This is a genomic window from Flavihumibacter solisilvae (assembly GCF_000814475.1).
GTDB classification, from domain to species: domain Bacteria; phylum Bacteroidota; class Bacteroidia; order Chitinophagales; family Chitinophagaceae; genus Flavihumibacter; species Flavihumibacter solisilvae.
The window spans coordinates 1-46,611 of the sequence record NZ_JSVC01000014.1; the positions used below are offsets into that span (position 1 = coordinate 1).

The 46,611-nt window shown below is 44.1% G+C and carries 49 protein-coding genes; 18 read left to right on the forward strand and 31 right to left on the reverse strand.

The features are described 5' to 3' along the window. Window positions 1–688: 688 nt before the first annotated feature. The 4 genes from OI18_RS12675 to OI18_RS12690 form a co-directional block, all read right to left on the reverse strand. On the reverse strand, window positions 689–1,555 hold the full coding sequence (locus tag OI18_RS12675; protein WP_039140304.1) for an SDR family NAD(P)-dependent oxidoreductase: 867 nt from the start codon (window positions 1,553–1,555) through the stop codon (window positions 689–691). A 42-nt stretch (window positions 1,556–1,597) separates the two neighbouring features. After that, a complete protein-coding gene (locus OI18_RS23800) occupies window positions 1,598–2,134 on the reverse strand; it encodes an RICIN domain-containing protein (protein ID WP_152616816.1) in 537 nt (178 codons plus the stop codon). Window positions 2,135–2,213: 79 nt separating this feature from the next. Next, complete coding sequence (locus OI18_RS12685) at window positions 2,214–2,873, reverse strand: NAD-dependent epimerase/dehydratase family protein (protein ID WP_039140306.1); 660 nt, start codon at window positions 2,871–2,873, stop codon at window positions 2,214–2,216. Window positions 2,874–2,886: 13 nt separating this feature from the next. After that, window positions 2,887–3,801 carry a helix-turn-helix domain-containing protein gene (locus tag OI18_RS12690; protein ID WP_039140309.1) on the reverse strand — a complete coding sequence of 305 codons (915 nt, stop codon included), beginning with the start codon at window positions 3,799–3,801 and terminating at the stop codon, window positions 2,887–2,889. A 150-nt stretch (window positions 3,802–3,951) separates the two neighbouring features. On the opposite strand from OI18_RS12690, the gene OI18_RS12695 reads away from it, so the two are divergent. Next, window positions 3,952–5,289: a hypothetical protein gene (locus OI18_RS12695; protein ID WP_039140311.1), complete on the forward strand. Its 1,338-nt coding sequence runs from the start codon at window positions 3,952–3,954 to the stop codon at window positions 5,287–5,289. A 104-nt stretch (window positions 5,290–5,393) separates the two neighbouring features. Then, complete coding sequence (locus OI18_RS12700; RefSeq protein ID WP_039140313.1) at window positions 5,394–6,104, forward strand: hypothetical protein; 711 nt, start codon at window positions 5,394–5,396, stop codon at window positions 6,102–6,104. 21 nt (window positions 6,105–6,125) lie between these two features. Here the strand turns inward: OI18_RS12700 and OI18_RS12705 are convergent, their stop codons facing one another. The 3 genes from OI18_RS12705 to OI18_RS12715 all read right to left on the reverse strand — a co-directional run bounded on the left by OI18_RS12705 (window position 6,126) and on the right by OI18_RS12715 (window position 9,241). Beyond that, window positions 6,126–7,586 (reverse strand): nicotinate phosphoribosyltransferase, encoded by a 1,461-nt coding sequence (locus tag OI18_RS12705; RefSeq protein WP_039140316.1) that lies wholly within the window; start codon window positions 7,584–7,586, stop codon window positions 6,126–6,128. Window positions 7,587–7,604: 18 nt separating this feature from the next. Further along, window positions 7,605–8,408: a phosphoribosyltransferase family protein gene (locus tag OI18_RS12710; protein WP_039140318.1), complete on the reverse strand. Its 804-nt coding sequence runs from the start codon at window positions 8,406–8,408 to the stop codon at window positions 7,605–7,607. Window positions 8,409–8,548: 140 nt separating this feature from the next. Beyond that, on the reverse strand, window positions 8,549–9,241 hold the full coding sequence (locus tag OI18_RS12715) for an NUDIX hydrolase (RefSeq protein ID WP_039140320.1): 693 nt from the start codon (window positions 9,239–9,241) through the stop codon (window positions 8,549–8,551). Window positions 9,242–9,464: 223 nt separating this feature from the next. On the opposite strand from OI18_RS12715, the gene OI18_RS12720 reads away from it, so the two are divergent. The 4 genes from OI18_RS12720 (at window position 9,465) to OI18_RS12735 (ending at window position 12,818) form a co-directional block, all read left to right on the forward strand. Next, window positions 9,465–9,869, forward strand: a complete 405-nt coding sequence (locus OI18_RS12720; protein WP_160290230.1) for an ester cyclase — start codon at window positions 9,465–9,467, stop codon at window positions 9,867–9,869. Between the two features lie 132 nt (window positions 9,870–10,001). Then, entirely contained in the window at window positions 10,002–10,910 is a 909-nt protein-coding gene (locus tag OI18_RS12725) for an alpha/beta fold hydrolase (protein WP_039140325.1), read from the forward strand. A gap of 423 nt (window positions 10,911–11,333) precedes the next feature. Further along, window positions 11,334–11,858, forward strand: coding sequence for a helix-turn-helix domain-containing protein (locus OI18_RS24905; RefSeq protein WP_205410041.1), 525 nt, complete (start codon window positions 11,334–11,336; stop codon window positions 11,856–11,858). Between the two features lie 18 nt (window positions 11,859–11,876). Then, on the forward strand, window positions 11,877–12,818 hold the full coding sequence (locus OI18_RS12735; RefSeq protein WP_039140329.1) for a DMT family transporter: 942 nt from the start codon (window positions 11,877–11,879) through the stop codon (window positions 12,816–12,818). Between the two features lie 3 nt (window positions 12,819–12,821). On the opposite strand, the gene OI18_RS12740 is transcribed toward OI18_RS12735, so the two are convergent. From OI18_RS12740 to prpB, 3 genes are read right to left on the reverse strand one after another with little or no spacing between them, the layout of a single operon-like run. Further along, window positions 12,822–14,273, reverse strand: coding sequence for a bifunctional 2-methylcitrate dehydratase/aconitate hydratase (locus OI18_RS12740; protein WP_039140331.1), 1,452 nt, complete (start codon window positions 14,271–14,273; stop codon window positions 12,822–12,824). Between the two features lie 20 nt (window positions 14,274–14,293). Further along, window positions 14,294–15,445 (reverse strand): bifunctional 2-methylcitrate synthase/citrate synthase, encoded by a 1,152-nt coding sequence (gene prpC / locus OI18_RS12745; protein WP_039140333.1) that lies wholly within the window; start codon window positions 15,443–15,445, stop codon window positions 14,294–14,296. After that, window positions 15,435–16,334 (reverse strand): methylisocitrate lyase, encoded by a 900-nt coding sequence (gene prpB / locus OI18_RS12750; RefSeq protein WP_205410042.1) that lies wholly within the window; start codon window positions 16,332–16,334, stop codon window positions 15,435–15,437. The genes prpC and prpB overlap by 11 nt, the downstream gene beginning before the upstream one ends. A gap of 226 nt (window positions 16,335–16,560) precedes the next feature. Between prpB and OI18_RS12755 the strand changes: the two genes are divergently transcribed. The 6 genes from OI18_RS12755 to OI18_RS12780 all read left to right on the forward strand — a co-directional run bounded on the left by OI18_RS12755 (window position 16,561) and on the right by OI18_RS12780 (window position 22,331). Next, a complete protein-coding gene (locus OI18_RS12755) occupies window positions 16,561–17,409 on the forward strand; it encodes a helix-turn-helix domain-containing protein (RefSeq protein WP_039140336.1) in 849 nt (282 codons plus the stop codon). A 195-nt stretch (window positions 17,410–17,604) separates the two neighbouring features. After that, window positions 17,605–18,576, forward strand: coding sequence for an alpha/beta hydrolase (locus tag OI18_RS12760; RefSeq protein ID WP_052273175.1), 972 nt, complete (start codon window positions 17,605–17,607; stop codon window positions 18,574–18,576). Between the two features lie 201 nt (window positions 18,577–18,777). Beyond that, window positions 18,778–19,743: an alpha/beta hydrolase gene (locus tag OI18_RS12765; RefSeq protein ID WP_039140340.1), complete on the forward strand. Its 966-nt coding sequence runs from the start codon at window positions 18,778–18,780 to the stop codon at window positions 19,741–19,743. A 51-nt stretch (window positions 19,744–19,794) separates the two neighbouring features. Further along, window positions 19,795–20,865 (forward strand): alpha/beta hydrolase family protein, encoded by a 1,071-nt coding sequence (locus OI18_RS12770; RefSeq protein ID WP_052273176.1) that lies wholly within the window; start codon window positions 19,795–19,797, stop codon window positions 20,863–20,865. Between the two features lie 83 nt (window positions 20,866–20,948). Next, complete coding sequence (locus OI18_RS12775; protein ID WP_039140342.1) at window positions 20,949–21,587, forward strand: SDR family oxidoreductase; 639 nt, start codon at window positions 20,949–20,951, stop codon at window positions 21,585–21,587. Between the two features lie 12 nt (window positions 21,588–21,599). Further along, window positions 21,600–22,331: a dihydrofolate reductase family protein gene (locus OI18_RS12780; protein ID WP_039140344.1), complete on the forward strand. Its 732-nt coding sequence runs from the start codon at window positions 21,600–21,602 to the stop codon at window positions 22,329–22,331. A 14-nt stretch (window positions 22,332–22,345) separates the two neighbouring features. On the opposite strand, the gene OI18_RS12785 is transcribed toward OI18_RS12780, so the two are convergent. Then, window positions 22,346–23,344 (reverse strand): GlxA family transcriptional regulator, encoded by a 999-nt coding sequence (locus OI18_RS12785; RefSeq protein WP_039140346.1) that lies wholly within the window; start codon window positions 23,342–23,344, stop codon window positions 22,346–22,348. Window positions 23,345–23,497: 153 nt separating this feature from the next. Between OI18_RS12785 and OI18_RS12790 the strand changes: the two genes are divergently transcribed. Then, the gene (locus OI18_RS12790) at window positions 23,498–24,301 is read left to right on the forward strand and encodes a hypothetical protein (protein ID WP_039140349.1); all 804 of its coding nucleotides are present in this window, start codon (window positions 23,498–23,500) and stop codon (window positions 24,299–24,301) included. A gap of 14 nt (window positions 24,302–24,315) precedes the next feature. Beyond that, entirely contained in the window at window positions 24,316–24,774 is a 459-nt protein-coding gene (locus OI18_RS12795; RefSeq protein ID WP_039140351.1) for an SRPBCC family protein, read from the forward strand. Between the two features lie 30 nt (window positions 24,775–24,804). Here the strand turns inward: OI18_RS12795 and OI18_RS12800 are convergent, their stop codons facing one another. After that, the gene (locus tag OI18_RS12800) at window positions 24,805–25,290 is read right to left on the reverse strand and encodes an OsmC family protein (protein WP_039140354.1); all 486 of its coding nucleotides are present in this window, start codon (window positions 25,288–25,290) and stop codon (window positions 24,805–24,807) included. Window positions 25,291–25,552: 262 nt separating this feature from the next. On the opposite strand from OI18_RS12800, the gene OI18_RS12805 reads away from it, so the two are divergent. Next, window positions 25,553–26,926, forward strand: a complete 1,374-nt coding sequence (locus OI18_RS12805; RefSeq protein WP_039140357.1) for a tryptophanase — start codon at window positions 25,553–25,555, stop codon at window positions 26,924–26,926. A 7-nt stretch (window positions 26,927–26,933) separates the two neighbouring features. Here the strand turns inward: OI18_RS12805 and OI18_RS12810 are convergent, their stop codons facing one another. From OI18_RS12810 to OI18_RS12855, 10 genes are read right to left on the reverse strand one after another with little or no spacing between them, the layout of a single operon-like run. After that, window positions 26,934–27,164: a cytochrome C oxidase subunit IV family protein gene (locus OI18_RS12810; RefSeq protein WP_052273177.1), complete on the reverse strand. Its 231-nt coding sequence runs from the start codon at window positions 27,162–27,164 to the stop codon at window positions 26,934–26,936. Between the two features lie 39 nt (window positions 27,165–27,203). Next, window positions 27,204–27,791 carry a cytochrome c oxidase subunit 3 gene (locus OI18_RS12815; protein WP_039140359.1) on the reverse strand — a complete coding sequence of 196 codons (588 nt, stop codon included), beginning with the start codon at window positions 27,789–27,791 and terminating at the stop codon, window positions 27,204–27,206. Next, window positions 27,766–29,532 carry a nitric oxide reductase activation protein NorD gene (locus tag OI18_RS12820; protein ID WP_039140362.1) on the reverse strand — a complete coding sequence of 589 codons (1,767 nt, stop codon included), beginning with the start codon at window positions 29,530–29,532 and terminating at the stop codon, window positions 27,766–27,768. Before OI18_RS12820 ends, OI18_RS12815 begins: the two co-directional genes overlap by 26 nt. Window positions 29,533–29,547: 15 nt before the next feature. Next, on the reverse strand, window positions 29,548–30,327 hold the full coding sequence (locus OI18_RS12825; protein WP_039140363.1) for a CbbQ/NirQ/NorQ/GpvN family protein: 780 nt from the start codon (window positions 30,325–30,327) through the stop codon (window positions 29,548–29,550). 25 nt (window positions 30,328–30,352) lie between these two features. Further along, window positions 30,353–31,720 (reverse strand): cbb3-type cytochrome c oxidase subunit I, encoded by a 1,368-nt coding sequence (locus OI18_RS12830; protein ID WP_039140365.1) that lies wholly within the window; start codon window positions 31,718–31,720, stop codon window positions 30,353–30,355. A 25-nt stretch (window positions 31,721–31,745) separates the two neighbouring features. Further along, window positions 31,746–32,171, reverse strand: a complete 426-nt coding sequence (locus OI18_RS12835; protein ID WP_039140368.1) for a c-type cytochrome — start codon at window positions 32,169–32,171, stop codon at window positions 31,746–31,748. A gap of 12 nt (window positions 32,172–32,183) precedes the next feature. Further along, window positions 32,184–32,807: an SCO family protein gene (locus OI18_RS12840; RefSeq protein WP_052273178.1), complete on the reverse strand. Its 624-nt coding sequence runs from the start codon at window positions 32,805–32,807 to the stop codon at window positions 32,184–32,186. A 17-nt stretch (window positions 32,808–32,824) separates the two neighbouring features. After that, the gene (locus OI18_RS12845) at window positions 32,825–33,610 is read right to left on the reverse strand and encodes a formylglycine-generating enzyme family protein (RefSeq protein WP_039140369.1); all 786 of its coding nucleotides are present in this window, start codon (window positions 33,608–33,610) and stop codon (window positions 32,825–32,827) included. Window positions 33,611–33,631: 21 nt separating this feature from the next. After that, a complete protein-coding gene (nirK, locus tag OI18_RS12850) occupies window positions 33,632–34,672 on the reverse strand; it encodes a copper-containing nitrite reductase (RefSeq protein WP_039140371.1) in 1,041 nt (346 codons plus the stop codon). A 22-nt stretch (window positions 34,673–34,694) separates the two neighbouring features. Beyond that, window positions 34,695–35,975 (reverse strand): alginate export family protein, encoded by a 1,281-nt coding sequence (locus OI18_RS12855; protein ID WP_039140373.1) that lies wholly within the window; start codon window positions 35,973–35,975, stop codon window positions 34,695–34,697. A 197-nt stretch (window positions 35,976–36,172) separates the two neighbouring features. Here OI18_RS12855 and OI18_RS12860 point away from each other — a divergent pair, with 197 nt between their 5' ends. After that, window positions 36,173–36,658 carry a septal ring lytic transglycosylase RlpA family protein gene (locus OI18_RS12860; protein ID WP_072039005.1) on the forward strand — a complete coding sequence of 162 codons (486 nt, stop codon included), beginning with the start codon at window positions 36,173–36,175 and terminating at the stop codon, window positions 36,656–36,658. Between the two features lie 13 nt (window positions 36,659–36,671). Here the strand turns inward: OI18_RS12860 and OI18_RS12865 are convergent, their stop codons facing one another. From OI18_RS12865 to OI18_RS12905, 9 genes are all read right to left on the reverse strand, one after another. After that, the gene (locus OI18_RS12865) at window positions 36,672–37,133 is read right to left on the reverse strand and encodes a (R)-mandelonitrile lyase (RefSeq protein ID WP_039140375.1); all 462 of its coding nucleotides are present in this window, start codon (window positions 37,131–37,133) and stop codon (window positions 36,672–36,674) included. A 10-nt stretch (window positions 37,134–37,143) separates the two neighbouring features. Beyond that, window positions 37,144–38,181: an alpha/beta hydrolase gene (locus OI18_RS12870; protein WP_240312767.1), complete on the reverse strand. Its 1,038-nt coding sequence runs from the start codon at window positions 38,179–38,181 to the stop codon at window positions 37,144–37,146. A 50-nt stretch (window positions 38,182–38,231) separates the two neighbouring features. Continuing rightward, a complete protein-coding gene (locus OI18_RS12875) occupies window positions 38,232–38,957 on the reverse strand; it encodes a carboxymuconolactone decarboxylase family protein (RefSeq protein WP_039140378.1) in 726 nt (241 codons plus the stop codon). A 22-nt stretch (window positions 38,958–38,979) separates the two neighbouring features. Continuing rightward, entirely contained in the window at window positions 38,980–40,101 is a 1,122-nt protein-coding gene (locus OI18_RS12880; protein ID WP_072039006.1) for an alpha/beta hydrolase, read from the reverse strand. Window positions 40,102–40,117: 16 nt separating this feature from the next. Further along, window positions 40,118–40,744, reverse strand: a complete 627-nt coding sequence (locus tag OI18_RS12885) for a flavodoxin (RefSeq protein ID WP_240312768.1) — start codon at window positions 40,742–40,744, stop codon at window positions 40,118–40,120. 33 nt (window positions 40,745–40,777) lie between these two features. Beyond that, window positions 40,778–41,227, reverse strand: a complete 450-nt coding sequence (locus OI18_RS12890; protein WP_082037957.1) for a nuclear transport factor 2 family protein — start codon at window positions 41,225–41,227, stop codon at window positions 40,778–40,780. 17 nt (window positions 41,228–41,244) lie between these two features. Beyond that, window positions 41,245–42,099 (reverse strand): aldo/keto reductase, encoded by an 855-nt coding sequence (locus tag OI18_RS12895; RefSeq protein WP_162836157.1) that lies wholly within the window; start codon window positions 42,097–42,099, stop codon window positions 41,245–41,247. A 101-nt stretch (window positions 42,100–42,200) separates the two neighbouring features. Then, entirely contained in the window at window positions 42,201–42,668 is a 468-nt protein-coding gene (locus tag OI18_RS12900; RefSeq protein WP_039140381.1) for a (2Fe-2S)-binding protein, read from the reverse strand. A 24-nt stretch (window positions 42,669–42,692) separates the two neighbouring features. Further along, a complete protein-coding gene (locus OI18_RS12905) occupies window positions 42,693–44,972 on the reverse strand; it encodes a xanthine dehydrogenase family protein molybdopterin-binding subunit (RefSeq protein ID WP_039140382.1) in 2,280 nt (759 codons plus the stop codon). Window positions 44,973–45,151: 179 nt separating this feature from the next. On the opposite strand from OI18_RS12905, the gene OI18_RS12910 reads away from it, so the two are divergent. Both OI18_RS12910 and OI18_RS12915 read left to right on the forward strand, forming a co-directional pair. Further along, window positions 45,152–46,048, forward strand: a complete 897-nt coding sequence (locus OI18_RS12910) for a helix-turn-helix domain-containing protein (RefSeq protein WP_039140384.1) — start codon at window positions 45,152–45,154, stop codon at window positions 46,046–46,048. A 43-nt stretch (window positions 46,049–46,091) separates the two neighbouring features. Next, window positions 46,092–46,547, forward strand: a complete 456-nt coding sequence (locus OI18_RS12915) for a nuclear transport factor 2 family protein (RefSeq protein ID WP_039140405.1) — start codon at window positions 46,092–46,094, stop codon at window positions 46,545–46,547. Window positions 46,548–46,611: the final 64 nt, after the last annotated feature.

A 46,611-nucleotide genomic window follows, 5' to 3' on the forward strand; every position in this document is an offset into this window, starting at 1 on the left:
CTTACTTTCCTCTTACTTTCCTCTTACTTTCCTCTTACTTTCCTCTTACTTTCCTCTTACTTCCCTCTTGCTTTCCTCTTGCTTTTCTAGTGAATAGACGGCATTATCACGGCATTATCCCCTTACTCTCCCCTTGCTCTCCCTATGGTTCCCTTCTGTTAGCAAATGTTTCGAATCCGTCGCATCATCAGCCTGAATTGAGATGATGGATAGAACATCTGATTTGAGAAAGGAAGTTCTGATCCTGATCCAAATAAGTTGTAGTTGTATAAAATTTGGTTTTGCAAACTCTACTCAAATGGATCATCGTTTCCAAACTTTTTTCAGAATTGCACTAAAGTCAGGAATAATAGGTTGCAAACGCAGAATAATTGGTCCATCCAATTAAGACATTTCGAATCAGACGAAATAATTGATAGAAAATCCGAGACTTAAAACTTGCCTGAAATAAAGGTTTTCGCTCCCAAAATGAAGGTTGTGTTGTGTCTACATTCGATCCTGGACAGGTCGAAGATGTCAGCGTCTTTCACAAATTCTAGCACCGGCGGGAGGTTAGTTTTTTGCATGGCATCAAGTTATAAGCACTTGCTGATTCCTGCAAGGTTTTCACGGTATTTTGGCAGAGATCGGAACAGAGAAACACCACTGCAGGATATTGAATGATATGGAAGAAGCTTTCAATACTCGACTACAGATATGGTTCCAGGGTTCTTTGTAAATAATCCCAAACCTTCTGCTCATTTTGAACGGACCAATACTTATCATCCGGCTTTTCCACTTTTGCTTTGCTATCATAAAACTGACCACTAATGCCTTCTACTTCAGGTGAAGTAGCCAGATAGATACTTGATATTGCACCCGCTTCCGGCCTGGGCATAAAACGCAAGGCAACTTTGAAGACCAGGTTGATAAAAAATCCTTTGTCAGCATCCTGGCCAAAATTGGTTGCTACAGCACCGGGATGTGTGCCATTCACGGTAATGTTTGTAATTCCCCTCTGTTGAAGTTCTGAAGCCATGTGCCTTGTTATCCATACCAGGTATAATTTGGAAAGACCATACGCCCTTGCAGGCTTGTAACTATTCACTAATTGAAAATCGTTGAAGTCAGGTTTTCCACCCCTTTTGTGCATGGCAGAATACATGTTAATGATACGTGCTGAAGGACTTTTCGCCAATACCTCTGTTAATAATTGCATTAATAAGAACGGAGCAAACAAATTGAGGGCCATCGTCTTTTCAAAGCCTTCCTTTGTGATCTCTCTTTGCTTATTAAAGAAAGCCCCTGCATTGTTTATCAGTACATCTAAGTGGTAATACCTGGATTTGAAATCCGCTACCATGCGTTTAATGTCTGCCATTGAAAGCAAATCAGCTAACACATAATCTACTTTGTCATTTCCGGTTTCAGATTTAATTTCCTGGCACACAGCTTCTGCTTTCTGCCTGCTGCGCCCATGAACGATAATTATATGACCTTGCGCTGCTAACGATTTTGCGGTTATTTTACCAATGCCATCTGTAGCACCCGTTATAAGAATGGTTTTCTGCTCCATGTCTGAATAGTTGTTTGAATGTGTTTGAATGAAAAATGCGGTTTAAATCCAGGGCGTTTGCCTGATCAGTTTCCATCGTTGTCTATCTGACTTCTCCAATGGCATCAGAACTATTGGCGCATTCTCAGCTTTTGAAGAAATAGTTAAATACAGTTCGGTACTTTTTAGGCGTACCAGGTAGGTTTCGTCCGGTTGCCTGATGAATTCCCAATGCTGAAGGGGAGTTCCACCTAATGTTTGTTGCCAAAGCCCAACACCTGGTTTAGGTCCTGATTTGGGTTGGAATGTCTTTTCAGTAAACAGGTTTTTTAGTAAAAAAGCACTGTCGCCAATTTCAATCATTTCCCAGGTGACGCATTCCCAATCTTTATGATTGTATGCAATAATTTCATTTCCGTTTTTATATCCGGCATCCAGGGGTCTTACACACATACCCGAAGAAACATTCTGAATGGCATAGGTATTTTGAAACGCCAGTTTCTTTTTGATGTCCTTTCGTACCCGGGTAGATATGGCTACCTGGGTCACTATCAAAACGATGCCGGCTACTATTGAACTAATGATAAATATCCTTTTCATGATTGCTTGCTGAATTTTAGCCATAACAGTGCCCTTGCTGCTATTTGCAGCTTAAAAACAGTTTTGCACAACTGGTATGTTAATTGGATTGCCTGCTTACCTGGCGAATGTCTTTCACATAAATCACATTACGGCCATAACCATTCTTTGAGAAGTAAATCATTGCTTTTGCAACCTCCTTCATCGTGCTGTACATATTGGGCAGCAATGTTTTTACAACAGGAAAAAGCCAGGAAACATATTTATAGTATGACAGAACATGCTGTTGACCGGCAGCAGCCTTGACAAAACCTATCCTGAATCCAAAAACCTGTTTGAAAGGAAGTTTCGCCAAATCATTTTCCGTTTTGCCCTTTACTCTTGCCCACATTATTCTGCCTTTTTCTGTGCTGTCAGTACCACCGCCACTTACATAAACAAATGACATATTTGGATTAGGCTGCAAAGCTTTTGCGAAATGTATAGTTGTGTCGTAGGTGATACGCCTGTAGTCTTCTTCTTTCATACCTACCGCACTTACGCCTGCGCAATAGAAACAAGCATCATAACCCTTTAACTTTTCATCATTCACGTTTAGCGACAGAAAGTCTGGAACAACATACTCTTTTAGTTTCTGGTGTGCCTTGCCTGTTGGCTTACGGCTTACACTCAAGACTTCTGTAATTTCCGGATTGTTCAAACATTCAATTAGCACTCCTTCACCAATCATTCCTGTAGTTCCTGTTATAATAACTTTCATAGTTAACTGACTTTTAGTTGAATGACTGTCTAAACTCCAGCGGTGTTACGTTGGTCTTGTTCTTAAACAGCTTGTTAAACGATTGTGGGTATTCAAACCCTAATTGGTAAGCTATTTCGCTTACTGACAAATTAGTCGTGCTTAGTAGTTCCTTTGCTTTCCCGATTACTGTATTGTGAATGTGCTGCTGCGTTGTCTGACCCGTCAGGTTTTTCAGCATATCATTTAAGTAATTGGGAGAAACAAACAGCTTGTCTGAAAAATACTGCACCGATGGCAAGCCTTCCGGCCCTTCCACATCGCCGTTGAAGTAAGCTGTTAGCAGCTCTTCAAATTTCACAAGCAAGTCGCTGGAAGCCTTTTTTCGGGTAATAAACTGTCGATTATAGAAACGGTTGCTATAGTTAAGTAACAATTCTATATGAGAAACAACCACGTCCTGCGTATACCCATCTATAATAGCTGCTATCTCATCCTGCAAATTTTGCATGATGCCATTTATAACCTGATTTTCTTTATCTGATAAGTGCAGGGCTTCATTTACGGCATAAGAGAAAAAACCAAAGTCCTTCATTTTCTTTGCAATAGGATAGCCGTGAAGAAAATCGGGGTGGATGACAAGCATCCACCCTTCTGATTTTGAGCCTGTCGGCTCTTCCAGTTCAATTCTTTGTTTTGGGGCAACAAATGTCATTACGCCTTCATCAAAATCATAGTAATGCTGTCCGTACTTAATCTTGCCTTTACAGTTCGTCTTTACATTTATTACATAGAAGTTGAAAATAACAGGTTCTGTAATTTGAATGCTCTTAACATCTACGTCTTCCGCTCTAATAACGCTTACTAACGGATGCGCTGACTTCTTTAGTTTCAGCAATGAATGAAGCTGGGATATAGAATTCAGTACCGTATGCGCCTTGTCTTTCATTGTCTCTTTATGATAGTAACACAAAGTTCCCTATTCCCAGGTGTCTGTGTGTATCTAAATCTCAGGTAGTTGTATCCAAAAAAGCCCGCGAAGAAAATTAGCCAAAAAACGATTAATTATTATTTTACTAATCATTAAAGACCTGAAACGATGTATAGCCGGAATTTCCCCTGGTCATATTTACTGTTGTTCCTTTTTATCGCCGGATGCCAGTCCGATCCGCAGCCCGCAAAACAAGCAACACCCGCCGTTTCCCTTATTCCTGCTGAAACCTTCCTGTTCAATTCATTTGTCGATTGCAATATGGCCACCGTATGGGTGGGCGATAGCTTTCGCATCTTTCCCGGGAAGTATGGTGAAGACCCGTTATGGGGAGAAGCCCATGAACTAAAATATGCCTCCGGCACAACGGTTGATGAAGTATTCCTGCACCCGCCATCTGCTTTCACCGAACCCGGAATGCCGCCTAATGCCCCTCCCGGAATACCAGGGCTCCATGGCGCTGCCTGGTTTGAAACCATGTACCAGGATTCATCTGACGCTACCGGGCAAACGCTTTTTGCCTTGTACCACAACGAAAATTATCCTTCCACTTTGCCTTATGACAGTATTACGGGTGAAGGCTATCGTGACATCAACTGGCCGCAGGGTTTAAAAGGTCCGGATACCAAAACAGCAGTCTGCCGCATCGGGATCATGAAATCAACCGACGGGGGAAAAAGCTGGACCGACAAAGGCATTATCCTGCAGGACTACCAGCCGAGGCTGATCCTGAAGCCTCATAACAATGGAATTAATTTTGCCGGTGGAGTAGGCGACCCCTCTGCAGTTGCCAATGGAGACTGGTTGTATATTTTTTACGGCGAATACGGTTATCCCGGCGCATATGACCCTAGCCGTTACGACACGGCTACCGAGTGGGAAGGACAGTGCATCAGCATAGCCCGCATTGCATTGAAAGACCTCGATAACCCGGTCGGCAAAGCTTTCCGCTGGAACGGAACCTCCTTTAAAGCGCCAGGCGACAGTACCGGCAAACCAGTTACCAGGCTCCAGATCCCGCTGGCAAAGGGAGGCGGACCGGCATCTTCGCCCACATCCCTCTATTACTGGGGCCCCTCCGTTAGCTGGAATACCTACCTCAGCTGCTGGGTCATGCTCATGGCCAGTGCAGAAGGCCCGAGCTGGAAGGGAGGTGCCATCTACATTTCATTTAATCCACATGCCGATCTATCGGCAGGAGCCAATTCGCAGGACTGGTCAGTGCCCGACCTTTTGATCGAAAAACCCGGGCATATTGTCTGGTATCCGTCGCTGCAACCAATAAACAGTGCAGAAGATAAGGCAGCCCGTTTCACCTCATTACGCCTCGGTAAAAAAGCCAGGCTCTTTTACAAAGACAATGATGGGAAAGACAGCCGCTACTTATCTGAATACCTGCTTGAGTTCAAGAAACCCGGAGAAACTGAGCCTGGTGTATCCCGGTAACCGGCTTGAATTTTTCCAGCAAGCCGGAGTTGTAAATACTTCTCCATTAGATTTCGTTTGAACCGAATTATTTGTATTTTGATTGTAACCCAAACCCATGGAACATGGAAAAGTTACACCTGGTATCAGCCGGCCTCCTGGCTTTTTTACTGATTTCCTGCGATCAGGGTTTGCCTGATGAAAATTCTTACAGCACTTCCCCCGCTGCAACTTCAACTTCAGCTGCAGCAGCTGCGAATTCTGCTCCAGCTCCGGCCATTGCTCCATTACCTTCACCTGCATCTGCTTCCGTACCTGTTATTAATCCGGCGCACGGTCAACCCGGACACAGATGCAATATTCCTGTAGGTGGATTAATCCCAAATGCTGCTCCAAACAATACTCCCAATGCTGCCAATAATTCTTCTACGGTAGTTCTTCCTCCTGTTAGGGCGCCGAGGATTGCCGGCTTTGCAAATGCAGCCAATGCTTCCAACCGAAATCCGGCTACTCCTTCTTTATTTCCAACAAGAAGCTCCGGACAATTACCCTCCATTGCCACACCGCAGACCATCCAAACAAATGCGTTGAATCCGGCTCATGGTAAGCCTGGCCATCGTTGTGATATTGCGGTGGGCGCTCCGTTAAATTCCGCCGCCAGAGCCGCCAGCGCAGTTCCTTCAGCCCCTGCCAGCACCATTGCTGCTCCTACTGCCCCAGCAATTTCAATTCCTGCTCAACCTGTTGCCGTAGCGCCTGCCGTGAACCCCTCGCATGGTCAACCTGGACATCGTTGTGACCTCCCCGTTGGTTCTCCGCTGAACAGCAAACCTTAATAAACAAACAGAGAAAACCGGTTAAATTTTTACACTTAAGTGCTTGCGAATATCCCGTAAAGAGCACTCCCTTACTAGCTTTCCGTCTTTAAAAACTGTTCTCAATTCACCCTGTTTTTCTTCTTCCCAACTTACCCTGTCGATTAACACATAAGATCCGTTTTCCCTTTTCACCTGCAACAAGCCAGTTGCTGACCTTTTTGTACCATCGTCTGTTACGGGATCTTTGAATATTTCCCGTCCTTCGCCATCAACCACTACATAGGTTGCTTTCATGGCTGTACCAAATGTGTCACGGGTGTTGTATTGATAGGTGTAACTGCCGATACCAAAAACTACCTGCGAAGCGAACCCCTTTGCTTTCAGTCTTTCACAGATCAAAGTGGCCCGTTCAATGTTAATGCTATCCCCATAAATTGCTCCAATGTGTGGGTCCAGTAATTTGAATCCTTTATCTGTAACCGTCCCGCCAAACACATCCCACAACAATTCAATCACACCCCTCCGTTCAGCTTCTGTATTACCATCAGGATCACCACAGATAATTTTCACCGGATCCCCACTATCAGGCCGAATTACAACTTTGCCATTACGATTTGTAATTATCTCTTTTAATGCTGGTAAATATTCCGTGCATACTTTCCATAAGTCCCATGTGTCACTCACAATGCTTACTATACCGGTGGGATATACCTGTGTAATTAATCGCTTAAAGGTTTCAAGTTCGCCATCTTTACTTCCACTGCACATAACACTATGCTCCGTGGCTGCAACGCTGCCGCCAATTAATTCCAAATCGGCATTGGCATTGTAGTATTGCTCTAAAGCGTCAATAGCAGGAATGGTATCAGTCCCGGTGAAACTTAACAGGTGCCCCATGCCGCTCAGTACAGATGTTTCAAGGGAACTCATTCCCCGAAACGAAAAATCATGGCCCTGCCATTGTACAAAATCCATTGGCATTCCAGTTTCACAAGCATATTTGTTCAACAGTTTCCGATAGGTATACGCGATGGTTGCGCTGGTACTTGGCTGCCAGATAACGGCACTCAGTAAAGTTTCAAGGAAATTGGTGAGCCAGTAAAATTCCGATATAGTATTAACTATTGTTAGACATGGTACACGCATGGGTACTCTGCTACCTTCGGGCAATGCTTTTATTTCAACTGGTAGATAACCTAGGTCATGCAGTGCTGCCAGGTGTTCGTAAGAAGGCAGATGCGCTCCCAGGGAAGAAACGATCCGTCTTTTATAATCAGCCATCACTTTTTCCTTCGGCTGTTGGAAAATTTCTTCATTAAAATAACTGACCAGATATTCTTTAATGAAGTATTGCAACCCGAAAAAGACCATTTCATCAATATCCTGTAACCTGCTTTTGCGGGGTGTCAGGTTGCTGTACACCAGTTCTGTTTTATCAGGGTATTGAAATACGTGGCCTACTTTATAATAATCCGTTAATAGGAAAGGATTTACTTTCATTTTACTTAATGATGTTTATTAAAAAGAATGACAAAAAGGTACTACCTGTATGATGTCAGAATCAAATTCATCCCGGTAGCTATCGCTTACTATGATTTCGTTAAAGGGTTTTTCCAGTGCGGTAAAACCTTTACTGAAAATGCCATGTGTAACTATAAGCGTGAGATGTGCCGGTTGCACCTGTTGTGCAATAGCCAGGAATGTGCCGCCACCGTCACAGAGATCGTCTATAATCACGCAATTCCTGTCCTTGCATTTTTCCGGTTCCATCACCTGCAAGGTAATTGCACCAGTACCCAGGTCACGTGACTTATTACAATACACCACCTCGGTGAGGTTAGGATTCCATTCCGCATAATCGCTCACCTTCTTTGCCGCACCTTTATCCGGGCATATCAACACTGCATTCTCTTTTTTGTATGATTTTACCAGCTCAGAATTGGTGATATTTACTGCGTTAGAGATAAACTGAAGAGCAACCGTGGAATGGACATCGAATAAAAACACCTGCTCAAACTGCATGCTGTTGATCAAGCTGGAAATCATTTCCAGGTCAAAACTATCCCCTGTTACCATCAGGCGATCAAACCTGGCCCCCATAAGGTAAGGGATAATTAGCTTTTTCTTTAGCGCTTTCGCATGGCCAATTGCGTTTGCTGTTTGCAAAAGCTGCAATAAAATATTGCTATCGGTAATAGAGCAAATAACTGTTACATGTTCCCCTTCATTGATATCCTGCAGAATTACGTGCGGTTGGTTATCAGGGAAAACAAACCGTTTGACATGCGTGCCTTTATTCAGATTGATCGTCTTTGCATTCATTTTGCGTATTTATTAAGCAATATTAATATCGGAAATTGATATATCCAACTTTTTTTGCTTCTTTTTTACGCATATTAATCCTACAACATTGCTTAACTTGTTAAACTGGGTTGTAGTTAGATAACCGCCTAGGATGAAAATCATATTTCGAAGTGAAAACCTTCTTTCAGTAATTCCTTATACCGCTTTGGATTGAACTGGTACATTTTGCTCGGGCGACCTTTACCTTCCGGCTTTGATAGTTCACCTGTTTCTTCAAGAAAATCAAAGGACAAAATCTTCTTGCTAAAGTTTCTCCTATTGATCTCCTTATCAAGCAATGCTAAATATAATTTCTCCAAATCGGAGAATGGGAATTTCTTGTCCAACAACTCAAAGCCAACAGGTTGATATCGCACTTTTGCACGCAAACGTTCAATAGCAGCAGTGATCATCTGCTTGTGATCAAAGGCCAGCGATGGCAGTTTTTTTATGCTGAACCAATTTGCGTTCTCTGCGTCTGTGCTGGCTTTCAATTCCTGGTACTGTGATGTTTTTACTAACCCAAAATAAGCAATGGAAATCACTCGTTGACGTGGATCACGATTCGGTTCACCAAATGTGTACAGCTGTTCAAGGTAATTTACTGTAATGCCAGTTTCTTCCAACAGTTCACGTTTCACTGCATCTTCCAAACTTTCATCTTCTAAGACAAAGCCCCCTGGAATTGCCCAGATGTCTTTATACGGTTTGTACTTCCGTTGAATCAACAATACAGAAATCCCGTCGTGTTTTGAATAACCAAAAACAATGGCGTCCACAGCCACTTTTATACCGGAAGATTTATTTTGCATACAATCAACGCAAAATTACAGGTATTTACTGCCATCACCATATTTTTCGATGTTTATTGAAATAGCAATATTCTATTAGCCCTCACAAAAAATTAAAATATTGCAAACTAACGATTTAGAATACCGGCACGCCGATTGACTATCGGTAATGTATACTCAAGACTGCGCACTCATTAAATGGGCTATGCGGGGCACGAAGCGGAACGCAACAAAAACCAGTCAAATGACTACAAATATTGAAGAAAACAAAGCCCTTGTTCTACGGTTCTTCGCTGCCATTGAAAATAATCGTTTAGAAGAATTCGATTCGATAGTAGCAATAAACTACGACGACCATTTGCCTGGTCAAAGTCCCGGGCGCGAAGTATTGAAGAAATATTTTTCCGGCCTACATGCAGTGTTTAAGTACCTAAAGCTTCCAATACACGCGATAATTGCCGAAGGAGATAAGGTGGCCGTTTACAATAGCGTTCAAGGCGTGCATAATGGTGACTATGGCAGCTTCAAAGCCAAAGGAAACCTGGTGGATGCAAAAGCATTCCAGCTTTATCGGATAGAGAACGGGCAATTCGCAGAACATTGGGAGGTCGCGGATTTTATTACACTCGTTACACAGATTCAGGCATAACCAGGCTTCTATCTTGGGAAATAAGTACAATACGCATCCACTTTTATCCATTCTTCCTGGGCTGACCTTATCTCATCTTTGCGATATCAAATAAGCATTTCAATTCTATTTCGCCTCTTAAAATCTTAAAAAATGAAATCAGTTATTGCATTAGTCGGCCTATTTATGAGTTTGCTGTTTAGTCAGCCTCTTTTAGCACAAGGGAAAAGAGTACCAGCCTCAGCCGGAAGGGAAGAATTCATTGAAGTGGAGAAAGGAGTAAAACTTCATGTTACCGACATCGGAGAAGGCAAACCTATCGTTTTGATACACGGCTGGCCGCTGAGCGATGCCATGTATGAATACCAATATCAATCCCTTGCAAAGAAAGGGTTCCGGGTAATTGGTATTACCCTAAGAGGTTTTGGAAGATCTGACAGGCCTTATGGACGATATGACTTCGATGTATTCTCAGACGATATTAAAGCGGTACTGGAAAAATTAAAAATCCAGGATGCTACATTGGGCGGTTTTTCTATGGGCGGAGCTGTGGTTATTCATTATGTTACAAAATACAATGCAGCCCACATAAGCAAGCTGGCTCTATTTGCGGCCGCTGCGCCATCCTGGATCCAACGCGAAGGCTTTCCCTTTGGTCTGTCTAAATCAGATGTCGATGGTCTCATCAATGCTACCCTGACAGGCCGGCAAGACCTGATCGCCAGTTTCGGCGCATCGTTTCCTGCCAAAGAAGGCAACATCTCGAAGAACGTGGAAAAATGGTTAGAGAACATTAACCTGGAAGCGTGGCCTTATGCAATTACCCAATCTATCACCGCATTGCGTGACCTCGATCTTCGCCCTGACCTGGCAAAAATCAAAATTCCGGTGGCAATCTTTCATGGCACCCACGACAAACTGTGCGATTTCACATTTGCAGAACAACTTAACAAAGGGATCGCGAATTCTTACATCGTTAAGTTCGAAAACAGCGGACATGCCTTGTTCGTGGAAGAAGCTGAGAAATTCAACTCTGAACTGGAAAAATTTGCAGGAAAATAAAAATACAATGCCCGTTTTTAACATCTAAATATCGACCCGGTGTATCCGACCTTTTTAAATTTGTATTCTACATCTTATTTGCTTTAGGAAATGATAAGTGAACAATTATTTCAGAGTGACCTGAAAATCTTAGGACTTATACCACTGAACGAAGAAACCGCAGTCCGGATTAATGGCGATGCCTATAAACAATATATTAAAATCCTGTTCCTGCCAAAGGGCTTTCAACTCCAGGTTGACCTAACGGAATATACCGTAAAACAATCTTCTTTGTTTTTCATCAGTCCAAATCAGTATTTACATTTAATAAAACCGGGTATTGAAGGCGGGCATTTTATTTTTTACAATCGTGATTTCTATTGCATTCAAATCCACGACAATGAAGTTGCTTGTGATGGGCTCCTTTTCAATAATATTCACAATATGCCCTTGATAACGTTGAACAAAGAAGAAACGACTTTCTTTAATTACATTTTCGACCAGATGGCGGATGAGTTCAACCAGAAAGATACTTCCCTGGAAGAAATGATACGTACGTACCTGAAACAACTGTTTCTTAAATCCGCACGCGTGTGGAAAAAACAAAACCTGGACAAGGAGCTTGTGCAACAAAACGCCGACCTGGATTTCTTCAGGAAATTCACCTTGTTGGTTGAGGATCATTACAAACAGAAACATAATGTTGCCAATTATGCTGAACTTCTGTTTATGGCACCTAAGACGATCACTCATAAATTCAAAAGGCTCAACCTGCCCCAACCTAACGATATCATCAAGAACAGGATTGTATTGGAAGCAAAACGTTTGCTGGTCCACACGAACCTGACGGCAAAAGAGATCGGATATGAATTGGGATATGAAGACCCTGCCTATTTCAGCAGGCTTTTTGTCCAGAAAACAGGTGAAACGCCATCGGGATTCAGGACAAAGTTTCTCGCTGAAAATTAATCTTCCACTTATATTTTCATGGGTAATTCTTACAAGGCCTTAATGCTTGGCCTGCTGGCATCGCTGTTTTTTGCCGTGACCTTTATTGTAAACCGGGTAATGTCGCTGGATGATGGCAGTTGGATCTGGAGTGCATCTCTACGCTTCTTCTGGATGCTTCCATTCTTCCTGGTGATCGTTCTTTCCAGGAAAAACTTCAGCGTCTTATGGAACGAAATAAAAAGAAATCCCCTGCAATGGATAGTTTGGAGTACAGTAGGCTTCGGCATTTTTTATGCTCCGCTCACTTTTGCGGCAGCGTATAGCCCATCCTGGCTGGTAGCGGGTACCTGGCAAGTCACTATTATTGCCGGCATTGCACTGTCGCCGCTGATCAACAAACAACCGCAGGCAAAGCAAAACAACCTCCTATCCTCGTTGTTTTTTTCAGGTATCATCCTGTGCGGAATTGTTATCATGCAGGTAAGCCAAGCGAGCAAATTTACCTTCGACCATCTTTTACTGGGAACGCTACCGGTGTTAACAGCTTCCTTTGCATACCCCTTGGGCAACCGTAAAATGATGCAGCTTACCGGCGGCCGGCTGGATGTGTATCAGCGAATCCTGGGGATGCTGCTGGGTAGTTTACCATTCTGGCTATTGTTAAGTGGATACGATTTGTTTGTAAATCGTACGTTGCCAGGTAGTAATCAGTACACACAAACCTTTATTGTGGCAATATCCTCTGGTGTGGTGGCAACCGCATTGTTTTTCCTGGCAACCGACAAAGTCCGGAATGATGAGAAATCATTGGCCAGGGTTGAAGCCACCCAATCAGCAGAAGTACTGTTTGCCCTGTTGGGAGAAATCCTGATCCTGAATGCTCCGCTACCTGACCGATATGCATTTATAGGAATGGTACTTATAGTCCTGGGAATGATATTACATAGTATTGGCTTTTCTTCATCGAATCAAGAGTAACCTTCAAATCACCAACAGGTCTACAAACTCATTTACATCCAGGCCCGCAAGCTTTTCAAAGTCCAGCGAATAGTCAAGTACAACCTCTTGCTGCTTTTCAGGAAATATTCGTGCGAGATTGATCTTGTATTTCCTGATGAGTTCAGGAATTCCTTCTTCCCTTCTGCGTTTATGCCCGATGGGGTATTCTACTGCCACTTCGTCTAAAACAGTTCCATCATTCAACTCTATTGTCATAGCATTGGCGATGGAGCGTTTTTCGGGGTCGAGATAATCTTTGCTGAACTGCTTATCCTCCACACATTCTATTTTTTGGCGGAGCAGATCGATTCGCGGATCAGCGGCTACATCATCTTCGTAATCGGCAGCAGTCAGTCGCCCGAAGATTAACGGAACCGCAACCATATATTGAATGCAATGATCGCGATCAGCCGGATTGTTCAGCGGTCCTTTCTTATCGATAATGCGGATGGCTGCTTCATGGGTACGGATAATAATTCTTTTAATGTCAGCGGCAGTCTTTTCGAGGGAGTGCAGTTTATCGTGAAGCGTCATGGCAGCCTCCACTGCTGTTTGGGAATGGAATTCTGCAGGGAAGGAAATCTTGAACAGCACATGTTCCATTACATAAGAGCCATAAGGCCTTTGAAAGGTGAACGCATTTCCCTTGAATGATACATCGTAGAAGCCCCAGGTTTTGGCGGTCAGTACGGAAGGATAACCCATCTCACCGGTTTTCGCAATCAATGCAAGGCGCACTGCCCGCGAAGTGGCATCACCAGCAGCCCACGATTTGCGGCTGCCGGTATTGGGCGCATGGCGATAGGTCCTGAGAGCCTGTCCGTCTACAAATGCCTGTGATATCGCATTGATCAGTTCCTCGCGGGTTAACCCGATCAGTTTTCCTACCACTGCCGTTGAAGCAAGCTTTACAAGCAGCACGTGATCGAGGCCGACACGGTTAAAAGAATTTTCCAATGCCATCACACCCTGGATCTCATGGGCCATGATCATCGCTTCAAGTACTTGTTTCATTTTCAAGGGAGCTTTTCCTTCTGCTACCTGCGCTCTTGACAGCCAGTCTGCCGTAGCCAGGATACCCCCCAGGTTATCAGACGGGTGCCCCCATTCAGCTGCCAGCCAGGTATCATTAAAATCCAGCCAGCGGATGATGGCGCCGATATTGAAGGCTGCCTGGACGGGGTCCAGTTGAAATTGCGTTCCAGGCACTTTAGCACCATTGGGAACGATAGTACCTTTTACTATGGGGCCGAGTAATTTTGTGCAGGCCGGGTAGGTCAGGGCTTCAAAACCGCAGCCAAGGGTATCCAGCAGGCAGTAATGGGCTGTCTTCCAGGCCAGGTCACTTTTAATTTCATAATTCAATACATAGTCTGCAATATCCGATAGTACTTTATCCGGTTGGGGTCTTTCGTTTGAAATGTATGATGACATCTTGGTCTTGAATGTTATGACTATTTCCTTTTTTCTATCGGTACAAATTCCCTGTCATCGGGACCGATATAGTTAGCACCAGGCCTGATGATCTTTCCATCCTGTCGCTGTTCAATGATGTGAGCGCTCCAGCCGGTAACCCGCGAAATCACAAACAGCGGGGTGAACATCTTTGTAGGTATCTCCATCAGGTGATAGGCGACAGCTGAAAACCAGTCAAGGTTGGCGAACATTTTCTTTTCATTCCACATTACCGTTTCCAGTCTTTCTGCAATATTGTACAGCAGCATATCACCGGCTTCCTCAGATAGCTTCTTCGCAACTTTTTTAATAACTGCGTTCCTTGGGTCGGAAACCGTGTAAACAGGATGTCCAAAACCAATAATGACATCTTTATGGGCTAAGTGGTCTTTAATATCAGCTTCCGCTTCATCGGGCGATTTATAACCGCTTTGGATTTCGTATGCCACTTCGTTGGCCCCGCCATGCTTTGGTCCACGCAGTGCCCCAATGGCACCAGTAACCGCCGAATACAGATCCGAAGCTGTACCGGCAATAACACGGGCGGTGAAAGTGGAAGCATTGAACTCATGTTCCGCATACAGGTTCAATGAAACCTGCATGGCTTGTACCCATGACCGGGGAGGAACATTGCCGTGTAACAAATGCAGGAAATGTCCACCAATCGTTTCATCATCAGTTTCCACCTCTATTTCTTTCCCATTGGAACTATAATGATACCAGTAAAGAAGGGCGGAACTAAATGAAGCCAACAGTTTATCGGCGATTGCCCTGGCACCTCCTTCTGTGTGGTCTTCCTTTCCTGCCAGGCATCCAAGAAAAGATGTATAAGTGCGCAATACATCCATATGGTTTGCAGACGCCGGAATACTCCTGAGAATAGATTTCACGGGATCAGTCAGCCCCCTCAGCGTTTTCAATCTTTTTTTATAAGCATCGAGTTGCACCTGCGTGGGCAAATCACCATAAATCAATAAGTATGCGACTTCCTCAAATGCTGCCTTTTCAGCGAGGTCGGCAATATCGTATCCCCGGTAACGCAATTCTTTGCCATTTCTGCCCACAGTACAAAGAGCGGTATTTCCTGCAGCCACACCGGAAAGCGCTACATGTTTCTTCGGGGGAAATGATGATGAAGTGTTAGTTTCCATCGAATTTCGTTTTAAAGAGTTCATCCAGCTTTTGTTCATAGTCATGGTACCCGATGGTCCTGTACAACTCTTCCCTGGTTTGCATGGTATCCAGTACATTTTGTTGCGTGCCGTCTTTCCTGATGTGTTCGTAAACATTCAGGGCAGCTTTATTGGCCGCACGGAATGCGGAGAGCGGATACAGGATCAATTCCACCCCGGCTGCTTTCAGTTCATCGACAGTGTACATTTTTATCATCCCGAACTCCGTTATATTGGCAAGCACCGGGAGGCCGGTGGCATCCACGAATTTTTGATATGCGCCAAGGTCCGGTACGGCTTCAGCAAAGATGAAATCCGCCCCTGCCTCTTTGTAAGCTACGGCTCTTTCGAGTGTTTTTTCAAGTCCTTCAACCGCAAATGCATCTGTTCTAGCCCCGATCACGAAATTCCCGTCGGTGCGTGCGTCTACCGCAGATTTCAGGCGATCAACCATTTCTTCCCTGGTTACCACTTCTTTACCGGGACGGTGGCCACATCGCTTGGCACCGACCTGGTCTTCCATGTGAAGGGCAGCCGCTCCAGCCCTGATCAATGAACGGACCGTACGGGCAATATTGAAGGCGGAAGGCCCGAAACCAGTATCGACATCAACCATCAGCGGCAAATCACATACATTGGTAATGCGGTTAACGTCAGTCAATACGTCGTCCAGCGTTGTAATTCCAAGATCCGGAATACCTAACGAACCTGCTGCTACACCGCCTCCTGAAAGATAGATAGCATTAAAACCTGCCTGCCGGGCGAGTAAGGCGTGTTGGGCGTTGATGGCACCGACGATCTGAAGTGGTTTTTCCTTTTCCATTGCCTGCCTGAATCGAAGTCCAGCTGAACCTAAACTATCTTTCATATTCATACTGTTATTTGTATGCATCCCCTGGGGAAAATGCTATACACAAGATACATAACAATAAGTGCTGCCGTACAATCCGAAAACGGGGATTGGCTAACCATGGTGAGTTCAAGAACCAGGAGCGGTTAAAATCAGTAAAATGTTTCCTTTTGTCCTTTAAAAGTTTTCATTTAGACCAGTAGTCGGGTAGTTAATTTGTAAATTCAATTAAGAGACTATCCAGGTGGGAAAGACATTCAATATACCCGACTTTTTAAAATACATAAATATAAAAGGAACCGGTAATGACAGTCTCCAGGTAATTCACTATGACGAGTATGAGAATATTCTATTGAAATCTCCGCCTGTCAAAATCGATTTCTATTTTTTAGCCATTAAACAAAATGTAGACATTCAGCCCCCGATAGAAGAAATGTCAGACTCGTATGTTTATTTGAGTGGCCCGGGTAACGCTATGGAATGGGAAATGACGGGACCGATCTCCGGTTACAGTATACTCATCAGCGAAAAGTTATTAGGTAAATTTGCCAGGGATTACAAGTTTATGGACTACAATAATCACGAAGCACTTTTTCTTAAGCATGATGAGAAGGTAGTTTTGTATGATTTATTTATTAAAGCACACCTGGAATTTGCAAAGAATCAAATTTCCAGGGACATAATAGTTTCTTATTCAGCGCTCATACTCACCTATGCACAAGCTTTTTATGAACGTCAGTTTGAATCACGGAGTAAAATATACCACAAAGTGGTGGCAGATTTTTATGAACAATTACACGCTTACTTCCGCGATGAGGCATCTGTAAAAAACCTGCCATCCGTTGGATATTTTGCTGAAAAAGCCAACCTGTCGACAAACTACTTTGGAAACCTGGTGAAGCATTTCACAGGCAACTCGCCTATTGAGCATATACATCAACACATCATTCATATTGCCAAGAATAAACTACGCCTGACAAAATTATCTGTCAACGAAATAGCCTACAGCCTGGGCTTTGATTACCCCACATACTTTACACGCTTTTTCCGTAAAGAAACCGGAATTACTCCTAAAGTATTCCGGAATCAGTAGCTACCTTAGCAATCAGTAAAATGTTTCCTTTTTTGAGGGATTTGTTTTCGTTACCACTAGTGCGTGCGTTTAATTTTGAATAAACGCAATTCATCGTAGTTGATCATCTGACAAGTTAATTCCCCCTTTTCAGGACACCCCCTTAATCTCGATATATGAAAACAATAAAAATCATTAACTACTAAATTATTTAAGATGAAAGAATCAGTAAAATTCAAAAATCTTTCCTGGGATGTGGCAGCAGATATTTACTTCCCTCCTGATTTTAATGAAAGTAAAAAATACGCTGCGATTATCAGTGCTCATCCAATTGGAAGCTGTAAAGAACAAACCTCCGGAAATGTATATGGCCAGGCGTTAGCTGATGCAGGTTTTGTAGTATTAGCCTTTGACGCTTCTTTTCAAGGATCAAGTGGCGGCGAGCCCAGATTTATTGAGGACCCGACTTTAAGGGTAGAAGACTTCCGTTGTGCATGTGATTATTTGGTAACACTTCCTTATGTGGATGAAAAACGTATCGGTGTTTTAGGTATTTGCGGTGGCGGTGGCTATTCAATCAATGCTGCTATGACAGAACGCCGCATTAAGGCTGTTGGTACCGTTACAGGAGCGAATTATGGAAGGCTCTGGAGAGAAGCCTTTGGCAATTATGACCCTATTGGGGCACTGGAAAAAATTGCCGAACAACGGACTGCTGAAGCCAGGGGAGAAAAATTGCGTGTAGATGACTTGCTTCCGCCTTCTGTTGAAGCAGGAAAAAAAGCAGGGATCAAAGACATCGATGTCTTAGAAGCTACAGACTATTACCGAACTCCAAGAGGACAAAAACCAAACGGGTTGAACCGTTCTTTATATTCACACAACAGTGCAGCAGTAGGTTGGGACGCTTTTTACCTGGCAGAGGTATTGCTAACACAACCTTTGATGGTGGTTATTGGTGACAAGCCGGGCGGTTTTGGGGCATATAGGGACGGATTGGAAATCATGAGAAGAGCAAAATCCGAAAAGAAAGAATTAGTAATCGCTGAAGGTTGGTCACATTACGATCTGTACGACAAACCGGAACCAGTAAAAATCGCCCTGGATAAATTAATTCCCTTCTTTAAAGAAAATCTTCAGTATGTGCCTGCACAACAAAAGAGCACAAAAGCTGAAGCAGTTGTTTAAACTTGAATGTGAAATGATGAAAGCCGGAGTAATACTCCGGCTTTTTTGTGCCAATGCCCTGCACACAAATAATAACATCATGAAGGATGTGAATCCGTAAAATGTTTCCTTTTTAGAGTGATTTGTTTTCGTTTAACGGCAGTGTCTCATTTTAATTTTGACTTGTGAAAAACAAGTCCTGACATTTTAAAATAAATTTTTATGGCACAAAAAATCAACTTCAAAAACAGCAACAACGGAAACATAATTATATCGGCCGTTATTAATTTTCCTGAGGGATTTAAGGAAAATAAAAAATACCCAACTGTCATTGTCAGCCATCCCGGTGGAGGAGTCAAAGAGCAGGCATCAGGTTTGTATGCGAAAAAGTTAGCGGAACAAGGCTTTGTAACGATTGCTTATGATGCTTCTTACCAGGGCGAAAGCACGGGTGAACCCCGTCAACTGGAAAATCCATATATCAGAACAGAAGATGTAAGTGCGGCGATTGACTATATGATCGGGCTCCCATATGTGGACGTTGAAAATATCGGTGCAATGGGCATTTGCGCCGGTGCAGGTTACACAGCAAATGCGGCTATTAATGACCATCGCATCAAAGCAGTGGGAACCGTAAGTGCAGTTAACATCGGGTCAATGTTCCGCAATGGTTGGGATAACAATGTAAAAGATGCAGATGCCCTTCCTTACCTGGTAGCAGGTTCAAATGCAAGAACAAGCGATGCAGGTGGCGCTGCTATTGCCACCATACCGCTGGCACCCTTAAAAGAAGAAGATGCACCTAATGAAGAACTAAGGGAAGCCTGGGAATATTATCATACCGATCGTTGCCAGTATCCGACAGCTCCCGGATTTGCGACAGCAAGAAGCCTTACACAGATTATTTCTTACGATGCTTATAACAAAGCAGAAGCATTTCTCACACAGCCATTACAAATAATAGCAGGCAGTGTTGCAGGCAGCAAGTGGATGAGTGATGACCTGTTTAACCGGGTGGCAAGTAATGACAAAGATTTCCATATTGTTGAAGGCGCCAACCACATGTCGTTGTATGATGTAACAAAATATGTGGATGAAGCTGTTTCGGTTCTGGCTGATTTCTTTAATAAGAACCTGCAGAATGTTACAGCCAGTGCAAAGAGCGATAAAGCTGGAGCAGTTGCATAACATAGTAACGAGGTTTAAGTAAAAGGCTTTTCAATTATTAAAAGGAAAATCATGAAAAATAGCTCAAATCTATCTGGCATAGAAAGTCAATCTACCGGTAAAGCAAGAATATCTAAAGAAAATTTAGAAAAAGCAGTAGATCAGTTAAACGCTATTTCGCCTGAAGATTATGCAAAAATCCAGGGAATGGTAGCGGTAGTGCGAAGGGATTTCAGAAGTATCCTGCATAAAACACCGGATGACTACGGAATGACCAACTGGGAGGACATTTATTTTCAGGCAGACGATGGCGTACCCTTAAACGGCTGGTACATTCCGGCAAAGGGTGGTGAAAGCGATAAACTGATAATCTTCAATCATGCCCTGCCGATGTGCCGCGCAGGGTTCCAGGGACACCTGGGCGAACCCTGGAGTAATTTTGAAGCCGTTGAAATAGATTTTGTTATTCAAATGAAACATTTAACCGATGCCGGCTATAATGTATTGGCTTATGATATCCGAAATCACGGGCAAAGCGGCTCAGCCAATAACAATGTTTGCGGTATTGGATTATTGGAATGGAGAGATTGTGTAGGTGTCAAAAAGTATGTGGACAATCACCCCAGGCTCGGTAAAATGAAAGTAGCCTTGTTCAGCCAGTGTATGGGTGGCTGTTCGCAATACGTAGCAATTGACAAACGACCTGACTTATTCCAGAATGTTTTATGTATGGCAAGTCCATTGGTCCCTTCTATGGGTTCAATCTACCAGGCATTTACAGAATTGCTGGGAGTAAGTCAATACCTCGAACTTCTGGACCTGGAACTAGTGAAAGCAGGCGGTTTTACGAGAGCTGAAATGGACCCGAAGCTCTATACTAAAAATATAAAAATGCCCTTGCTGATGTGGCAGGTAAAAGAAGATGCCTGGGTTAAAAACCCCGAAGATGCACAGGCCACTTTTGATAAAATACCCAGCAAGGAAAAAGAATTGCATTGGATCGAAGGCACTACACACCGTTTCCGGGATGGCTACAACTATTTCGGCAGAACCCCGGAAAAAGTTCTTGCTTTTTTCGACAAGCATATGAAACAGGCAGAAACCAAATCTTCAAAAGCGGGTACACTTGTTTCGGAAAATTAAGTCCACGTTGGAAACTCTAGTAAATCATAAAAGCCGAAGCCTTTACTTCGGCTTTTATTGATGGCAAATCAATACAATAAAAAATGGAAAAAAGAAAAGTCCTGGTGCTTGGTGCGGGCGGTGCCATTGCAAAGCACGTAATCGAATTCCTAAAGAACGATAAGAATATTGAATTGACGCTATTCGCAAGAAATGCTGGCCATTTACAGGCCTACCATTCACTGGCCCAAATTATTGAAGGCGATGTGTTAAATGATAATGACCTGAATGAAGCAATTAAAGGACAGGATCTTGTATATGCAAACCTCTCAGGTAACGTAGATAAGATGGCAAAGCAAATTGTAAATGCAATGTCAGCCGCCAATGTCAGGCGCCTGATATTTGTGACATCACTTGGTATTTACGATGAAGTTCCGGGTGCCTTTGGTAAATGGAATAACAGGATGATCGGCTCTGCATTGACCACTTACAGAAAGGCGGCAGACATTATTGAAGGCTCTGCCCTGGATTACACCATCGTAAGACCTTCCTGGTTGACAGACAAAAACGAGGTCGAGTATGAAATCACACAAAAGGGTGAGCCATTTAAGGGAACTGAAGTCTCAAGGAAAGCTGTGGCGGCATACATTACCAGCATTATCACACATCCTGAAAATGACAGGAAAGCAAGCGTAGGCGTAAATAAGCCCGGGGTATATGGCGACAAACCTGCATTCTACTAAACAAACATCGGTATGAATGTAGAAAACAGACCTAAAGTCGTGTGCCATGTATTGGTCTCATCGGACGGAAAGATTTCAGGCAGGTTTTGGCGTAATTATAAAACACGCTTCGTAGATGAAGTATTTGAAAAGGCCAACAACAGCGATAATCCTTCTGCCTGGGCTTGCGGACCTATAACTACTGAACAGGTGTTCACTCAGTTTCACAAACCTATATTGAACGAAAACACACCGACAGTTCCGGAAGGCGATTTTATAGCTGAAAACAATGCCCCGATATACTACGTGTCCATTGATGCGGACGGCAAGGTAGGCTGGAAAAAAAACAGTTTGCGTTATGCTAATCGTCAACATGCGCATATCATTGAAGTATTAACACTACAAGCTTCTAATGCTTATAAAGCTCACCTGCGTTCTGTCAATGTATCTTACATTATTTCCGGAACCGACCAACTTGATTTCAAAATTGCCTGCGAAAAATTGTATGCTTTCTTCAATATCAGAACACTTATAGTTTCAGGCGGGGGCAGCATCAACGGTTCCTTCCTGAATTCAGGAATTATTGATGAACTGAGTTTATTGATCTCCCCGGTAGCGGTTAAGGCCACAAATGGGCCTCCACTGTTTGAATACGGAAGGGTACTGCCAGATAATAAGCTTGCGGAATTTGATTTAAGAAATATTGAAAAGCTGGAAGGTGGTGGTGTTTGGTTGCAGTATACAACGTCAAAAAGACATCAGTGATACTCATGCCTCGCTTATACAGCCTGCAAACTTGCTTCCTTATTATACCGCGCCCTGTATTCCAGTGGCGACATGCCAGTAAGCTTTCTGAAAACCTCCCGAAATGCTTTAACATCTGAATACCCAACCTCGTACATAACCTCGTTAACGGTTTTGCGGGTCGTTTCAAGGGATTTTTTTGCGGATTCAATTTTTACCCGCTGCGCATACTCACCTGGTGTATTACCGGTAGCTTTTATAAACCTCCGGTCAAAATTCCGCCTGCCCACAGAAAACCTGGAAGACAAATGCTCAAACGATACCTTTTCATCCAGCCTGCTTTCAATATAGGCTTGCGCTGCTTTTACCATTTCATCACCATGTAATTTCTGCCCGGTAAATATGGTGAACGGAGACTGGCTGTTCCGATCCAACTCTATCTGGCACATTTTGGAACAATAAATAGCTGTTTGCCTGTTATAATATTTCTCTACCAGGTAAATCAGCAGGTTCAGGAAAGAATACGCGCCACCATTGGTATATATTCCATCTTCGTCCGTGATCAAATGATCAGCCTGCACATTTACTTCGGGAAACATAGCCTTTAATGCACCTGCATTAGCCCAATGGGTGGAGCAATTTTTGCCATTCAGCAAACCCGACGAGGCAAGCATAAACGCACCGGAGCACAGCGAAGCTACCTGCGCTCCTTTTCTATATTGCTGAATAATCCAATCAACCAGCAAATTATTTTCCTGTTTGAACTTCTGATCAGTATAAGCCACAGGAGGAATAATGATAAGATTGGTTTTGCCAATAGCCGAAATGTTGACCTGCGGTTTCAGTGTAAACACGCCATCATAAACTTCAGTTTGCTCTAAAGCGCCTGCTGATTCTATCCTGAACAATTCCTTCCCCTCGCGTTGCTTCCAATAACTATTCGCTGTTGCGAATACTTCAAATGTACTGGCGATACAGGTTACCGTGCTTAAAGTGCCTTTCCCTGCAGGAACGACTATGGTAATGTGTTTCATTGCGTGAAAGTGTTACTAATAAAGGTACTTAAATGTCCTGTCCAAATCAACCCGCTACAAAGTCCATTTTGCACCCTGTAAGCCGCGGCGAAGGATTTTAGCTTTGTGAACTACGGTGATGACAAAGAATTAGCCATACTAAATTTTATAATTATGTCACGCAGCACAACACGGCTAACCGCATTCATTGTAAGCATGATTTTCTCCTTTACAATACATGCACAGCCTAAACAGGACCAAGGCCACATGGGTAAAATAGAGCCACTACCAAAGGATTTGGAAATCCGATTGGCGCTCAGTGCATTGCCACCGCATCTCAGGGATAGTGCAACAGTATATGTATTGAATCCGGATAGGGGTTTTGAAATTGCCCGCAAGGGAACCAATGGATTTCACACCTTAGTCTCCCGGAACGGAGACGATGCAATGAGAGGTTCCTGGCCGTTGAAAGAATACAGGAACGATATTCTTTACCCGATTTCATTTGATGAAGCCGGCGCCAAAACCATAATGCCCGTTTTCTTTGACATCGCAAAAATGCAGGCTAAAGGAACTTCTCCAATTGAATTGAAAAACATCATCCAGGATCGTTTCAAAAAGAAATATTATAAGGCGCCCGAACGGGCTGGCATATCATACATGCTGTCACCGATACTCAGGACCTACACCAACCCCGATCAAGATGATCATGTAATTACCGCAAGCGTTCCCCACGTTATGTACTATGCGCCGAATGTCACCAATGCGGAGGTAGGTGGTGGGAAACCCGGACCCGGGGCAATGTATCCGTTTGTAATATTACACGGGCCTCATGGATACAGCGTTCAGTTTCTTGGAAAAACTGAAACCGAAGCGGTAAGAAAGGAATATAAAGAATTGCTTGAACAACTCTGCGCGATCAATAAAGCATGGTGCCTACCTGTTGCTGACGCCCCTTCCTCATCTGCACATCACTAAAAAACCACAAAAAAATGACAACTACAGATTTTACGCTCACGCTAACAACGAAGCGAACTCCGATGGAAGTGTTTAATGCGATTACCAATGTTCGTGGCTGGTGGTCAGGATATTACTCTGAAGTAATTGAAGGCAGTACGCGTGAACCCGACGATGAGTTTGTCTTTCGTGCCGGAGACGGTGCTCATTACAGCAAACAAAAACTGGTAGAAGTAATACCCAACAAAAGATTGGTATGGCTGATAACGGAAGCTGAGCTGACCTTTGTTGAGGAGAAACATGAGTGGACGGGCACCAGGATAATTTTTGACATTTCAGAAAAAGCGGGCAATACCGAACTGGTTTTTACGCACGAAGGATTGAATCCGGATTTTCAATGTTTTGATGCCTGTGCTCCCGCCTGGACTCAGTATTTACGTAATAAATTACTGCCTTTGATCGATAACACAAATCGAATGAGTAGTAATTGCTGATAGAAAAAAAGGCCTAAAACATTCCTGAATTTAAGGTTTTCGTTCCCGAAATGAAGTATCTGCCAATCGCATAGTTGCCTTGTTCGAAAACACTTCGCTCCCGTTGAAATAGATGTCCCATGTCACCGGCAGCGCTTTTTTCAGCATACTGCTCACGCCACATATTTTTTCCTGCGAGTCCGTGATGGCATTTACAATCGCATCCTTGTCTTCTTCTTTTCCTTGTATATCATAAACGACATGTATCGCCACATATTCCAACGGCTGATGCTTACTAAGTTCCCCGGTGACTTTCAAACTAAAATCATCCAATGCAATATTCGCTTTGCGCAGCAGGGCAACTACATCCATACCCGTGCAGCCTGATAAGGCTGTTAATACGAACGGTTTCGGGATGGGCCCGTTTTCTTCGCCTCCTGCTCTTGCTGGAGCATCCATTACTATTGTATGTCCGTTTACCAGTGCGTTGAACTGCATTTTACCCATCCACTGTGTTTCTATTTCATGCTGTGCCATTGTAACTGTTGATTGAGAAAGCAAATGTCAGAAGGCAGTGGCTGTAGTGATCTAACTTTCGTCATCCAATTCGCAGCGAAAACATGATTTTCGTCATGTGGGCTTTGTTCCGGCGTTGTTATTTTCGCGTTGATGTATAATAACATCTTCAAGAATATTATCCGCAAGCCTTCCTGAGGTATCCCGCAGATGCTTCCTTATCATTCTTTCAACAAACCTGTTTCAAATAACACCGCAATAACGCGGGACAAAATTCCAACGGATGAAAACCATCATTGAACCATTTAAAATAAAATCGGTCGAGCCGATTAGTTTCAACACAAAAGAAGAACGATTCGAAATTCTTGAAAAGGCGGACTATAATCCTTTCCAGGTTAAGGCTGGAGATGTACTGATTGACCTGCTAACTGACAGTGGTACCAGCGCCATGAGCAGCAACCAGTGGGCAGGTGTCATGATGGGCGATGAATCGTATGCCGGGAGCGCCGGTTTCTTTCATTTCGAAAAAACTGTAAAAGACATTACGGGTTTTCCTATTGTGATCCCCACTCACCAGGGCAGGGCTGCCGAAAAAATTCTATTCTCTATTCTGGGTGGAAAGGGAAAATGGTTTATCAGCAATACTTTGTTTGATACGACAAGGGCAAACATTGAATTTTCCGGCGCGGAAGGAATTGACCTGCTGTGTGAGGAAGGCAAACACCCATCCGTTCCTTCAGCCTTTAAAGGGAATATGGATATCGAAGCGCTGAAAAGAGTGATTGGAGAAAAGGGAGCGGAAAACATCCCGATGGTCATCATGACGGTGACCAATAATTCTGGCGGTGGTCAGCCCGTGAGTATGCAAAATATTAAAGAGGCCAGTGCTGTTTGCAAAGAACACAGGATTCCTTTCTTTATTGATGCCTGTCGATTTGCCGAGAACAGCTATTTCATCAAATTGAGGGAAGAGGGATATGCCGACCGTTCTGTTCCTGAAATTGCCGCTGAGCTTTTCTCTTATGCGGATGGGTGTACCATGAGCGCCAAGAAGGATGCTTTTGCCAATATCGGCGGTTTCCTGGCCATGAAAGATCCTGAATTGGCAGCGAAATGCAGAAATCTATTGATCATTACCGAAGGGTTTACCACGTACGGCGGGTTGGCAGGACGAGACCTTGAAGCCATTGCCATCGGTCTAAAGGAGGTGATGGATGAACATTACCTGCAATACCGCATCCGCAGTGTTGAATACCTCACCAATAAATTAATCGCCGCAGGCATACCGGTAATGCAACCGGCAGGCGGGCATGCCGTGTACATTGATGCAAAGGCTTTCCTGCCACATATCCCGGTTGACCAGTACCCCGGACAGGCTTTGGTTTGCGCCCTGTATATTGAAGGAGGGATAAGGAGCGTGGAAATAGGATCACTCATGTTTGGCAAATACGATGCGAACCACCAACTCAAACCGGCACAAATGGAGCTGATACGATTAGCTATTCCCCGGCGGGTCTATACGCAAAGCCATATAGACTATGTAGCCGAAATAGTCATCAACGTGTTTGAATCAAAAGATTCATTGAGAGGATTGACAATAACAGAGGAAACGGCCCTGCTAAGACATTTTACTGCCAAATTAAAACCTGTTCAATAAAACCCCCTTACAGTATTACCAGTATTGCTGCTGAAACGAATGTTACTACTATTATCATAGATACTTTCCAGAACGAGTGAGCTTTTTTAAGCTCCATAAACTGGAAAGCTACCAGCAAAAATTTCATTGCGGAAATTAACAGGATTAAAATGGCCGCATATCGCGGGCCGATTAAAAATGCGGTGATGATAGTAAGTAACATCAGCACGATCCAGGTAATGCTGTTTTTGTTTTTCATTGTTCTCCAGTTTTAATTCAATTATTAGTGCTGGTCATACTATAACACCAGGTACAGCGCCGGAAACAGGAGCAGCCAGATTAGGTCACACATGTGCCAGAAGGCGGCGCCGGCCTCCATATGCTCCATATCGATAACAGCATCTTTCTTTCTAAGACGCAGCCAGGATACAGCCAGCATCACCAGTCCAACTGCCACATGTACACCATGAAAAGCGGTCAGCATCCAATAAAAGGTGTAAAACAAATTGGTGTTGATGCTGATCCCTGCATTTAGCTTTTGACTATACTCCACTCCCTTTAAGACCATGAAAAGCAGTCCACCCAACATTGTGAGTTGCAAATAAAAAGAAGCTTTCGCCCTATTATTTCGCCTGAGCTCATTTATGGTGCTGGCCATAAAATAGCCGCTCGTGAGCAATAGTGCTGTATTGATGGCGCCGAATGTTTTGTTCAGGCTTAACCGGGAAGTATGAAATAATGCGGGATCCTCTTTGCTACAATAGATCAGCGCGATGATGCCCATGCCAAAAGTAGCCAGCTCCAAAAAGATAAGCATCCAGACAAGGATTCCGCCGGGCGGGTACCAGAAATTATTAAGGTCAGGATTGGTGTTTAATTCTTTCATAAAGTTTTACAAGTGACTGCAATAAGTCGTTAAGGTTACTGAGGATCTGGTAATGATTTTGACCGAACATTTGCGGCAGGTAATAGCGGGCCTGCGCTTCTATAGCCAATGCATACGATTGAATTTGCCGCTGGTTCAGTTCACGGAGGGCCTGCTTTACGTCCTGGATGCCATAGCGGCCTTCGTACCTGTCATAGTCATTAGGTTTGCCATCCGAGATCAATATCACCCATTTGTTTTTGCTGTTTCGTTGATCAAGCAAGGCCCCGGAATGCCGCAGTGCGGCGCCAATGCGGGTATAGCCATTGGGTTCAGCTGCCCCTATTCTGTATCGGGCTTTCTGCCAGTTTTCCTCAAAATCTTTCATCATAAGGTAGCTGCAATGGTTGCGGGTTTTGGAATAAAAACCGGCGATCGCAAAGTCAATATTGAATTCATTTAAGATTTCCCCAAACAACAGGGAAGCCTGTTTCTCTACATCAATCACCCGGTTTCCATCGGCATAACCATCACTTGACAGGCTGATGTCGAGCAATAGGAGTATGGAAAGATCCTTTTCTTTTTTTCTTTTGGAGAGATAGATATTTTCAGAAGGACTATGCCCGGAATGTATATCAGCAAATAGGTCGGTTATGGCATCGGCGTCTATTTCCTCCCCCTGCCTCAGCCTCCGCTGCTGTTGCAGCTTATTGTTTACATTGGTGAGCATCTTTCGCAAACCCGTCAGTAAAGAGGAATTTTTGGAAATCGTTTGCTTGTAATACCCTGCATCTTCCTTTAGTTGCCGGGCGGGATAGACCTTACAAAACTTTTCTTTGTACGTCCTTTTGGCATAGTTCCATTCATCATAACAAACAGACTGACCGGTGCCGCTGGCATCCGCACTTTCGGCGATGGTAGTGTTTTCGGTAAAGTCGGCCTGGTAAACGGAATGGGCAGTATCGTCCACCCTTACAGTAAATTTCATGTTCAACTCATCCAGGGCATCGGCTTGTTTCTCCAGTTCATCTTCCCCGTCAAAGTCACGCCATACACCACTGAATTCATCAGCCGTATCCACTTTTTCGAAATTGTGGGTCAACACATAATCTTCCTGCTGTTTCTTATCCACCTGTATGCTGGTGATTGCTTCTACGGCTTTGGCTTTCAGAACTGTAGTAATTTTATTTTCATTAGCAGTCTTTGTTTTGTCGGAAAAATGACGAAGTAATTCGTCAGCATTGTTTTCTGTACCGTCGCGCATCCATTTTCCATAGAGCCAACTATAGTCAACCGGTGATTTCTCCGTCTGGCATTGTTGAAGCTGTGCTATAAAATCATCATGCAGTTGCTTTGTAACAGGATATTCCTCAAAAAGATTTTCCAATACCTGCGCCGAAGTTTCCTTCGCTCTTCGTTGCGATGTAATATCCGGTTGTTCATCAGCGGCATACCAGTTGAAATGCAGTTTTCTTTGCACCGACAGGTACAGGATCCTGAAAAAGTAAAAAGATAAGTTTTGCTGATAGGACGGGAAGAGAGAGAAGGCTGGCGGCAGAAAAAAGTTGTTCTGCTTATAGCCACCTTCTCTTTCGGCCGGGTATAATTCTATAGCGCTTCCGGTAACGGCCCTTGCCAGGATGGTAAGTCGTGGCTTTATATCCGCCAGCGAAACCATTCTCGAGATAATTTCATCGGGAATGGTTTTCCGCTTTTTGAAATAGTTGGCGATTTTGCCGTAAAGGAATTCATCTAATGCCATGTTCGTTCATTTCACTTAAATCAAGAGGTCGCTTAAATCATTCAATGCCGCCAAAACCTCGGGGTCGTCGGTGAGTGGTTCATTCACGGCTACCCTTACGGAAAGCCTTTTGGGCAAGCCTGAATGAATGAGCTTACCGGCATCTACCAATAATCGCGTCGATACTGTTTCTGTCAATCCCAGTTCGGTAAGGTTCCTGATCTTGCCGCCAATGGCCACTAATTTTTTTGCCACCGATCCTTCCAGTTTAGTTTCATTCACCAGTATTTCTGTTTCATGATCTGCTTCCGGATAGTTGAAGGTTAAAGCGACAAAACGCTGCCGGGTGGATGGCTTCAATTCTTTAAATCCCCGCTGATATCCCGGGTTAAAAGAGGCCACAAGCATAAAATCCTCGTGCGCCTTAAACGTTTTTCCAAGTTTATCAACGAATAGTTCTCTGCGATGGTCGGTTAAGGAATGAATGGCCACAATAACATCAGGCCGGGCTTCGGCTATTTCATCCAGGTAAATAATAAAACCTTCTTTAACGGCAGTGGTCAGCGGACCGTCGAGCCAGGTGGTTTCTGCGCCTTTGAGAATAAAGCGCCCAACCAGGTCGGTGGAAGATGTTTCTTCATGGCAGCTGATGGTCAATAATTTCTTATTTAACTTATATGCCATGTATTCAACAAACCTCGACTTACCCGTACCGGTTGGGCCTTTCAATAATATGGGAATCTTATTCCTGCAGGCATGTTCAAACACTTCTTCTTCTTTGCCCGTGCTATGATAATAGGGCGCCGTTGTGCTCATGTGTTAATTTTTAGAAAATGGATTATCAGATAACCGGGCTTATCACGTTAGCTTTCATTGGCGAAGGCGCCAGCGCTTCTTCGGTAGGGCGGCCGTATTTAATGAATTCATAAATGAACAGCGCAATTCCGCTGGTAAACATAGTAGCGCAAAGCACCAGGATTAAAAAGTGTACCTGTATTTCCGTTTGTACCTCGCCAAATTCAATACCCACTTTTCTTTCCAGGTATACCTGCGCCACACCGGCAACACCAAAGGCCGTAGTCATTCCCAGCATACCGATATTGGATAACCAGAATGCTAACTGGCCTGTAGTGCTGTCAAAGAATTTGCGGCCGGTAAGATTGGGCATTGTATAACTAATGATGGAGAAAACAATCATACCATATGCGCCCCAAAAAGCAAGGTGCCCGTGCATGGCAGTTACCAGTGTTCCGTGCGTGTACATATTAACCTGCGGCAATGTATGTGCAAGTCCCAGCAGACCAGCGCCAACGAAAGAAACAATCGATGTGCCCAGTGTCCAGTTCAAGGCCATTTTATTGGGATGCTTTTTCTCACCTTTTCTATACATAGCCACAGCGAACAAGGCCATCGCTAAAAATGCAAGTGGCTCCAGGGCAGAGAAGATACCTCCGACAATCAACCAGATTTTTCCTACGCCTATATAATAGTAATGGTGGCCTGTGCCCAATATGCCTGAGATGAATGTAAGTCCTACGATTACATACAGCCATTTCTCAATTACTTCCCTGTCCACACCGGTGATTTTGATTAACAGGAAGGCCAGTATGCCACCCATAATCAATTCCCAAACTCCTTCTACCCAAAGGTGCACTACCCACCAGCGGAAGAACGAATCCATGGTCTGGTTATCGAACCATATCATACCAGGCAGATAGAGCAGCGCCGCAAACACCAGGCCCATGGTCAGTACCAATGCCGTGGTTGTACGTTTTTTTCCTTTATAGAGCGTCGCCAGGATAATACCCAGGAAAGTCAATACATTCAACACTACCAGCCAGTCCAGCGGCCTTGGGATCTCCAGGAACTTCCGTCCTTCCCAATAATTAAAATGATAACCCACTATAGCGGTTACCCCCACCGCCGCCAATGATATCAATTGGATATAAGCAAGTTTTACGCTGACCAGTTCATTTTCCGATTCTTCAGGAATGATATAATAAGCAGCCCCCATAAAACCGGATAGCAGCCAGACGACAAGCAGGTTGGTATGTACTGCTCTTGCGGTGTTGAAAGGGATGATGCTGTGCAGACCGTCATAGCCCATGTGGGCGAAGCCCATGATAAAGCCATAGATGATCTGCAGAGAAAGCAGCAGCATGGACAGTGCGAAAAACCAATACGCTACTCTTTGTGATTTATATTTCATAAATGTTGTTTAGTATTTGGCAGGATTATTTTTTCAGATCAGGTTTTGCGGGGAATCCATTCAGGTCAGTTTCACCAATCCATTTGAAAAATGCGGTCAGGTTGGCGGCATCTTCTTTGGAAAAACCATAAGCCACCATTTGCCTTCCCCGTGGCTGCCAGGGAATTTTGCTCGTTAAGACAGCGTTGATAAAACCTTCGCCTCTCCGGTCATATACTTTGGTAAGCTCAGGGGCGTAATAAGCCCCCTCGCCCATAATGGTATGGCAGCCCATGCAATTGTTTTTCTCCCAGAGCACCTTACCCTTAATCACCTGCTGGCTAAGGTTTTCTTCATGTGTTCGTTTCGGCACTTCATGACTTAATGAAGTCCACGATAATGCCAGGAATATGGCGAAGGTGACCACCGTGCCACCCAGGAAAAATATTTTTGCCTGTGATTTTGATAACATAGATTTTGGTTTTTATTTTCTGATTGCATCTTTTATTTCGCTGATGGTTTGCGTATGATTGGCAAACAGTCCTTCCTGCTGAAACCGGAACACACCGTTTTTATCCAAAACGGAAACCATGTTGCTATGGGAAAAATTCCCACTGGCCGATTTTTCATATTGCACATTCAGCAATACCGATAAGGATCTTACAGCTTCATCACTGCCATGTAATAAGGTCCAGTTCTCACCCAGTCCCATTTCGCCGGCGAATTGTTTCAGTCGTGCCGGGTGGTCCCTTTCGCTGTCAAAACTTACCAGCAGGAAGTTTACTTTATCCGCCTGTCCTTGTAATGAGTCAGCGATACCTTTTATGTCGCTGGTCAGTCGTGAACAGGCATAGGTGCAATTGGTGAAGATCATTCCCACTACGGTTGGTTTTCCTTTGAGCATCGCCAGGTTGAAGGGCTTGCCATCCTGTGTTTGAAAAGTGTCGGCGAGTTGAAAAATACTTTCTGCAGCGGGTTTGCTTTTGATTTCCGTTGTGGCATTTACTGATTTTTTCAACGGGTCAAGCCCGCTTGTTTCTACCGCGTATGGCCTGCAGCCAGCCAGCATCAGCATGGCAAAAAGGGTTATGATAATATGGCTGTTCATTGCTTTGTATTTAAATGTCAGGGGATGTCTTTGGCACATCTGAACCCAAGATTGGGAATGCAGTAATTGCCCTTCAGGCTACCTCGATAACTGAACCGGAGAAATCCCGCATAGTCGTTTTTGTCTTTCACCTTAACCGAGCCGGCGGCGCAAAAGGCTTTTGCTTCATCTTCTGTGCTTCCCCGCGAATCGGCTTTGCTGGTAAAGCTGTTGAAGTTGAATGTCCACTCCCAAACCAATCCATGCATATCGTACAATCCATACTGGTTTTGGTAAGTGGTTTTTACATTCGGCAATACCGGCGGATTGGGTTTCTTATACCAGCCCAAAATATATTCGGTCAGCGATGTGTATTTAATATTCCGTGGCTTCCCATTTCCGGCCAGTTCCCATTCGGCAATTGTTGGCAACCGTTTGTTCTTCCATTTGCAATAAGCCTGCGCCGCGAACCAGGAAACATTCACTACCGGTGAGTGGTAAATGTTCGCATTTATTTTACCGATGGATAAATCACTTTCCCAATGTTTCAGGTAATTGCTGTCGGCGAAAAGCCTGTTCACCTTTGATCTTCTCCAGGCTGGATTGGCTTTTACAAATTCCAGGAACTCCGCATTGGTTACGGCGCATTCATCCATTTTAAAAGCAGCTACCATTAACGGCCTGCTGTCATTTGTTTCAAAGAATGGCTTATAGATTCCGGCAGCTACAGTGACCATTTTCTTATCTGCAATAACTGCTTTCTCCTGGGCCTGTGCAAGCCCGGAGAAAACAGTTAACAACAGTATGGTCAGGAAATATTTCATGAATCAGTACACTGCGTTTTTCTATTTCTGCGTTTTTATTTTATTGAATACTTCAGGGTTTTCATCGCCTGATACTTTTATCTGTGCCAATGCGCCTTTGTGGAAAGTGCGGTATAGTGCATGGTCAACAATATTCAGCATGCCCGGTACCTGCAGTTTCATTTCAACTATTGATGACCCACCTGCCGGCACTACAGTGGTTTGCACATTTTCATTGATCAAATCGCCACCTTCCACATATACTTTATCAAACACTTCACCAATCACATGAAAGGAAGATGTAAGGTTGGGACCGCCATTGCCGACAAACAACCGGACGTTTTCACCCGTTTTCGCCTGCATGGCATTGGCTCCTGTATTGGCCCGCACCCGGCCGTTGAACAAAACATAATCGGGGTTTTCCTGGATGGCTTTATCCTGGTCGAACTCCTGCAGGCCAGGGGCCTCGTATTTCCCTTTGGTATAAAAATCTCCCTGCATTACATAGAATTCTTTATCCACTTTGGACATTCCTTCTTTGGGTTCCACCATGATCAGGCCGTACATCCCATTGGCGATATGCATACCCACGGGACCGGTAGCGCAATGGTAAACGTAGAGGCCGGGATTCAATGCCTTGAACTGAAACCTGGCAGACTGACCCGGAGCAACCAAAGTAGCTTCGGCCCCACCACCTGGACCATTTACAGCATGCAGGTCAATGTTGTGTGGCAGTTTACTGTCGGGCAGGTTTTTCAGCGTGAAGTCAACCAGGTCACCTTCCCTGACGCGGATAAACTTACCTGGTACGCTGCCGCCGAAAGTCCAGAATGTATATTCTGTGCTGTCCGCAATTTTCATAACCTTCTCTACCACGTCCAGGTTTACAATCACTTTGGTGGCGTGTTTACGGGTAATGGGTGGCGGTACATTGGGTGCGTCAGTGAGCACGGCGGTTTCTTCGCCTTTTATTTCATCGATAGCTACTGATGAAGTGGATGTTGTGGCGGAGCTGTCGCAGCCGGCCACCAGCGAGGCAAGCAGGGCCAGCGCTAAGACGGATTTAATAACAGTCAGTTTCATATTGACATGTTTTTATGAATATTTAGTTGGGTGATTTAAAGACATGTTTAAAGAATACAGGCGATATTTTCAGCATGATAAAAGCCCAGCCGTTATAGTTATTGTAGTCCCCGCCTTTCACACTTTCCATATTTTCCGTGGCGAATAGCATGGCGTATCCCGCCTGCAGGTTGATGATAGTGGACGGTTTATATTCCATTGTAAAATCCGTTTCTGTCCCGGCCGGTTTCCCAACACTTTGGAATTCACTGTTGGTTTCATGTGCAAAGGAGAAATGATGCAGGTCGGCGTTTACAGTAAGCCGGGAAGAAGGATAAACCGTTAGCCTCAGATAAGCATCTGCTAATCCTCTTTGTTTTGTATCAGCCGGTATATTGAGAAAATAATCCATCTGTCCATAGAACTTATGGTTGGTGGCATACAATGTGGAGAAGCTGTGGCTATGCCCGGTTTTGGTGGCATCGCTGCTACCTGATAAATAATCCAGGCCTAAACCGGCGGCAATTCTGTTGATTCTTTTTTCCGCATAAGCATTGAGCATGAAAGCCAACAGCTTTAAATTGTTTTCCGTTTTACCTCCCTGGTAATAGCCCCCCAGGATCGTTTTCCAGCTATGCCCGTTATAGTTGTACAAAGGGCCGAAAGTGAAACTTGCTTTTAGATTTGGCGCCGATGCGACAGTTGAGTTCAATCCATTCAGGATGGCTATGGCCGAAAGGGAATGTTGCTGGCCGAACTCCTTTTTTAGCCAGCCAAAAGCCAGCGCCTTATAATTTTTTAATGGATAAGAAGTACCGTACAGCGGTTCGCCGCTTTGATTGAATGCACCACCAGCATGTGCCTGGAATTGTTTTTCCCGGTTTGTAAACTTTACAACAATCGCATCATGGGAACGGGTGACATTGCCCCATTCCATATTGCCCAACAGGCGATGGTCGTCATATACCAGTTCCTGGCGGCCCAGCTTAACGGAAAGTTTCCTGTTGAGCGCAAACTCAAACCAAAGCTCATTTACCTGCAGGCCCGCGAGGTCTTTTGCGCCTTCTTCATCGCCCCAGGTACGGCTGTCCTGGATGGAAATCCGGGAAGCAACACCTGATTTCTGATAGTCAAAAATCAGCCTCGCCCTTTGGGCCAAAAAAAAAGCTGCGGTTGTAGTGTCCGAGCTTAATGTTCTATATCCGTTTCTGAATTCAGGTCTAAGCCTGTATTGACCTGAAATGGTGAAATGTTCTTCCTGGCTGTATGATTCAGCATGACAGAATAGGCAAATAATGGCAATCAGGGCGGAGTGGAATTTCATAACGGGGTTATTTAATTCGCTGTTTGGCGGTATAAAACTAGTCGGGGCTTTTTTCCATTTACCTAACATTCCGCAGGCGGGAATATGACATTAATCATAAATCAGGACATTTTTATCCTTTATTATATGGCCATATATTGAGTTAGTAGTAAATTTAAGTTGCGAAACGGCATTGAGCATCCTATATCAACCGTTATATGAAATGTTCCAGTCAGCCGTCAGATGTTTTTCAACATTTCCACGCCACTTCTCTTTTGGTGCTGACCGTGCTTGCTTGTTCAGTCTTCGTGAATTGCGTATCCTGCACTGATCCATCAGCAAATACAAAAGATACCATGGTCATTAAGGAGTCTAAAACCGGGTTGGCTTCCTATTACGGCCATGAATTTGAAGGCAAAGAAACCGCCAGCGGAGAAACGTTTCATAGTAAGGAGATGGTTGCGGCGCATCCGACCTACCCGCTGGGAACCGTGGTTCGGGTAACGAACCTTGAAGGGGGTGATACGGTGCACGTTCGCATTATAGACCGTGGACCAACAGACGAGAACGTGGCCGAAGGCGTTATCATTGACATGTCGAAAGGCGCGGCGGAGAAATTGGGTATGGTAAAAGAAGGCCGTGTACGCGTAAAGGTTGAGGTGCTGCAATGGGGGACGAACGAATACAAACCTGAGAAAAAGTAAGCCTCATAACAGGTTATTTGTGATACTCTTCGTCTGTTACTGCATCTAGCCAAACCGTTTCTCCTTTTTCTCTTCCTGTTATAGCTAGTTGGACAAAAGGCGTGTCGGCACTGGCCCCGTGCCAGTGAGGGGTATTTGGGGGGCATTTTATAACATCGCCTTTGCGAAGTATTTTTTTGGGTTGGCCTTTTTCCTGGTAATAGCCGACACCATTGGTCACTAACAATATTTGCCCTGCGGGGTGCAAATGCCATTTGCTCCTGGCTCCAGGCTCAAAAGTCACATTTCCGACGGATATAGAGTTGAGACTATCCGCTGCCATCAGTGGTTGCAGGTAAGCAGTTCCCGTGAAATTTTCATTATTGATTCTTTCACCTTTTGGAAAGATGGTTGGTTGCGCAGAATCACTTTTTTCCCTACAGGAAAAAACAATCATTCCGATAAGCAACACACCAGCTATATTTTTGAAGTTCATTAGTTTTAAATTAAAGGTTGCCCTGGTAAAAACTCACTAATTTATTCACTGCCTGCGATACATATGCGGGCTTCCAATAAGTTTCTATATGAGTGGCCCCGTTGATAAGGAATAATTCCTTGTTCTTTGAATTGACGGCTTTGCTAAATGCATCATCCGTCATATAATAAGTATCGGCTTTACTTCCCGCAATCATTAATAATGGCTGGCTAATTAAATCCATATTGGTGCTGGCGTCAAAAGTCATCAAATCCATCAGGCTGCTTAATGTATATTTTGCACTGGAGTTTGGATGTGCGTGCGTTTTTCCGTAATATATATAACCTTCACGGTACAAGTCAAACGGAAGTTTTGCGATCTGTTCATCCGTTAACGGCGTTGTGCTATTATTTACATATAATGCTTCACCTCCGGCTGCCTCCAATGCCCGTGCATCCGATGCCTGTTTTAATCGTTCCTGTATAGTTGAAAGTTGGGAATTCATAAAACCATTACGTCGGACTACGCCTGAATTGAACATACTTACAGTTGCAACTGCTTTGAATCTCTTGTCTGCCTGGGTGGCTTTTAAAGAATATCCACCACCACCACAAATTCCAAGTAGCCCCAGTCTTGCTGTGTCAACACCAGGAAACCGGGAAATAAAGTCCCCCATTGCATAAATGTCTTCAATCCGGTTTGCTGGCTTATCTACATATCGGGGAGCTCCTTCACTACCACCCTGGTACGCAGCATCTGCCGTAATGGTGATATAGCCCAGTTCCGCTAACCGCTGGGCATATAAACCTGCAACCTGTTCTTTTACACCACCGTTAGGATGCGCAATAACTATAGTTGAGTATTTGTGTGTAGAGATGTAGCCTGGTGGCGTGTAAATATTTGCCGCTATCCTGATGTCTTTTATTTTATAAGAAACCGGGTGAATGTTTACTTTTCCTTTTACATTTTCTTTGATGGCCCCGTCATATACCAGGCCATATAGATTTTGGTGATCTGTTACCCGTTTACTGGTTTGACCGTATGCAATATTCATTGCTGTTATTGCCATTGCTAAGATTATTAATGGTAATTTTTTCATGTTCTCACTTTTCTGAATTATCACTGTTGGCGACCTTTAATCACTTCATCAAGAATTGCTTGCGAAGCTTTTGCTTCTTTGTCACCTATGGTTGATTTGATTACTCTTACAAATTGCTGCAACTGTCCTGGTGTTAGCCCTACATTAAGGCAGATATTCAAATGCGCCTTTAGCATTGGCTCGACACCGCCAATGCTGCTCAGCACTGAGATCGTCACCAATTCTCTTTCTGCATAGCCTAAAACATCACGTTCAAAAACATCGGCGAAGAGATGTTCCTTGAGAAACACTTCTATTACGGGAGCAAATGCTGCATAACCGGTTTGGGGACCAGTTTGCGGTGCACCTAAAAGGGAATCCAAAACAGCTTTGCCCCGGTCGTATTTGTTACGTTCATCCTTTATTGGTGATGCTTCAGCACCAATTACATCTTTAATGCCTTTGGCTTTGCGCTCTTCCAATACAGCCATGAAAGTCTGTAACCCCCGGATGCTGCGGGGAAACCCGGCGTAGGCATAAAGATGTACGAGTACTTCCTTAACCTGGTTGACAGTCAACCCGGCTTCCAGCCCGGCATTCAGTTCTCCTTTCAGCTTTGACAAATTGCCTGTCGCGGTAAATGCTGAAATGCGGATAATTGCCTGCTGCCTGGAATTTAAATTCTGACCTGTATCCGCTTGAGCGTGCCCGGTAGTCTTAACCATTACTGCTAATATTAACAGGACCAATTTCAAAATTTTACTCATGTTCCTTTGCATTTGTGAAGAATTACTTATCCAGCCCTTTCTCTTTTAACCACCCGGACACCAGGTCTGCGACTTCTACATTATTCAGGTCCGACATTGGAAAATGGGTATTACCCTTGAGGCCCACTTCGGGAAGGCGAATAAGTGTAACATCCCCGCCATGCTTATTTACTATATCCCGCCATCGCTTCGCCATTGCAACAGCAGCACGCCACTGCTCCTGGCCAGGATTCTCAGCGGGCTGGTTAGGGATGTAGTCGCCGTAATAGATGATGATGGGAATTTTCGTGAGTTGAGAAAATTCATCCAGTGGGATACCCGTAGCTTTCAATACTCCACCAACATAAGGTACTGAATCCGGCACCTCTCCCTTCGGAAACACAAAACCGCTACCTGGTTCGTAAGAAACAACGGCTTTTATATTCCTGTTCTTAATTGCAGCAACCCACCCCTGGCCACCACTGTGTGAATGGGTTACCAAAATGCCTGGACCAGTTTTATCGAACAGTGCTGATACCGCATTCGTGCTTACTGCCAAATCAAAAGGACCTGTATTTGGAACCATGTGACGATAGAACTGGTTCAGGGCTTCAGGATCTTTTGAGAACTGAACACCAGGATAAAACTCAGTACCGATACCCATGCGGAAAATTCCAAACCAGAGTTGTTCGTCCGGTGCCGCGTCGATGGTTACAGGTTTGGTACCACGTGCTGCTCTTCCACGCCGGGGCTGGTCAACCAGGTAGACCGGAAATCGACGTCGAAGAAAAATATTCTGAAATCCTTCCCTGCCATCAGGAGTTGTTTCCCAGGTCTTTGCAGATTGTCCATACCCATGCCAGAACACCAGTGGCAGCTTTCGTGCATTTTGCGGCACCTGGTAAAAAACATAAGCATGGTCGCCGTGCAGGGTCTGACCTTCTGAGGCCTGGTTTGCGGGATTGAATGCTCCGTGTTTGATAGGGTCGAATGTTCCAGGAGCAGTTATAACGGTACCGCCCGCAGCGAAGCTGCCCTGTTCCTGGATAGCCAATGTCCCATTGTTTGCACTTCTTTTAGTAGAACTACAAGAAGTAAAAGCAATAGAGACAGTAATTGATAATAATATAAGACCTGCTCTTTTAATCATTTCCACTTTATTCATATATAACACTTTTGAGTCAAGGATTTTCTTTCATTAACCTGAGTCCTTGCAGCCAGTTCTTTACCTGCGTTTGCGCTTCTTTCCTTTTTTTATCTTTAATAACCAGGTATCGTCCATCTCTTTCTGATCCGCCCTGGATAGTGAACCCATTCAATACTTTGCTATTAGGACATAATTCCTTTACTGCCTGGAAACTGCTTCCAATTCCATAGCCACCATTGGTATTAAAGGGCACAATTGTTTTCCCACCCAGATCATACTGGTTTAGGAAGCTCTTCATTGGCGGCGGTAGCTGCATCCCCCAGGTAGGAAAGCCTACAAACACAACATTATAATTATCAATGTTGTCTATTTTTGTCTTTAAGGGGGGTAGGTAGCCCGTTTCATTTTCCTTCGCTACCTGTTGCACCGTAGCCTGGTAATTTTCAGGATATGGCTTTTCTAATTCGAGTGGCACAAGTGTTCCACCCATATTTTCGTAAATGATTTCAGCTATTGCCTTTGTGTTGTTTGTCCGGGATAAATAAACTATCAATACTTTGTTCGGTTGTATGGTGGTATCATTCCTTACAATAACATCCTCCGTCACCGATGAAGTACAGGATGAAATAAAAAGAACAATTGCGCACAACAGGTTTGTCATACAAGTAATTATTTCCATTTCAACTACAAAGATCTATTGCCCTATTAACCTGGTGAATGATAGTGAGCCCAGCAACCATTTACCGCTTTCTTTTATATAAACTTCGGTTACCATAAATGGATTGGTTACTTCATTTCCTCCTACCACAGCCAGCAGGGTAATCCTGTTTAACAGTATTGCCGTGTTACCGATAATCTTCACGGAAACCTCGTGGATATCCGCTTTCTTATAATGAATTCCCCCGCTTTTAATTACGTTGATCTCCTGTTCCTTTCCCCAGCTTCCTCCCATATGGACGAACATGGATTTTTCATGGAAGAGCGCTGCCAGCGTATCTGCCTTTTTATCCGCCATCCATAGCCATTTCTGCCGGGAAAGGTTAATAATTTCCTGCTCAATGCTTGTACTGATCTTATCCTGTGCAGACGCGTGAACAGGCAGAATTGCCGATAATAAAATTGTGAAGAACAATACTTGTTTCATATGCTTTTATTGGTAAGTTAAATAGCAAGTTTTCTTTCGCCCAGCCACTTTACCATGGCAGGGTCGCGGTGGTCAAAGAAGCTGCTTGTCCTGGTGTCCAGAGTTTTGATTGCTTCCATATCTTCAGCACTTAACTCGAAATCGAAGATGTTGAAGTTCTCTTCCATTCTTTCTTTTCGAACTGATTTGGGAATTGCCACGATATCTCTTTGAACAAGCCATCGAAGGATAACCTGTGCAATTGATTTATTATACTTCTTCCCAATTGAAAGCAACAAGTGGTTCTGAAATATATCGTTCTTCCCTTCAGCAAACGGTCCCCATGATTCTATCTGCACGTTATTTTCCTGTAAGAAACTTTGCGTGTCTGTTTGCTGGTGGAAGGGATGGGTTTCAACCTGGTTAACTGCAGGTACAATTTCATTGTGAAGGATTAAATCAATCAGCCGGTCAGGATGAAAGTTACTCACACCGATGGCCCTGATTCTTCCCTCCTTGTATATGTCCTCCATGGCTCGCCATTCGCCATATACATCGCCATAAGGCTGATGCATCAGGTACATATCCAGGTAATCCAGGCCCAAACGTTTCAGTGAATTTTCAAATGCTGTTTTTGTTCCTTCGTAACCATTAGATTGGATCCAAAGTTTGGTAGTAATGAACAAATCTTCCCTCGGAACTCCACTACTTCTGATGGCCCGGCCGACGGCTTCCTCATTCATGTAGGAAGCAGCGGTATCTATCACCCGGTAGCCGATGTTAATGGCGTCCAGTACACTTCTTTCACATTCAGCCAGGTCCGTTACCTGGAAAACTCCGAAACCAAGGATCGGCATTTCAACTCCGTTATTCAATCTCACTTTTTGCACCATATAATTTCTTTTGTAGTGCAAAGTTCCTGACATTATCCCGGCTGAATGGTATACAGATAACCGAATACTTACCAATATTCCTGATTAAAAGGAGATCAGTTTTATTTCGGATTTTTTCGCTGAATCTCGGCTGCCAGGTGTATCGCTTTATGAATACGCAGGTAGGTGCCACAGCGGCAAATATTGCCTTCCATAGCGCTGTCTATGTCCTTGTCAGTTGGGTTCTTGTTCCCTTTCAGCAAAACTGCCGCCGACATAATCTGGCCTGCCTGGCAATACCCACATTGTGAAACATCAAGTTCCAACCAGGCTTTCTGTAAAGGATGGTCATTATTTTCCGATAAACCTTCGATTGTCACTACTTCCTGCCCGACCGCCCTGCTAACTTTTGTAACACAGGAGCGAACTGCCTGCCCCTGCAGGTGAACAACACAGGCACCACATTGTGCTACGCCGCATCCGTATTTCGTTCCCACAAGTCCAATCACATCCCTGAGCACCCAAAGCAACGGTGTTTCGGGATCTACATCCAGTTCATAACTTTTCCTGTTTATATTTAGTTTGATCATAGCTGATGAAAATTGATAGTGATATTAAAATGATCTTTTATTTTCCGGCTTGCTTTTAGGCTGCAACGGTGCACCAAGAAATGGCTGGTTATAATATCTTTTATTGGTGCTTTTGTACAACGCATTTGCAACGGCGCCAAACACGGGTGGAAAAGGCGGTTCACCCAAACCGGTAGGATCGATATCATTCTGAACAAAATGCACTTCGATTTTCTTCGGCGCTTCACTATGCCGTATCATCCTGTACCGGCTAAAATTGTTTTGCTCTGGCGCACCTTCTTTGTGGCTGAGCTTACCGTAAAACGCGTTGCCAATGCCATCGACTATCGCTCCTTCCACCATATTTGTCGCAGCGTCGGGATTTACTACGATGCCACAGTCCATCGCGCTAAAAACCCGCTCAACATATGGGCGCCCGTTTCTCATTACCATGTCAACCACATGCGCAGCATATGAATTATGGCAGAAATATGCAGCAACACCCCGGCTGTATTTATTATTTTCCGTGTTGCCCCATCCTGATTTTTCTTTAACCAGTTTTAATACGCCGGCATACCTGTCCGCATCATATTCGTTGTTTTTGCCAACGGGATTTTCTTTGGCCTTTTTGAGCAATTCAAGCCTGAAATCAATCGGGTCCTTACCCATTGCTTCTGCCAGTTCATCTAAAAAGGATTGCTCCGCTGCAGCATTGAAGTTTGATCGCGGGGCCCTGAATGCGCCAATCGTAATATTGGATGGAATCTGCCATGCTTCAGCGAGATAATTTTCAACCGCACCGGCAGGAAACCTGTTTGCATGAATGGCATGTTCAGGAATGCCACCGCCTTTAACATGAAATGCGACCAGGTTTTTGTTTGCATCCAGCGCAGCCCGGTAAGTTGCGGTGTACATGGGACGGTAAATACCATAGGTCATATCATCTTCTCGGGTGTATACAAGTTTGACAGGAGCTTTTACTTTTTTGGAGATCAGGGCGGCCTCCACCAGGTAATGTCCATATGCCCGGCGACCAAAGCCTCCGCCCATACGCGTCATTTGAATTTCAATCTTGTCGGCTGGCAATCCTAAAACTTTCGCAAGGGTCGGTTCTGTCCAGCCCGGCGCTTGCAACGGCCCAACCAATAATGCTTTTTCATCCGTAACGTGGGCGAAGAAATTCATCGGCTCCATGCAGTTGTGCGCCAAAAACGGTGCGTTGTATGTGCGTTCAATGACCTGGGCTGCATTTTTAAAAGCCGCCTCGGGATCCCCGTCTCTTCTTAGCTGTTCAGCGGGCTTGTTTGCGTATTCCTGCATTTTATCAAGCTGGGCATCTGTACTCTCCAATTGCCCGGGAATTAAGACCTCCCTTTTTTGTCCCCTGAAGTTTACTGTTTCTTTAGAATCGCCGGCAGGCTCCCAGTTCGCTTTTAATTTTTTACGGGCATTCATTACTTCCCAGGTAGTTTTGCCAACAACGACCAGCAATTCGTTGTAAGTACGGGTGTCGAAGCCGGCCTGTTCGAAACCATCTTCATATAATTTTTGCCTAAACACATCTTTGATGCCCGGCATTTTCAAGGTTTCAGCTGCATCAAAAGATTTAAGTTTCATCCCGAAAGCAGGTGGATGTTCAATCATGGCAATCAGCATCCCCTCGTGTTTATAATCTAGTCCAAAAAGCGGTTTACCAGACACAATTTTCAACCCCTCGACATTTTTCTGTGAGTTTCGCACTACTTTAAAATCCTTTACTTCTTTCAGCTTAACCCCCTTTGGAATGGGAATTACCGAAGCTTTTGATGCAAAGCTGCCATATGTTCCCGATTTACCGCTCTTTTCATGGTAAAGCATCGCTGCTTTTGTTGACACTTCTTCCACTGGTACGTTCCAGGACTGGGCAGCGGCCTCCATCAACATCCGGCGTGCCGTAGCGCCTGCTTCCCGGAGCGGTTTCCAATACATCCGCACAGAATTGCTTCCACCGGTAAATTGAGGTCCCAATTTTACATTATCGTGCGGCCCCATTTCGATCACTACCTTTTGCCAGTCAGCATCCAGCTCTTCCGCTACAATCATTGGGAGGGAAGTCATTACATTCTGCCCGAATTCCGGATTAGGATTAAGGATCTTGATGATATTATCCGGGGTGATTTTTATATACCCGTTTATTTCAATCCATTCGGGAAGATCAGTGCCATTTGAAGTACCTGCCGCGGTTTCAGCAAACCAGGTAAAACTGATCATTAGACCTCCACCAGCTAATAGTGAAGATCTTAAAAAGGAACGCCTGCTGTGGGTGGTAGACTTAAATTGTTCCATTTGTAAGCGGTTATTGTATTAAAAAAGACTCACTACTTTATCAGAACTAAGTTCCCTGATTTTTAAAGGCTCCTCGTATATATTTTACTGTTTTGTCTACCAATATTCCTGATTATCCGTTCCTGCATGGCTAAACCTCTGATAAACGAGTAATTTAGGGATGTATTAAAAAGCATGTTATGGACAATATGCGTCGTTTTGAGACTATTCAGGAGTACAATGCGTTTAACAATAATGAAACATTGCACCCACAGGTAAGCGTAGTCGATTTGTCCAAAGCCAGCCCAAGAAGCGGATCAAAAATGTACTTCGGCTTTTACACCATCTTCCTGAAAGATGTTAAGTGCGGCGATTTGGTCTACGGTCGCCACACCTATGACTACCAGGAAGGGACATTGGTTTTCCTGGCCCCGGGGCAGGTAGCGGGAATTAACAGTAACGGCGAAATTTATCAGCCGAAGGGATATGCATTGGTGTTTCATCCTGATTTAATCCATGGCACTTCTCTCGGGCGGACTATGCAGGATTATACTTTCTTTGGTTATCAATCGAACGAGGCCCTTCATTTATCGGAACGTGAGAGAAAAATCGTTCTGGATTGTTTTACAAAAATTGAATACGAACTGGAGCGCGCAGTAGATAAGCATAGTAAACGGCTTATTGTGGCCAATATTCAACTGTTCCTGGACTATTGCGTTCGCTTTTACGATCGCCAGTTTATTACCCGTGACAATGCACACAATGGAATCCTGGAAAGATTTGAGCAATTATTGAATGAGTATTTCCAGACAGACAAACCGCAAACTATGGGTCTGCCTTCAGTAGCTTACAGTGCAGGCGAACTCAATTTGTCAGCAAATTATTTTGGTGACCTGATCAAAAAAGAGACCGGTAAAACAGCACAGGAATATATACAATCAAAAATTATTGAAGTCGCAAAGCAAAAGATATTTGACCAAAGTAAATCGGTTAACCAGATCGCCTACGAATTAGGATTTAAATATCCCCAGCATTTCTCCCGCTTATTTAAACAACGTGTTGGATCTTCCCCAAATGAGTATCGGACGAGTAATTGAAGATCACCCGAAGCAAAGGCCATTTAATTTGAAATTTATAAATATGAGATCATTAGCTATCGCATTTGTTTTCTTAATGACATTCACACAATTGGCTTATTCACAGCAGAACGATAAGTCGTCTGAAGAACTAGTAGCATTATCGAAAAAAAAATGGCAGTGGATGGCTGACAAAAATGTAGATAGTTTGGCACCGCTCTTCCATGATAAAGCGAAGTTTGTTCATATGAGCGGGACCTGGAAAAAGAACGAGGAACTGGAAATTATAAAGTCCGGAAGTATTTGGTATAAAAAGGCAGATGTCCATGATGTTGCTGTTGAAATAGTTGATGACGTTGCAGTCCTTTGGAATCGCATTACGCTTACTGCGAACGTCCGGGGAAATGATGTAGTAACCGAATTTACCGTTACGGAAGTCTATAAAAAAATTGACAGGAATTGGAAAATGCTAGCATTGACCTTCAGCAGTGTACGGGACACACATAAGATTGCTCATTAATTCCGCTGCTCATCACCGTTTCATATTACCGGCAGTTAGCTTCAACTAATTTCATTGAATCATT

What these genes read in the sequence shown, in the direction of transcription:
- OI18_RS12675 (WP_039140304.1), bottom strand. Translation starts at nt 1,555, where the DNA reads ATGGAGCAGAAAACCATTCTTATAACGGGTGCTACAGATGGCATTGGT.
- OI18_RS23800 (WP_152616816.1), bottom strand. Translation starts at nt 2,134, where the DNA reads ATGAAAAGGATATTTATCATTAGTTCAATAGTAGCCGGCATCGTTTTG.
- OI18_RS12685 (WP_039140306.1), bottom strand. Translation starts at nt 2,873, where the DNA reads ATGAAAGTTATTATAACAGGAACTACAGGAATGATTGGTGAAGGAGTG.
- OI18_RS12690 (WP_039140309.1), bottom strand. Translation starts at nt 3,801, where the DNA reads ATGAAAGACAAGGCGCATACGGTACTGAATTCTATATCCCAGCTTCAT.
- OI18_RS12695 (WP_039140311.1), top strand. Translation starts at nt 3,952, where the DNA reads ATGTATAGCCGGAATTTCCCCTGGTCATATTTACTGTTGTTCCTTTTT.
- OI18_RS12700 (WP_039140313.1), top strand. Translation starts at nt 5,394, where the DNA reads ATGGAAAAGTTACACCTGGTATCAGCCGGCCTCCTGGCTTTTTTACTG.
- OI18_RS12705 (WP_039140316.1), bottom strand. Translation starts at nt 7,586, where the DNA reads ATGAAAGTAAATCCTTTCCTATTAACGGATTATTATAAAGTAGGCCAC.
- OI18_RS12710 (WP_039140318.1), bottom strand. Translation starts at nt 8,408, where the DNA reads ATGAATGCAAAGACGATCAATCTGAATAAAGGCACGCATGTCAAACGG.
- OI18_RS12715 (WP_039140320.1), bottom strand. Translation starts at nt 9,241, where the DNA reads ATGCAAAATAAATCTTCCGGTATAAAAGTGGCTGTGGACGCCATTGTT.
- OI18_RS12720 (WP_160290230.1), top strand. Translation starts at nt 9,465, where the DNA reads ATGACTACAAATATTGAAGAAAACAAAGCCCTTGTTCTACGGTTCTTC.
- OI18_RS12725 (WP_039140325.1), top strand. Translation starts at nt 10,002, where the DNA reads ATGAAATCAGTTATTGCATTAGTCGGCCTATTTATGAGTTTGCTGTTT.
- OI18_RS24905 (WP_205410041.1), top strand. Translation starts at nt 11,334, where the DNA reads ATGCCCTTGATAACGTTGAACAAAGAAGAAACGACTTTCTTTAATTAC.
- OI18_RS12735 (WP_039140329.1), top strand. Translation starts at nt 11,877, where the DNA reads ATGGGTAATTCTTACAAGGCCTTAATGCTTGGCCTGCTGGCATCGCTG.
- OI18_RS12740 (WP_039140331.1), bottom strand. Translation starts at nt 14,273, where the DNA reads ATGTCATCATACATTTCAAACGAAAGACCCCAACCGGATAAAGTACTA.
- prpC (WP_039140333.1), bottom strand. Translation starts at nt 15,445, where the DNA reads ATGGAAACTAACACTTCATCATCATTTCCCCCGAAGAAACATGTAGCG.
- prpB (WP_205410042.1), bottom strand. Translation starts at nt 16,334, where the DNA reads ATGAAAGATAGTTTAGGTTCAGCTGGACTTCGATTCAGGCAGGCAATG.
- OI18_RS12760 (WP_052273175.1), top strand. Translation starts at nt 17,605, where the DNA reads ATGAAAGAATCAGTAAAATTCAAAAATCTTTCCTGGGATGTGGCAGCA.
- OI18_RS12765 (WP_039140340.1), top strand. Translation starts at nt 18,778, where the DNA reads ATGGCACAAAAAATCAACTTCAAAAACAGCAACAACGGAAACATAATT.
- OI18_RS12770 (WP_052273176.1), top strand. Translation starts at nt 19,795, where the DNA reads ATGAAAAATAGCTCAAATCTATCTGGCATAGAAAGTCAATCTACCGGT.
- OI18_RS12775 (WP_039140342.1), top strand. Translation starts at nt 20,949, where the DNA reads ATGGAAAAAAGAAAAGTCCTGGTGCTTGGTGCGGGCGGTGCCATTGCA.
- OI18_RS12780 (WP_039140344.1), top strand. Translation starts at nt 21,600, where the DNA reads ATGAATGTAGAAAACAGACCTAAAGTCGTGTGCCATGTATTGGTCTCA.
- OI18_RS12785 (WP_039140346.1), bottom strand. Translation starts at nt 23,344, where the DNA reads ATGAAACACATTACCATAGTCGTTCCTGCAGGGAAAGGCACTTTAAGC.
- OI18_RS12790 (WP_039140349.1), top strand. Translation starts at nt 23,498, where the DNA reads ATGTCACGCAGCACAACACGGCTAACCGCATTCATTGTAAGCATGATT.
- OI18_RS12795 (WP_039140351.1), top strand. Translation starts at nt 24,316, where the DNA reads ATGACAACTACAGATTTTACGCTCACGCTAACAACGAAGCGAACTCCG.
- OI18_RS12800 (WP_039140354.1), bottom strand. Translation starts at nt 25,290, where the DNA reads ATGGCACAGCATGAAATAGAAACACAGTGGATGGGTAAAATGCAGTTC.
- OI18_RS12805 (WP_039140357.1), top strand. Translation starts at nt 25,553, where the DNA reads ATGAAAACCATCATTGAACCATTTAAAATAAAATCGGTCGAGCCGATT.
- OI18_RS12810 (WP_052273177.1), bottom strand. Translation starts at nt 27,164, where the DNA reads ATGAAAAACAAAAACAGCATTACCTGGATCGTGCTGATGTTACTTACT.
- OI18_RS12815 (WP_039140359.1), bottom strand. Translation starts at nt 27,791, where the DNA reads ATGAAAGAATTAAACACCAATCCTGACCTTAATAATTTCTGGTACCCG.
- OI18_RS12820 (WP_039140362.1), bottom strand. Translation starts at nt 29,532, where the DNA reads ATGGCATTAGATGAATTCCTTTACGGCAAAATCGCCAACTATTTCAAA.
- OI18_RS12825 (WP_039140363.1), bottom strand. Translation starts at nt 30,327, where the DNA reads ATGAGCACAACGGCGCCCTATTATCATAGCACGGGCAAAGAAGAAGAA.
- OI18_RS12830 (WP_039140365.1), bottom strand. Translation starts at nt 31,720, where the DNA reads ATGAAATATAAATCACAAAGAGTAGCGTATTGGTTTTTCGCACTGTCC.
- OI18_RS12835 (WP_039140368.1), bottom strand. Translation starts at nt 32,171, where the DNA reads ATGTTATCAAAATCACAGGCAAAAATATTTTTCCTGGGTGGCACGGTG.
- OI18_RS12840 (WP_052273178.1), bottom strand. Translation starts at nt 32,807, where the DNA reads ATGAACAGCCATATTATCATAACCCTTTTTGCCATGCTGATGCTGGCT.
- OI18_RS12845 (WP_039140369.1), bottom strand. Translation starts at nt 33,610, where the DNA reads ATGAAATATTTCCTGACCATACTGTTGTTAACTGTTTTCTCCGGGCTT.
- nirK (WP_039140371.1), bottom strand. Translation starts at nt 34,672, where the DNA reads ATGAAACTGACTGTTATTAAATCCGTCTTAGCGCTGGCCCTGCTTGCC.
- OI18_RS12855 (WP_039140373.1), bottom strand. Translation starts at nt 35,975, where the DNA reads ATGAAATTCCACTCCGCCCTGATTGCCATTATTTGCCTATTCTGTCAT.
- OI18_RS12860 (WP_072039005.1), top strand. Translation starts at nt 36,173, where the DNA reads ATGAAATGTTCCAGTCAGCCGTCAGATGTTTTTCAACATTTCCACGCC.
- OI18_RS12865 (WP_039140375.1), bottom strand. Translation starts at nt 37,133, where the DNA reads ATGAACTTCAAAAATATAGCTGGTGTGTTGCTTATCGGAATGATTGTT.
- OI18_RS12870 (WP_240312767.1), bottom strand. Translation starts at nt 38,181, where the DNA reads ATGGCAATAACAGCAATGAATATTGCATACGGTCAAACCAGTAAACGG.
- OI18_RS12875 (WP_039140378.1), bottom strand. Translation starts at nt 38,957, where the DNA reads ATGAGTAAAATTTTGAAATTGGTCCTGTTAATATTAGCAGTAATGGTT.
- OI18_RS12880 (WP_072039006.1), bottom strand. Translation starts at nt 40,101, where the DNA reads ATGAATAAAGTGGAAATGATTAAAAGAGCAGGTCTTATATTATTATCA.
- OI18_RS12885 (WP_240312768.1), bottom strand. Translation starts at nt 40,744, where the DNA reads ATGACAAACCTGTTGTGCGCAATTGTTCTTTTTATTTCATCCTGTACT.
- OI18_RS12890 (WP_082037957.1), bottom strand. Translation starts at nt 41,227, where the DNA reads ATGAAACAAGTATTGTTCTTCACAATTTTATTATCGGCAATTCTGCCT.
- OI18_RS12895 (WP_162836157.1), bottom strand. Translation starts at nt 42,099, where the DNA reads ATGGTGCAAAAAGTGAGATTGAATAACGGAGTTGAAATGCCGATCCTT.
- OI18_RS12900 (WP_039140381.1), bottom strand. Translation starts at nt 42,668, where the DNA reads ATGATCAAACTAAATATAAACAGGAAAAGTTATGAACTGGATGTAGAT.
- OI18_RS12905 (WP_039140382.1), bottom strand. Translation starts at nt 44,972, where the DNA reads ATGGAACAATTTAAGTCTACCACCCACAGCAGGCGTTCCTTTTTAAGA.
- OI18_RS12910 (WP_039140384.1), top strand. Translation starts at nt 45,152, where the DNA reads ATGGACAATATGCGTCGTTTTGAGACTATTCAGGAGTACAATGCGTTT.
- OI18_RS12915 (WP_039140405.1), top strand. Translation starts at nt 46,092, where the DNA reads ATGAGATCATTAGCTATCGCATTTGTTTTCTTAATGACATTCACACAA.